This is a genomic window from Microbacterium sp. (genome assembly GCF_029263575.1).
Classification (GTDB): domain Bacteria; phylum Actinomycetota; class Actinomycetes; order Actinomycetales; family Microbacteriaceae; genus Microbacterium.
The window spans coordinates 1-53174 of record NZ_JAJUFV010000003.1 but is presented as its reverse complement, the minus strand read 5'-3'; the positions used below and the strand labels follow the sequence as shown (position 1 = coordinate 53174).

Sequence of the window (53174 nt, the reverse complement as noted above, 5' to 3'; positions counted from 1 at the left end):
CTCACGCGGTCGGGACGGACGCTTTCCGAATCCCGATGAACGACACCGCACCGCCGAGAGCCATGAGTGCGGCCGTCACGACGGCAGCGCTGTGGAATCCGTCGAGGTCGAGCACGCCGCCGACGATGGTCGACAGCATGGCGACGACGATGAGGCCGGCGACGCGTGAGATCGCGTTGTTCACGGCGGATGCGATGCCTGAACGACTCTCGTCTATCGAGCCCAGCACGGCCGAGGTCAGCGGTGCGACCGTGAGCGAGAGCCCGAGCCCCATCAGCACCATGGCCGGCAGCACCTGCCACCAGTAGCTGAAATCTGCCGAGACCGTGAGCAGCAGGAGCGACCCGCCGGCCATCAGCAGGGGACCTGTCGTCATGAAGACACGTGGCCCGAAGCGGCCGGCCCACGCTCCGGCGCGCGAGCTGAGCAGGATCATCAGGATCGTGATCGGCAGGCTCGCCAGCCCGGCCATGGTGGCGCTGAGCCCTGCGCCCTCTTGCAGGTACACGCCGATGACGAAGCCGTTGAGCGAGAGTGCGGCGTAGATGAACAGCGTCGCGAGGTTTCCCCACGCGAAGTTGCGTGACCGAAACAGCGGCAACGGCATGAGCGGCGCTGGCGACGAGCGCTGGCGCACGAGAAACCCAACGAAGAGCACGACGCCGATGACGCCGGGTAGCCAGATAGCCGGCGATGCCCAGCCGAGGTTGGGCTGCTCGATCAGCGCGAACACCGCGCCGCCGAGGCCGAGTGCGCACAGCATCCCGCTGACCCAGTCGATGCGTGCGCCGGGCGGATGCTCCGGCAGCTGCAATCGCGAGAGGAGAACCAGCGCGACACCGATCGGGAGCACATTGATGAGAAAGACGAAGCGCCACGACAGCAGGTCGACGAACGCTCCGCCCAAGAGGGGACCGGCGATCTGCGCGCCCGTCGTGAAGGCGGTCCACACGCCGATGGCGCGCGATTGCAGCTCGCCGCGAATCGTCGCCATGATCAGCGCCAGCGAGCTGGGCACGAGGAGCGCTCCTGCTGCGCCCTGTAGTGCCCGCGCGATGATGAGCGTGATCGGCTCGGGCGCGGCGGCGACCGCGATCGAGGCGATGCCGAAGGCGATGAGCCCGATGCGCATGATCCTGACGCGCCCGTAGGCGTCAGAGACCGACCCGGCAAGGAGGATCAACGCGCTCAGGGTGATGAGGTAGGCATCGACCACCCACTGCTGCGTCGTGATGCCGCCGCCGAGCTCGTTCTCGATCGCCGGCAGTGCCACCGTGACGACCGTGCCATCGAGGAACGTGACGAACGACGCCAGAACGGCGATCGTGATGACGAGCCGCTGCAGCGGCGTGAGCGATGGCACGTGCATCAGACTACGCCCGCCTGATGGCCGCGGCGCTACGAGATGTTTCTGGTCTAGAGCAACCTGGCTTTGTATCCAATATGTGCCTGGAGGACATGGTTGGCCGCGCACGTGCGTGCCACGATCGATGAAGCGCCGTCAACCCGACATCCGATGGCGCGGAACGGAACGATATGAGCACGCCAGCACAACCAGGCATCCGCACGATCGTCGCGTCGAGCGTGATCGGCACGACGGTCGAATGGTTCGACTTCTTCGCGTACTCGACCGCGGCGGCGCTCATCCTCAATGCGCTCTTCTTCCCCGAGTTCGATCCGCTCGTCGGCACGATCCTCGCGTTCGGCGGCATCGCGGTCGGCTACTTCGGCCGCCCTCTCGGTTCGATCGTGTTCGGGCACTTCGGCGACCGGATCGGGCGCAAGAAGATGCTCGTCATCTCCCTGGTCACGATGGGCGCGGCGACCTTCGCGATCGGACTGCTGCCCACCTACGCCGCGATCGGCGTCGCCGCACCGCTGCTGCTCATGCTGCTGCGCCTGGTGCAGGGCTTCGCCCTCGGCGGCGAGTGGGGCGGTGCGGTGCTGCTCGTCGTCGAGCACGCCGAGCCGAAGCGCCGTGCCTTCCTCGGCAGCTTCCCGCAGGTCGGCCTCGCTCTCGGGCTGACCCTGTCGACGCTCATCTTCATTCCTCTGGTCGCGCTGCCACGCGACGCGTTCGAGACCTGGGGGTGGCGCATCCCGTTCCTCATCAGCGCCGCACTCGTGCTCGTCGGACTGTTCATCCGGCTGCGCATCAGTGAGACGCCCGAGTTCGAGGCGATGCGCAACGAGGGCAAAGAGGTGCGCGTGCCGCTGTGGGAGACGCTGAAGACCCACCTCGGTCAGGTATTGCTCGCGGCCCTGAGCTTCGCTGTCATCGGCGCCGTCTTCTACATGCTCTTCACCTTCAGCCTCACCTACGGCACCGAGTTCATCGGGCACACCGAGTCACAGATGCTGGCGATCGCGACCGTGTGCTCGCTGCTCTCGCTGATCGGGCTCCCGCTGGCGGGCTGGCTCGCCGACCGGCACGGCGTCGCACGCGTGTTCATCATCGGCACCGTGATCTCGATCGTGCTCGCATTCCCCGCCTTCTGGCTCATCGACACCGGCAGTCTCGCTGCCGCCTATGTCGCCTACATCGCTACGACCGTCGGCTTCTGCGCCACCTACGGCACCATGGGCGTGCTGTACGCCCAGGCGTTCGACGTGCGCATCCGCTACACCGGGATGTCGCTCGCGCTGGGCATCGGCACCATCGTCGGCAGCGCGTTCGTGCCGATGATCTACCTCGAGCTGCTGAACATCTTCGAGCAGTCCTGGTCGATCGCCCTGTACATGGTCCTCGCTGGCATCGTCACGCTCGTCTCGGCAACCCTCCTGCAGCGACTGAACCGGCGCCGCGCCGCGCAGGGGGAGTCAACCCTCGGCGCCGCGAACGTCGCGGAAGGAGTCGCACGATGATCGACGACGAGACGCGCACCTGGTTCAACGGCCTGGGCCGCTTCGACGCCGCCCCCGGGTCGCTCGCCGGAATCGTCGTGGTCGATGTGACCCGCGTGGTGGCGGGGCCGTACTGCTCGATGATCCTCGCCGACCTCGGCGCGACGGTCATCAAGATCGAACATCCCGACGACCCGGACTACACGCGAACGTTCCCGCCCATGCTCGAGCGTGAAGACGGTGACCCGTTCAGCGGATTCTTCGCCCAGTACAACCGCAACAAGCTCGGGGTGACGCTCAACATGCGCCACCCGGAGGGAAAGCGCGCTCTGGAGCGTCTCGTCGAGAAAGCGGATGTGCTGGTCGAGAACTTCCGCCCTGGCACGATGGAGCGTCTCGGCCTCGGTCCCGATCAGCTGCGTGAGATCAACCCCCGCCTCGTCTATGCCGCCCTCAGTGGCTACGGCCAGACGGGCCCGTACCGCAGCAAGCCCGCTTATGACAACAGCGCGCAGGCAACCGGCGGTCTGTGGTCGATGAACGGCCCGGCCGGTGGCCCCCCGAACCGCGTCGGCACCATCATCGGTGACCTCGGTGCGAGCCTGTACGGGGTGATCGGTGTGCTCGCGGCGCTGCGCCATGCCGAGCACACCGGCGTTGGGCAGCTGGTCGACATCTCGCAGCAAGACTCGGTGCTCACCCTCACCGAGAATGCGGTCGTCTCCTATACGACGCAGCAGGTGGTTCCGGAGCCCTTGGGCAACCAGCATCCGTTCGTCCGTCCCTATGAGCTGTTCGCCTGCAAAGACGGATTCGTCTTCTTCGGCGGTTACACCGACAAGTTCTGGAAGATCTCATGCGAGATCTTCGGGGAACCCGGCGACGGCGACCACCCCGAGCTGCAGACCATGGGTCAGCGCTTCCGCGAAGATGTTTACCAGAGCCGGGTCAAGCCCATGGTCGAGCGCTGGTTCGCTAACCGCACCAAAGCCGAGCTGGAAGAGATCGCCGGTGACCTCGTTCCGCTGAGCGCGGTGAAGGACATCGGCGAAGTCGTGCACGATCCGCAGATCGCCGACCGCGACATGGTCGTCGACGTCGACTACGACGGCTACGGAGCGCTGAGCACCTTCGGCTCGCCCGTCAAGCTCGACCGCACGCCGCCGCGGGCGCGTGGGATGGCGCCGAACAAGGGCGAGCACACCGACCGGGTGCTGCGCGACTTCGTCGGTCTCACCCAGGATGAGCTCGACGAGCTGCGCTCGGCGGGGACGATCTGATGGGGCAGGTCACCCTCGCTCGCGACGGCGCGCTCGCCGTCATCACGATCGATCGCCCCGACAAGCTCAACGCCCTCACGCTGTCGATGTACGACCAGCTGGGCGAGGCCTTCGCCGAGGTGCGCGATGACGAGCGGGTCGGCGTCGCGATTCTGACCGGAGCCGGCGACCGTGCGTTCTGCGTCGGCGCCGACCTCGGCGAATCGATTCCCGCGCTCAGCGAGGGGCGCTTCGACATCAGCGAGTGGGATGCCGCGCATCAGAAGCACTCCCAGCTGGAGAAGCCCGTGATCGCGGCGATCAACGGGCACTGCATGGGCGGCGGTTTCGAGATCATGCTCTCGACCGACATCCGCGTCGCCTCGTCGTCGGCGACGTTCGCCCTGCCCGAGACCGGCGTGGGCGTCGTGCCAGCCGGGGGAACGCTCGTGCGACTGATCCGGCAGATCCCGTACGCGTTCGCCATGGACCTCATGCTGCGCGGCGATCGGATCGACGCCGCGACCGCCGAGCGCTACGGGCTCGTCAACCGGGTGGTGCCGCCGGAAGCGGTCTTCGACACTGCCCGCACCCTCGCAGAAGAGCTCCTGACGAAGAGTCGCACAGCCATGGCGATTGTCAAGCGCGCCGTGCGCGAACTCGCAGACCTGCCAGAGACCGATGCCTTCCGACGCGAGGCAGGGCTCGGCCAGCTGGCGTTCGACAGCGACGACGCCCGCGAGGGACTGGCCGCCTTCGCCGAGCGCAGGCCGGCCGCATTCCCCTCGGCCTCTTAGACTGATGTCGCCGCCTGGCTCTGTCGCCGGGCGGGGAACGGAAGAGGTCGTGAGCGTGGCAGATCCGGGCCGAGACTACGACGCGGCGGCGTTCGCGCGCGAGCTGCTGGCCGCCGCCCGCGCCGAGCCGGGAGCACCGGATGCCGGCCTCGGCGACCTGCTTGCCGAATCGGGCATCGACGCCGCGCAGGCGCGGGAGGTCGTGGCATCCGCTCGGGAATCCCAGCTGTCGAACGCTCGCCTGCGCCGGCGCACCGCCGAGCTGGAGGCGCTGTTCTCAACGGCCCGCGAACTCGTCCGTCTGCAGGACGTCGACGAGGTGCTCGACCGGCTCGTCGAACGCGCCCACCAGCTGATGGGCACCGACGTCACCTATCTCTCTGAGGTCGAGAACGATGCGGGCGATCTGCGCGTACGGCACTCGGTGGGCACGGTCACGCCGGAGTTCCGCGACCTGGTGGTGCCGGCCGGGTTCGGGCTGGCGAGCAAGGTCGCGGGCACGCGGGAGGCTTCGTGGGTGCCGAGCTATCAGTCGATGCGCGAGGCGCCGCACGACCAGCACATCGACGACGCAGTCGAGGCGGAGGGGCTCGTGTCGTTCCTCGGCGTTCCGCTCGCTATCGGCGATCAGGTGCTGGGTGCCCTGTTCGCCTGCAACCGATTCCGTTACGACTACACACCTGACGAGGTACTGCTGCTGTCGGCGTTCGCCGATCACGCCGCAGCGGTGCTGCACACCGCGCAGGTGCTCGCCGAGCGAACGGCGGCGATCGAGCGCGCCGAACAGGCATATCGCGAGCTGCATGAGCACTTGGCGGCGACCGAGATGGCCAGTGGCGTGCACGAAGAGCTCACCACCGCCGTGATGTCTGGAGCGACGGTCGTCGACCTCATCGGCACGGTCGCGAATCGGCTGGGACGACGGGTCTGGGCGCTCGATGGCTCGGGCCGCGCGCTGGAGGGCGACGAGGGGTTGCCCCGGCGTCGGACGCTGACGGATGCCGCGGCACGCAGCCGAGCGACCGGATATGCCGAGACGATCGAAGAGGGCGGACGCAGCTGGCTGGTGATCGCCATCCCCGGAGCCGACCGAGACAGCGGCACCATCGTCGCCGAAGCCGACGACGACGACGTGGGCCGTCGCACGCTGGAGCGCGCCGCGCATGCCGCCGCGCTCGTGTCGTTCAAGCGCGATGCCGTCGAGGCGATCAGAGCTGAGCGGGATGCGCGATGGCTGATGGAGGTCATCGAGCACGGCACCTCAGACGCCGAGCTGCCCCAGGCCATGCGCGAGGGAGAGGCGACCGCGTGCGCCGTGCTCGACATCCGCGGCGGGGAGTCCATCGCTGCGACGGCCACCGCGTCGCAGGTCGTCGCCGAGCGCGGAGTTGTGGCCGCGCAGGATCACCACCTGATCATCGTGTGGGCGACGCCCGGGGCGCTCGCCGAGACCGAGCGAGTACGTGCCGTGCTGGCCGAGCGGCTCGACGCCCCGCATCTTCCTGCAGTCGTGCGCACGGGCGTGACCGAGCTGTCGGAAGTGGGCGCTGCCGTGCGCCGCGCGATCGGAGACCTGGCACTGCTGAGCCCGCTCGGCATCGAGGGTGTCACGGTGTCCTCCGACGCGCTGGTGCCGTATCACGCGCTGGCCTCGTCTGATCCGGGAGCCGCAGTGCGATTCGTCATGGAACTGCTCGGGCCCGTGCTGGAGTGGGACGAGCGCCGCGGCACCGTGCTCTTCGACACCCTCGCGTGCTACGTCGAAGTCGGCCAGAGCCGGCAGCGAGTGGCCGCGCGGTTGCGCGTGCACAAGAACACGGTGCAACAGCGGTTGCAACGCATCCAAGATCTCATCACGGGGGACTGGCACGATCCCGAGTATCGGTTCCGGTTGGAAGCAGCGGTGCGCCTGGAACGGCTGCGCCGCGCCGCGCGCTCCTCGGCGTGAGGCATCCTGCGCTTTCGGCATCCGAAACAGGAAAGACGTCAGGGCCGTACGTAGGCCGTCTTGGTCTGCGTGAAGAAGTCGCGCGCGTGCGTGCCCTGCTCACGCGGGCCGAAGCTCGACCCCTTGCGTCCGCCGAACGCGACGTGCGGGTCGACACCGGCGGTGGGCAGGTTCACCATGACCATGCCGGTGTCGCTGCGTGACTGGAAGTCCTCCGACGCGCGCAGTGACGTCGTGCAGATGCCGGCGACGAGCCCGAACTCGGTGTCGCCTGCAACGGTGACCGCCTCGTCGTAGTCGCCGACGCGGATGACGGATGCCACGGGGCCGAAGACCTCTTCGCGGCTGACCTGGTCGTCGTTCCGCGCACCCGTGATGAGCGCGGGGGTGAGAAAGTTTCCCGGGGTCGTGCGTTCGACCACCTCGCCGCCGTGCACCTCGCTGTGCGTGGCCTCGCGTGCGATGCCGAGGTAGCGGAGGTCTGTCTCAAGTTGGCGCTCGTCCACCACGGGGCCGATGTCCGTGGCGTCATCGAGCGCGTGGCCGACCCGCAGCTCGCTCATGCGTGCCAGCATTCGCTCGACGAAACGATCGTGAATCGCGTCTTCGACGATCAGGCGACTGGATGCGGTGCACCGCTGTCCGGTCGAGAAGAAGGCGCCGTTGATCGCGCACTCGACGGCGATATCGAGCTCAGCGTCGGCAAGCACGATGAGCGGGTTCTTGCCGCCCATCTCCAGCTGAACCTCGGCCAGGCGGGCAACGGCCGTCTGCGCGACGCGTCGGCCGACCGGCTCGGAGCCGGTGAACGTCACGGCGGCGATGCCGGGGTGCGCGGCGATCGCATCGCCGATGACGGCGCCCGATCCGGTGACGAGGTTGAAGACGCCGGGCGGGAACCCGGCCTCGTGAATGATGCGGGTCAGCGCGACGGCGCTCGCCGGGACGAGCTCGGCGGGCTTGAGCACGACCGTGTTGCCGTAGGCCAGGGCCGGCGCGGCCTTCCATGCCGGAATGGCGATGGGGAAGTTCCACGGTGCGATGATGCCCACCACGCCCAGGGGCTCACGCGCCAGGTTCACCGTGACGCCCTCGCGAGTCGACGCCTGCCGCTCGCCGACCACGCGCAGCGCCTCGCCGCTGAAGAAGCGGAAGATGTGCGCTGCGCGCATCACCTCGCCCTTCGCCTCGGGCAGGGTCTTCCCCTCTTCACGGGCGAGCAGCCGGGCCAGGTCGTCGGCCTGTGCCGTGATGCCGGCGGCGACGGCTTCGAGCAGATCGGCACGTCGCTGTGGTGAGGTGCGCGACCACGGGCCGAAGGCGCCCGATGCCGCATCCACGGCGTCATCGACGGCTGAGCGCTCGGCCCGGCCGAAGAGACCGATGACGTCGCGATGATCGGAGGGGTTGATGTTCTCGCGGTGCTCGGCGACGTCATGCCACGCGCCGTCGAGGTAGATGCCGGTTGCAGATGTCATGGGCGATCCTTCGTTCGGGGCGCGTGAGCGCCGGAGATGAGCTGGGCGAGATGGATGCCGGGTGTATCGGCGAGCTGATCGGCCTGCGTGCGGCAGGAGAAGCCGTCGGCGAGAAACACCGTCCGTTCGGTCTTGTCGCGCAGCGCCGGAAGCAGCGCGTTCTCTGCGACGGCGACCGAGACGTCGTAGTGACCGCGCTCCATGCCGAAGTTGCCGGCCAGGCCGCAGCAACCGGCGAGTTCGGTGACTGTGGCGCCCATTCGTTCGAGCAGTTCCGCATCGGCCGTGAAACCCATCACCGCGTGCTGGTGGCAGTGCGGCTGCACCAGGACCTCGGTGCCGCCCAGCGTGGGCGGCTGCCAGTCGGCATCGGGGCGCACCGGCGTGCGCCCGGTGAGAACCTCGGCCAGGGTGAAGGTGCTCTGGGCGACATCGCGCGCCCGAGGATCGTTCGGGAGGATCTCGAGCAGATCGGAGCGCAGCACCGCTGTGCACGAGGGCTCGAGCCCGACGATCGGCACGCCGGCGGCGACAGCGGGATGGAAGGCATCGACCAGCGCAGACAGTCGCCGCCGGGCCCCGGTGAGCTGGCCGGTCGAGATCCAGGTCAGGCCGCAGCACTGCGCTGTTTCGGGAAGCACGGCGGTGATTCCGGCATCCGCCAGCACGTCGATCGCCGCGGTGGGAATCTCTGGGCTGAAGCTGTCGGAGAAGGAATCCGTCCACAGCAGCACGCGCTTCTCGGTCGGCGGTCTGCGCCGCAGACGACGCTGAGAGGCCCGGAAGCTTCGGCGAGCGAAAGCCGGAATCGATCGGCGCGTGTCCATGCCGCCCGCCCAGAGCGCGAGGCGGCTGACACCGGGCACCTTCAGCACAGCGTTCACCAGCGGTGCGAACGGCGACGCGAGCCTCGCCCAGCGCGGTAGCCAGCCGAGAACATAGTGCGTGATCGGGCGGAGCCGGCCGCGGTATCGGCGATGCAGCGACTCGGATTTGTAGGCGGCCATGTCGACCCCGGCGGGGCAGTCGCTTGCGCACGCCTTGCATGACAGGCACAGATCGAGTGCGTCGTGAACCTCTTCCGATGCCCAGCCGTCTTCCACGACACCGCCATTGAGCATCTCCTGCAGCACGCGGGCGCGACCGCGTGTGGAGTCCTTCTCATCGGTGGTGGCCTGGTACGACGGGCACATGAAGCCGCCCGCGGCGGTGTTGTCGGCGCGGCATTTGCCGATGCCGACGCAACGGTGCACGGCCTGTGTGAAGTCACCGCCGTCGTGGGCGAAGGCCATGCCGTCGGCGCGCAGCAGCGGCAGGGCCTGCGGACGGCGCAGATCGGCGTCGACGGATGCGGGGTGCACGATCACGCCCGGGTTGAAAAGGTCGTCGGGGTCGAACAGGCGCTTGAAGCCTTCGAACGCTTCGATCGCGGCGGGGGAGTACATCAGCGGCAGCAGCTCGCTGCGAGCTCGCCCGTCGCCGTGCTCGCCCGAGAGCGATCCGCCGTGGCCGGCGACGAGCCGTGCGGCATCCGTCATGAAGGCGCGCAGCGCCGATCCGTCTTTCTCCAGCGGAATGTCGAGGCGCACATGGATGCATCCGTCGCCGAAGTGCCCGTAGGGCATGCCGGATAGGCCGTGCTGATCGAAGAGCTCATCCATGTCGCGCAGGTATGAGCCGAGCCGTTCGGGTGGCACGGCGGCGTCTTCGAAGCCGGGCCACGCCTGCTTTCCGGCGGCTGTGCGGCCAGCGAGGCCGACGCCGTCCTCTCGGATGCGCCAGACCGGCCGCGCCTGCACCGGATCGGCGATCGTGCGGTGGCTGATCGCAGCAGAACCGGCGATCAGGCGCGTGGCGCGTGCGGCGGCGTCGCGGGCATCCTCTCCCGAGACCTCGACGAGCAGCCAGCCGGCGCCGTCGGGCAGCGACGACACGGCACCGGCTCCCTTGGCGTCACGCACGGCATTGACCAGGCGCGCGTCGAGCCCTTCGATCGAATCGGGGCGATGCCCGAGAAGATTCGGCACGTCGTCTGCCGCGGCGATCATGCTCGGGTAGCCGAGCACGACGAGCACCGGCGCCGTGGCCTTGGCGACCAGGCGCACCGTGGCGCCCAGCACGACCGCGCATGTGCCTTCGGTACCCACGAGCGCCTTCGCCAGCGAGCGACCGTTCTCAGGCAGAAGGTGCTCGAGCGAATAGCCCGAGACCTGTCGGCCGAAGCGGCCGAGCTCGGTGCGGATGGTCGCCATATGCGATGACACGAAGGCATCCATGCCGGAAATAGAATGAAAGCCGGATGCCGCGTCGAAACGACGACCTCTCGCGTCGATCACATCGAGGTCGATGACGTTGTCGACCGTGCGGCCGTAGGCGAGCGAGTGCGATCCGCATGCGTTGTTGCCGATCATCCCGCCGATCGTGCAGCGGGTCCAGGTCGAGGGGTCGGGGCCGAATCGCAGCCCGTGCGGGGCCGCGGCATCCTGCAGTCTCGCCATCACGACGCCGGGCTGCACGCGCGCCGACTGGGCGGACGGATCGATCTCGTCGATCGTCGACAGGTGCCGGGAGAAGTCCATCACGATGCCCGTGCCGATGGCGTTGCCGGCAACGGAAGTGCCCGCACCGCGGGAGGTGAGCGGTGTGCCCGTCTCGCGCGCCGTGTCGACGACGGCCAGCGCATCATCGACGTCGCGGGGAAAGACGACGACCGTCGGTGGCACGCGGTAGTTCGAGGCGTCGCTGGAGTATTCGGCGCGGCGCCGCGTGCCGTCGTCGACCTCGCCGCCGACCACGCGTCGCAGCGCCGCGACGACATCGGCGGTGTCGGCCGCGGGTGGCGGGCCCTGCTCAACCAGTGACATGAGTAGCATGCTACTCGGAAAGGGCGGCGCACTGTCAAGCACGCCACCGACCATTGCCGTGCGCTCAGATCGGTCGGTACCGCTCGCCGCTGAGCGCGAGCGCGAGGTCGTCGGCCAGGGCGCGCCCGTCGGCCGGTTCCAACGCCGCCGTGGTCACTCGAATGAACGGACGCGTGCGCAGGCGAAACGCCTCACCCGTACGCACGGCCCAGCCCCGGGTGAGCATGAACGCGGCCAGGGTGCTCTCTTCTGGTACGGGAATCAGCACATTCATGCCCGAGCGCGCGAAGCTTGCGATGCTGCGATCGGCCAGGGCGGCGGCGAAGGACTCGCGCCGCTCGGTATAGGTGCGCTCGGCGACGGAGATCTGCCGCAGAGCCGCGGCGTCGGAGAGCACCGCGGCGACGAGGCGCTGCGTCAGGTGGCTGACCCACCCCGGGCCCAATTGCAACCTGCCCTCGACGCGATCGGCCGTGTCGGCGTCGCTGCTGATGACGGCCAGGCGCAGGTCGGGGCCGAGGGCTTTGCTCATCGAGCGGATGACAGCCCACTTCGCCCTGCCGGTGGTGAGGGTGATGGGCGCGGCGCCTGCGATGAGGCTGGCGTGGTCGTCTTCGATCACCATCACGTTCGCATAGCGATCGAGCACGTCGCGCAGCTGCGCGCCGCGCTGTTCGCTGAGCGCTGAGCCGAACGGGTTCTGCGCGCGCGGCGTCAGAACGACCGCGGAGACGCGGCGCGACTCGAGTGCCGCGGTCAGCGCGGCCGGCTGCATGCCCTCGTCGTCGATCGCCACGGGCACGATCTCAAGCCCGAGCACGCGGAACAGCGACAGCGACGACACCCACTGCGGGTCTTCGACCACGATCGCATCGCCAGGGCGCAGGTGTGTGGCGAGGATGCGTTCGAGCCCGTCGAGCGCGCCGTTGACGATCGTCAGCCGACCGTGAATGCCGACGGCTGCGAACTGTGCGGTCATGACGTCCGCAAGCCCCTCGTCGATAGCGGGCGCGTTGTACAGGCGCCGCTCGTAGAGCGCAGGGGATAGGAACGAGCCGACATCGGGGAGGAGGGCAGGGTCGGGCGACGAGGTCGACAGGTCGCGTACGCCGTCGGGCAGTGGCAGGCGCATGGGGCGTGGTATCGGCGGGCGCTCGGCCACGCGGCTGCGTCGACCGTGCGTCGAGGTGATGATGCCGCGCTCGCGCATCTGGCGGAAGGCGAGTGCGACGGTTCCGGGGCTCACGCCGATGTCGTCGGCGAGCGAGCGAATCGACGGCAGTTCGCTGCCGACGGGGAGCTCACCGCTGCTGATCGCACGCGACAGCGCTTGAACGATCTCGCGTGCAGAGGCTATGGTGGGCAGATCATCAGCTAACACAGTTAGAAAGTGTACTAGAACACATGTGGATAAATCCACTCTTCGAGGCAGATGCCCGCAGCGAGGTCGCTCAGCTGCTCGGCGCGCATTCGCTCGTCACCCTCGTCGCCGAGTCGCCGCTGCGCGCCTCGCATCTTCCGCTGCTGCTCGAAGACGACGGCGAGACGATGAAGCTTGTCGGTCACATCCCGCGGGTCGACCCGGTCGCCCAGGCGATCGACGCGGGCGAGCGGATCCTCTGCATCGTGCACGGAGCCCGTGCCTATGTGAGTCCCAGCTGGTACAACGACCCCGGCCTGTCCACCTACAACTTCAGCGTCGCGCATCTGGAAGGCACGGCCACGGCCATGACCGACCCCGCCGAGTTGCGTGCGCACCTGGTCGAACTCATCCACGTTCACGAAGAGGCAAAGCCCGCAGTCGACGCGGGGCCGTGGCAGATCGACGAGGTCGCGAATGCGCGCATCGACACGCTGCTGCCCGCCGTGATGGGCTTTCGCATCACGGTCGACTCTGCGCAGGCCAAGACCAAGTTCGGCCAGAACCGCTCGCACGACGATCGCGTCACGACGCGCGAGCGCCTGCACCGCTCACCCGCCCCGGAGGATCGCGAGGTCGCCGAGCGGATGGACAACGCCGCCGACGCCCCAGACCCGAGGAGGCCAGGTCACTGATGCGACTGGACACCATCATCGAAAACGCGCACGTCGTCACGCGCGACCCCGAACGGCCCACGGCTGTTCGAATCGGGCTGTGGCAGGGTCGTATCGCCGGCGTTGATGACGAGATCGATGGGCTCGACGCCGCAGAGGTCATCGACGCGGGCGGAGCAGTCGTTCTGCCGGGGTTCATCGATGCGCATACCCATCTGCAGCTGACCGGTCAGGGGCTGCTCGCGATCGACATCAGCGCCGCCGACAGCGTCGATCAGGCTCTGGCGATCATCGCCGAGCGGTCACAGACCTTCGCCGCCGACCAGTGGGTCGAGATCAGCGGCTACGACCAGCGCGCGATCGGCCGTGACCTCACCGCCGCCGAGCTCGATCAGGCGGCCGGCGGCCGCAAGGCCTGGGCCCGGCACATCTCCAGCCACTCGTCGGTGATCTCCAACGCCGTCATCCGTGACATCCCCGATGCGGCCGGTCGCGACCTTGCCCAGCGCACCCACGGTGTGCTGCGAGAGGTCGAACAGGACCTCGTGCGGGCGCAGCGCCTTCCCTATTCACTTGAGGAGGCCGGTCGCACGATCGAAATCGCGGCCGAGCAGGCGCGGCGCGAGGGCGTCACCTTCTGCATGGATGCCGGTGCCGGCGGCCGTATCGGCAGCCTCAACCCGCTCGACCTCAGCACGCACCAGCGACTTCTCGAACAGGGGCGCATCCCCGTGCGGATGCAGCTGATGCCGAGCCTCGACGCTCTCCACGCGGTGCAGGGCGGTCACGGCGACGGTTTCGGGTGCGGGCTCGACATCGGCCTGCGGACGGGCATCGGGTCCGACCGGCTCCGCGTCGGCGGTCTCAAGGTCGTGATCGACGGTGGCATGATGGTGCGCACCGCGCGCTTCACCGAGCCCTACGAGGGATCGGACAACCGCGGGCAGTACAGCACTGACCCTGACGAGCTCATCGCCGGAATCGTCGACGGGCACCGAGCCGGGTGGCAGCTCGCCGTGCATGCGATCGGCGATGCGGCCATCGATGTCGCCCTGGAGGCGTTTGGGCAGGCCGACGCGTACGGCGGAACCGCCGGCCGCCGCCATCGTATCGAGCACGGCGGGCTGATCCGCCCCGATCACATCGCCGAACTCGCTGCACGCGAGATCGCGATCGTCGGCCAGCCGTCGTTCCTGTACGACTCGGGTGATGACTTCGCCCGCCAGATGGGGCCGAAGCGGGCGCCGTGGCTCTATCGCGGGCGCTCGCTCGTCGACGCGGGCGTCCGCGTCGTCGGCAGCACCGATCGCCCGCTCGCCGGCACGCCGCTGCGCGCGATTCAGGTGCTCGCCGATCGCACGAGCAACAGCGGTGCGATCATCGGCGACGGCGAGCAGCTCACCGTCAGTGAAGCGCTCGACACCGTCACAACCCACGCTGCGTGGGTTGCCGGTATGGAAGACCGCCTTGGCCGCATCTCGGCCGGGTTCCTCGCCGACTTCACGGTGCTCGATCGCAGCCCGCTCGACGTCGAGGTCTCTGAGATCGCGGGCATCGGGGTGCGGGCGACGGTCGTCGACGGTCAGTGGAGTGACGTCTGATGATCACCGTCTCGCTGCCGCCCGCGCTCGACCCAGCAGAGATCGAACGGCTCATCGGCGGGCGCGCGCAGGTACGGCTGGTGGGCTGGGACTTCATCGAGGAACCGGTGGATGCCGATACGGCCGACCTGGATGTCGTCGTCTCGCCGTTTCACACCACGAGCCCGACACCGAACCCGACCTATGTCGGCCTGCCCGCGATCGCCGCTGCGCTGCCACGGGCGCGCAACGCCCGGCTCGTGCAGCTGCTTTCGCTCGGCAGCGAAGGTATCGCTGATCATCTGCCGCCCGGCGCGGCACTCGCGAATGCCGCCGGCGCCATGGAACATCAGACCGCCGAACTCGCCTGCACGCTGCTGCTCGCGCTGAGCCGCGGCATCCCGCATTTCGCCCGACAGACCGCGTGGGCCAACTCTCGCACCCCGGGGCTCTGGGGAAAGCGCGTGGTCGTGCTCGGTCATGGCGGCGTCGGGCGCGAGGTCGTGCGACGGCTGCAGCCGTTCGAGACGCAGATTGTCCGCGTCGCCCGGACCGCGCGCACTCTTGACGATGGCAATGTCGTGCACCCGGTCACCGAATTGGCCGAGGTCGCAGCCGGCGCGGATGCGCTCATCTGCACAGTGCCCCTGACCGCTGACACCCGGGGGCTGGTGGATGCCGGCATCCTCTCGGCCCTGGCCGACGGCGCGATCGTCGTCAACGTCGGGCGCGGCGCGGTCGTGCACACCGACACGCTCGTGGCCGAGCTGGAATCGGGCCGGCTCTCGGCGGCCCTCGACGTCACCGATCCGGAGCCGCTGCCTGCCGGGCATCCGCTCTGGAAATTTCCCAACGCCATCGTCACCCCGCATGTCGGCGGAAACACCGACGCCATGCGTCCGCTCCTGCACCAGATCGTCGCCGAACAGATCGTTCGCGTCGGCACCGGAGCCGCACCCGAGAACGTCCTCGTAACCCCCTCCTCGCCCGACCGTGGGCGAGGAACCACCACCCAGAATGCCCCCAAGGAGAGATCATGACGAAACGCTCCCTGCGATTGTCCCTGATCGGAGCCGCCGCAGCGATGACGCTCGCGGTCACGGCCTGCAGCGGTTCCACCACCGGTCCCGGCGCCGAAGAAGCCGGCGATCCCGTCGCCGGCGGTACGCTGACGTACGCCATCGAGACGCAGCCCCTCGGCGGTGGCGTCGACCCGATGATCGCCACCGCGCTGGCAGCGCAGACGATCATGGACCAGGCATACGAGACGCTGCTCACCCGCGACGCCGACGGCGAGATCCAGCCCGGCCTCGCACTCGAATACGAACAGCCGGATGACCTGACCTACATCTACACCCTCCGCGAGGGAGTGAAGTTCGCCGACGGCAGCGACTTCACCGCCGACGACGTCGTCTACACCTTTGAGAGCTACAAAGACGCCCAGACGAGTAAGAAGGCCTACCTCGGTGGTTTCGAGTCCGTCGAAGCTGTCGACGACTACACCGTGAAGTTCACCTTCAGCGAGCCCAACGCCACCTTCCTGAACGCGACCGCGCACCGCGAGACGTTCATGATCGTCGGCGAAGAGGGCTACGGCAACGCCACCGCCGAAGAGCGCGAGACCCGCACCTTCGGCACCGGCCCGTTCCAGGTGACCGACTGGAAGGATGGCGTGCAGATCACCCTGTCGAAGAACGAGAACTACTGGCAGGAGGGCAAGCCCTACCTCGACACCATCGAGATGCCCATCATCACCGACGACACGACGCGTCTCGCCGCCCTCCAACAGGGCACAGCGGATGCCGCGTGGTTCGCTGACGGCAACATCGCCGACCAAGCGGTCAACTCTGGGTTCACGCTCGGCGAACTCGCCTACACGCAGACCCTGCCGATCTTCATCAACCCCGAGTCCGGCCCGCTGTCAGACGTGCGGGTGCGACAGGCTGTCTCGCTGGCGATGGACCGCCAGTCGCTGGTCGACGTGTCGATGCTCGGCTACGGCGACGTCTCGCTCGTGGTTCCCGCCGGCGACCCGGCGACCCCGGGCGTGGACGGCGACACGCCGAATTACACGCGCGACGTCGACGCAGCCAAGGAGCTTCTCGAAGAGGCAGGCCAGCCCAACCCCACGATCGAGCTGTCGTACTTCGCCGACGTGGTGCAGAACCAGCATCCGATCTACGAGCAGATGCAGCAGCAGCTCGCCGAGGCCGGCATCACGCTGAAGCTGAAGGCGACGCCGTCGTCGGAGATGTCGCCGATCTTCACCGCGGGTGAGACCTTCACCGACCTCGTCTCTCTGCCGTGGAGCTACCGCGCCGACCCGACGTTCTACTTCGACCCGTTCCTGTCAGAGTCCGGAGCGATGAACCACTGGGACGGCAACGCCGACGCCGAAGCTGCCAAGAAGCTGCTCGACGAGGCCAAGGCGACGTCCGATCCGGACGCGAAGGCCGACCTCATCGAGCAGTTGACGACCGAGGTGGCCGAACAGGTGCTCATCCTCATGCCGATGGCTGTTCCTGCGCACTTCGAGCTGTGGAACTCCGACACCGTCCACGGCTACGAGACCGACCCCTACGGTTCGCGCTACAACCTCACGAACGCGTGGGTCACTCCCTGACTCGGTGACCGGCAGGTGCTGCACCTGCACAACAAAGCTGCAGGCTCGGACGTGGTTCCGGGCCTGCAGCTGTGTTTTATCGCACGATAGAGTCGGATGCCGGCTTCCCCCGGCAGCAGGGAGTGACAGTGGCTGAACACGAGACGATCTCGGATCGGCTGTTTCAGCGGCTTCGCGCTGAGATCCTCTCGGGTGAGCTGGCGCAGGGGAGTCTGCACTCGATCTATGCGCTCGCCGAGCGCTTTGACGTCTCACGCACCCCGACGCGTGATGCCGTACTGCGACTGGCAGACGCGGGGCTGGTCACGATCGAGCGCAACCGGGGTGTTCGAGTGCGCGGCATCGGCGTCGACGACATCCGACGCATCTTCGAGCTGCGGTTGCTGCTCGAGGTGCCGGCCACCCGATTCGCGGCAGCGCACCAGGCTCCTGAGCGTTCGCGGCTGCTCGAAGGCGATTTGGAGATCATGCTCGCCGCCGTGCGCTCCGGTGACACGAGCGCGTTCGTCGAACGCGACATCGTCATGCACGAACGCATCCTCGACGCCATGGGAAACGAGCGTCTCATCGTGCAGGTTCGTGCGCTACGCGAGCAGACCGTCGTGATCGACGCGTCAACATTCGGACGCTCACGCAGCCTCGATGACGTGCATGCCGAGCACCTGCCGATCGTGCGTGCTGTCATCGATGGCGACGTCGCCGCAGCAGGCGCCGAGATGACGCGCCATCTCGTGCAGACAGCCCTGCTGCTGATGCGCCAAGTCGCCGCCCATACGGGCGAATTGCTCCCCGCGAACTGGCCCGATGATCTCCTCGCCGCCAGCGCAGCATCGCCGTGACGTCAGTACGTGATGCTCACACACTGCGCCGCTCATAACGTGGGCGCTTGACCTATATCCGGGGCCCCCACTGCTCACGCAGACTGGCGTGAATCCCATCCAACGAAGGAGCAGTGAGGCGTCATGGAAACATTCGAGGTCGCAGTCGTCGGGATGGGAGCGCTCGGCAGCGCAGCCGCCTATCATCTCGCCCGTCGTGGCGCGAAGGTCGTCGCCTTCGAGCAGTACGATCTCGGGCACGTCCGCGGTGCGTCACATGACACGTCGCGCATCGTGCGCACGTCATACGGGGCATCCGCCTATGTGCGTCTCGCGCAGTCGGCATATCGCGACTGGGCCGACCTCGAAGCCGAGTCGGGTGAGCGGCTGCTGACCATCACCGGGGGCGTGGTATTCATCCCGACGGACGGCCCGTACTCGGCATCGAACTTCACCGCCGCGCTGACCGAGTGCGATGTGCCGCACGAACTGCTCACCCCGGCGGAGGTCGAGGCGCGGTGGCCCCAGTTCCGCGTGCCAGAGGGCGTCGAGACGGTGTACACCGCTGACACCGGCATCGCTCACGCGGCGCGCACCGTCGCCACGCTGCAGATGCGTGCGCGCGTGCACGGCGCAGACATCCGCGACCGCACGCGCGTCGACGCTGTCACGCCCGATGGCGACGGTGTGATCGTGCGCACCGCGAACGGTGACGTGCGCGCGAACAAGGTCGTCATCGCAGCGGATGCCTGGACGAACGAACTGCTCGAGCCGCTGGGCGCTGAGATCCCGCTGGATGTCATGCAGGAGCAGGTGACGTACTTCCAGTCGTCCCGCCCGGAGACGCACGGCAGCGACACGTTCCCGGTGTGGATCTGGGAGGACGACGAGTGCTACTACGGTTTCCCGACCTACGGCGAGCCCACCATCAAGGCCGCCCGCGATGTGTCGTTCAACCGCATGACGCCGGAGGAGCGCACCTATGTTCCCTCGCCCGAGCTCACGGCGCAGCTCGGCGACTTCGTGCACGGGCTCGTGCGTGATTCGGGTCCCGAGATGCGCACCGTGACCTGTCAGTATGCGTTGACTCCTGACCGACGCTTCGTCCTGAGCCCGCTGCACGAGCACGAGAACATCATCGTCGGGCTGGCGGCCGGGCACGGCTTCAAGTTCACGCCCGCGATCGGGCGCGTCCTCGCCGAGCTGGCGCTGGATGGAGCATCCACCGACGACATCTCGATGTTCGCCGCGCCGGCTGCGGCACAGTCGCGCTGACCGCGCCGGCGCATCCAGCAACATATGGGTGTTTCACACACGATCCAGACGACGCCCTGTGCTGACCCGCCGTTAACGGCGGGTGCAGCGACAACTACCGTGACCACCATGTCAGTGAAGACAGAGAAGAGCATCTGAATGCTGCGTTACATCCTCACGCGAATCCTCTCGTCGCTCTTCGTGCTGTTCGTGCTGTCGATCCTGGTCTTCTCGATGGTGCGCATCATTCCGGGCGACCCACTCGCGGCGTTCGCGGATCCTGCCACCCCTGATCCGGCAGCCCTCGACGCGCTGCGCGAGGAACTCGGTCTCGACCGGCCGTGGATCACGCAGTACTTCGCCTGGCTGGGCGGCGTGTTCACGGGTGACTTCGGCAACGCCATCACGATTCCCGGCACGGTATCGAGCCTGATCGCCACGCGACTGCCGATCAGCCTCATGCTCGCGGTGATGGCGACGATCTTCGGTGTGATCATGGGGATCCCCGCAGGCATCCTCGCCGCCACCCGCTGGCGCAAACCCAGCGACAACATCGTTCGCGGTTCGGCCTTCGTCCTGCTTGCCACACCACCGTTCGTGCTCGGCACGGTGCTGATCCTGATCAACTCGTTGACGCTGAAGCTGCCGCTGGTCGGCTTCGCCGGCGCGGCGACTGATCCGCTGCGCGCCATCGGGGTGCTCATCCTGCCGTCACTGCTCATCGGCCTCGTGCTCGCGGCGATCATCGCCCGGTACACCCGCGGCACCCTGCTCGACACGCTCGGCCAGGACTTCGTCCGCACGGCCCGGGCGAAGGGCGCGCCTCCGGGACGCCTGGTCGGACGTCACGCGCTGCGCAACGCCTTGATCCCCGTGACCACCATCATCGGCATCGAGCTGGCCACCCTCGTCGGCGGCACGGTCGTGATCGAGGCGGTGTTCGCGATCCCCGGAATCGGATCGCTGCTGCTCAGCGGCATCCGCTCATCCGATTATCCGGTGATTCAGGCCACGGTGCTCCTGATCGGAGCGGTATACGTGCTCATCAACTTCATCGTCGATCTGATCTATCCGTTGATCGACCCACGAGTGAGGGTTCACACACGATGACTGTCACACGCGAACTCGCAATGGTCAAAGCCGCCGGCACCCGCCGGCGTCGTCCGAAGCTGGGTCCGGCGTTCTGGAGCGGCGCCGGCATCCTCACGTTCATCCTCATCCTCTCCGCCTGGATGAGCTTCTGGCCGCTGCAGGATCCGTTCGCTTCGACGGGTGAGCCCCTCTCGGGTCCCAGCGCGACGAACCTGCTCGGCGCCGACAACCTGGGTCGTGACACATTCACTCGGCTGGCTCTTGCGACGCGCACCAGTCTGATCATCTCGGGTGCCGGTGCGCTGCTGGGCGCGGTCGTCGGCACGACCTTCGGCCTGATCGCCGGATATGTCGGCGGCTGGGTGGATGCGGTCATCATGCGCGTCGTCGATGCCATCCTGGCCCTGCCGGCGATCCTCGTCGCGCTGGTCGTCGGCGTGATCGTCGGAAACGGTCCTATTCCGCTGATCTTCGCGCTCGGACTCGTCCTCGCACCCGGATTCGCCCGTGTCATGCGGGCACCCGTCATCGCCATGCGTGAGCGTGACTTCGTGCTCGCCGCGAAGCTGAGCGGTGTGGGCGGCTCGCGCATCGTGGTGGAACATCTGCTGCCGAATGTGCTGACGCCGTTGTTCGTGCAGTTCGCATCGGTCGCCTCGCAGATCGTGCTGATCGAGGCGGCGCTGAGCTACCTCGGCCAGGGCGTGCAGGCGCCGGAGCCATCAGCCGGACGCATGATCAGTGAGTTCACGCGCTTCATGCAGGTTCAGCCCCTGCTGATCATCCTGCCATCGCTGGCGATCATCCTGCTCTCGGCTGCCTGGAACCTGCTGGCCGACGGCCTGCAGGACTGGCTCGCACCGCGCCGGGAGCCGGCGTTCTCGCTCACCGGCACCAAGCAGAGCCCCTCGAACAAGACCGTACGACGCAACACCGCAGCACCGAAGGACGCAGTATCCCGAAACACCGACACAGAAGAGAGTCAGCAATGAAGCAACGATTCTTGACCGCAGCGGCAGCGGTTGCCGTGACCGTTCTGGCACTGACCGGCTGCACCGCAGGAGAAGGCAATGACGCCGGCCCCGATGAGGCCGCCGGCGACCCCGTTGCCGGCGGCACCCTGACCTGGGGCGTCTCGGCGGAGCCCACCGGCGGCGGCATCGACCCCATGGTCGGCTCATCCGCTCCCGCCGAGGTCATCTACTCGATGGCCTATGACACGCTCCTCACGCGTGACAACGACGGAAACATCGAACCCGCCCTGGCCACCGAATGGGAACAGGTCGACGACCTGACCTGGGTGTTCCAGCTGCGCGAGGGCGTGACCTTCGCCGATGGGTCGGAGTTCGACGCAGGCGATGTCGTCTACTCGTTCGAGACACGTCTCGACGGCGGCACCAATGCCACGTACCTCAGCCTGCTCGACAGCGTCGAGGCCACGGGCGACTACGAGGTCACCTTCACCTTCAGCCAGCCCGATGGCACATTCCTCGACGCCGTGTCTGCTCGACAGACGTTCCTCATCGTGGGTGAGGAAGGCTACGGCAACGCCACCGAGCAGGAGCGTCAGACCCGCACCTTCGGCACCGGCGCCTATCAGGTGACGGACTGGGAGCAGGGCGTCTCGGTCGTCATGGACAAGTACGAGGACTATTGGGGAGACGAGCCCTACATCGACACGATCGTGTTCGAGCTCTACACCGATGAGAACACGCTTCTCGCGGCTCTCCAGCAGGGAAGCGTGCAGGCGGCCGCGTTCGTCGACGGCAGCCTCGCACAGCAGGCCGAGTCGACCGGCTTCACGCTCGGTGAAGCGGCGTTCCGCCGGAACCTCGCCGTGTACATCAACCCTGAGTCGGGTCCGCTCGCCGACCTCAACGTCCGCCGGGCGGTCTCGCTGGCGCTGGATCGTCAGGAGATCGTCGACACCGCGATGCTCGGAAACGCCGGCGTCTCGTTCGTCCCGCCCGCCGGCGACCTCGGCGCACCCGACCCGATGTCGTTGCCGTATCACGAGCGCGACGTCGAAGAGGCGAAGCGTCTGCTGGAGGAGGCCGGTCAGCCCAACCCCGAGATCACGATCAGCTATATGGGCGACGTCGCCCAGGCGCATCACCCCGTCTACGAGATGATGCAGCAGCAGTTGGCCGAGGCGGGCATCACGCTGAAGCTCGAGGCGACCCCGCTCTCCGAGATCGCGCCGGTGTTCACCGCCGGTGAGTCGTGGAAGGACCTCGTCGCGATTCCGGGCAGTCCCCGGGCGTCGGCCGCGTACTACCTCGAGCCGGTGCTGCTGGAAGGCGGTTACTACAACCACTGGGACGGCAACCCGGATGCCGAGAAGGCGCGCGAGCTGCTGAAAGAAGCGAAGTCGGCGACCACGCCGGAGGAGTACTACGAGCTCATCGATCAGCTTGCCGTCGAATCGGCCGACAAGGCGCTCGAGTTCGTGCCGGCTGCGGTTCCGGTGACCTTCGAGGTCTGGGACAGCAGCAAGCTCGTCGGCTATGAGACGGATCTGTACACCGCCCGTTCCGGTCTCGACACCGCCTGGCTCGCACAGTGAGCCCGAGAGAGCGGCGCAGCCGCGCGGGTGTGCCGCTCTCTCCTGACCCCATCTCCCTCTGACCGAAAGCTGGTTGACACCGTGAGCACTGACGTCGATGCCCTTCGCGTCGAAGGCCTGACCATCGCCTACGGCACCGCACCTCCCTCGGTGACCGATGTCTCGTTGCGCGTGCGCAAAGGTGAGATCGTCGGTGTCATCGGCGAATCCGGCAGCGGAAAATCCAGCGTCGCGCTGGCGATGATGGGGTTGCTTCCCGACTCCGCTCGGGTCACCGCCGACACCATGTCCGTGGCCGGAGACGAGATGAACGATGCCTCGGAAAGGCAATGGGGGCGTGTGCGAGGCGTACGCGCCTCAATGGTCTTCCAAGAGCCGATGTCGGCGCTGAACCCCTGCATGCGCATCGGCGCGCAGATCGCCGAGGTGCTGCTCATCCACGGCGTCGCCGATAAGAAGACCGCGCGCGCAAAGGCGCTCGACATCCTTCACCTGGTGAAGATGCCCGATGCCGAGCGCCGCATGTCCTACTACCCGCATCAGCTCTCGGGCGGTCAGCGTCAGCGCGTTGTCATCGCGATCGCGGTCGCCGCCGACCCCACCCTCCTCGTCGCCGACGAGCCCACCACGGCGCTCGACGTCACCGTGCAGGCGCAGATCCTCGATCTGATCCGGTCGCTGCGTGATGAGACGGGCATGGGTGTGTTGTTCATCAGCCACGACCTGGGCGTGATCGGCCAGCTCTGCGAACGCGTGGCCGTGATGTATCGCGGGCGCGTCGTGGAGTACGGCTCGACCGAGGGCATCCTCGCGAACCCGCAGCATCCGTACACGCGTGCGCTGCTGGAGAGCATTCCGCGACCGTCTGTGCCGGTGCGCTCGCCCCTCGCTGTCATCCCCGCCGAGAACGATTTCGATCAGGTTCCGGCCGTTCTGGAGGAGGTCTCATGACCGACGACGTGTTGCGTGTGAAGAACGTCACCCAGCGCTTCGGGCACGGCAGTAACACGATGACTGCGCTGGATGACGTGAGCCTCGACGTGCGCAGGGGAGAGACCCTCGGCCTGGTCGGCGAGTCCGGCTCCGGCAAGAGCACGCTGGCACGGGCGATCCTGCTGATGCGCCGACCCACAGCCGGGACGATCGAGTTCGACGGCGGAGACATCACGGGGCTGCGCGGGCGGGCGCTTCGGAACCATCGCCGACGTATTCAGATGGTCTTCCAGGATCCGAACGATTCGCTCGATCCGCGGTTCACGATCGGTCGTTCGGTCGCCGAGCCTCTCGTCGCAGCGCGGATGAGGCCGCGCGAGCGACGTCTGCGCGTGTTCGAGTCGCTCGAGCAGGTCGGTATTTCGTCGGACTCGGTCGAACGTTTTCCGCACGAGTTCTCGGGTGGTCAGCGACAGCGCATCGCGATCGCCCGAGCCATGGCGGCTGATCCCGAGTTCATCGTGCTGGACGAGCCCACCTCGGCGCTGGACGTGTCGGTCCAGGCGCAGGTGCTCAATCTTCTCGTACGCCTGCAGGAGCAGACCGGCGTCACCTATCTGTTCATCACGCACAACCTGTCCGTCGTGCACCACGTCGCTCATCGAGTCGCCGTGATGCACAGGGGTCAGGTCGTCGAAGAAGGCACGGGCGAGCAGGTGATGACGGCCCCCGAGCATCCGTACACTCAGGGTCTGCTCGAATCGATGCCCGTGCTGTATCGAACCTGACGACGACGTCAGAGAAGGAGCGATTGATGCGTGTGCAGCGTCGGGGGGACAACCCCTTCGAATGGGAACTCTACAAGGGCGCCGGCAGGGTCGGCATCGAGTGGTATTTCAAAGAGACGACGCAGCTGCCCGCCTCCGTCATGCTCTACCACCTCGAGCCCGGTGCGGAGGAGGGCGAGCACTTCCACCTGGAGGGCGAGGAGGACAGCTGCTCCATCGAGAGTCAGGACGAGATCTACGTCGTCACGGTGGGCGAAGTCGTCATCACCTCGGGCGATGAGCGGCGGACGCTGCGCGCCGGCGATGCCTTCTATGCGCCGGAGGGCATGCGACACGGTGTGCGGAACGAATCGGATGCTCCGGCCGAGCTCATTCTCGTCTTCTGCGAGCGCGGTCGTAATCGCTTCGCGCAGAAGGGCGTCGAGAAGTTCGACCTCGAAGCGGACCGCTGAGCGGAGTCTCTCAGCTGCGGCGCGACTGCAACCGCTCGCGCAGCTCGTCGAGGCGCACGGCGATACTGAGACGGAACATTCGTTCGTCGTCACGCCAGTCGGCGCCGAGCACGTGATCGAGACGATCGAGACGCTGCAGGATCGTGTTCGTGTGGAAGTTCAGCGCGCGCGCCGTGCGCGTCGGGCTGGCGTTGTTGCGGGTGAATGCGCGCAGCGTGCCGAGCAGGTCGGCCCCGCGGTCGGCGTCGTAGTCGCGCACCGCGCCGATCGTGTCGCGCAAGAAGGTGTTGAGCGCCCGCGCGTCCGTGTCGAGGATCGCCGCGTAGGGCAGGAAATCATCGATGTCGGCGGTGATGCCGGTGATCTCGAGTGCGGTGAGCAGGCGTGCCGTCCGCATCGCGGCTCGAAACGCATCCGGCAGCGCGCCTCGCACCGAGCGCGGCACGACGAGCGAGATCGGATGCTTGATCGCTGATTCCACGTGCGTGCGCAGCTGGTCGGGGTCGAGTGTGCTGCGCTGGGCGGAATGGGCTACGACGACGAACCCGCGATACTCGCCCACGAGGGCGTGATCGTCGGCCTGGCGGGCGACGGTTCGCGCAGCGGCGGTCTGCTGATCACCGGGCACCGAGAGCAGCAGCATCGCATCGAGCGACGACAGGTCGACGCCGAGCCGCCGCGCCCGTCGCTCCACATCGGATCGACGTTCGGGAACATCGTCGAGGAGGTCGGCGATGAGCTCGCTGCGCACCCGGTGATCCGCGCCGGACGCGGCTTCCTGCTGCAGCTCGAGGAGCGCTGCCACCTGTGCGGCGCGTTCGATGGTGCGCAGATCGACCGAACCGAGCTCGAAGTCGCCCTCGCCCAGCAGCAGCGCCCCGAAGGGGCGTCCGCCTGCGGTCAATGCCGAGACGGCGCGTACGTCCGGGCCAGGGAGGACGACGCAGTGTCCTGAACGGCGGCTGTCTTCGATGGCGACGCGGGTCGGCTCATCGGGTTCGAGCATGGTCGCGGCGACCGGCAGACCTGCGGCCGCGATGACCTGCTCCTGTGCGTCCAGGATGGCTACAGAGCGCCCAAGCGCCGAGGTGAGGGTTTCGGCGACCGGACCGAAGCCGCCGCCGGCGAGGACGGTCTGTACGAGCTCTTGGTGCACGGTGTTCGAGCGGTCGCGCTCTGCCAGATGCTCGGTGAGCCTGGCCAGAGCATCGCGCGCCTCGGTGGCCGAACGCTGGGACTCGGCCAGCAGCTGCGTCGTCTGCAACGTGACCGAGGCGTGGTCGGCGAGTGCCGCGAGAAGCGAGATCTGCTCGGGCGCGAAATTGGTCTCTTCCCGCGTCGCGACGAAGAGAACCCCGAGCACATCGTCGCGTGAGAGCATGGGGACGCCGAGCAGTGAGACGAGCCCTTCTGATGAGACGGCGTCGTGCAGCGGGGGAGCGTAGCGGACGTTGTGCTCGTCGGCGTAGTCGTCGTAGCGGGCGATCCAGTGCGGCGCTCGTGACTCCACGATCGCGCTGGCCAGGCCGTGCCGCGGCGTGACTCGCAGGTGCCGGAACGACTCGCTCACTGCGCCGCTGGTCACCCGCACCCGCAGTTCGAGGGTGTCCGGTTCGAACTCTGACAGGTACGCCAGATCGACGCCCATCATCTCGTGCGCGCGCTGGACGAGCCGGGCGAGCACGGCATCGCTGTCGCGCAGTTCGGCGAGCTCGCGGGCACTGGAGAACAGCGCAGACAGCTCGTGTTCTCTGCGGCGCAGCCGCGAGAGCTCGCGCTGCGAGCGTCCGACACGTTCGACGAGGTCTGACGACTCGAGCTCAGAGACGCCGATGTTCTGCAGAGCGCGGCTCACGGCCGTCGGCTCGACCAGGTCGGGATCGTATGCCGCATCCAGCAGCGCGGCGATCGAGTCCGTCTCGGCTGTCATCGGGCCTCCTTCCTCACTGGTTCGCACGACGATGCGTCCGTCTCCAGTGTCGAGCATGCCACCTTCCGCTCGAAGCGGTGCTCCCTCAGCGCTGCTCATCCGCGCGACGCGCGGTGCGCAGCAGGGCATGCGCGAGGTCTGGCCACAGCTCATGCGGGATGAGATGGCCCATGTCGGGTTGCACCTGCAGTTCGGATCCGGCGATCGCCTCGGCGATGTCGAAGGCCGCGAACCAGTGCAGCACGTCATCGTCGCGGCCGTGGAAGACGAGCGTCGGCACGGTGACCGAGCGCAGATCATCGAGGCGCTCGGGTGCGCGGCGCAGTGCCGCCCACTGCCGGGCATAGCCGTCGGGCCAGTAGCCGCGATCATAGGACTCGCCGGTCTTGGCCACGTGCCATTCGACCTGCGGGTCATAGCGTCCCGGGGGCAGAGAGCTCATGGCGGCCTGGGTGAAGGCCACGGCCTGTTCGCGCGTGACCCGTACGGGAGGTTCCAGCAGCTCTGGCCGTTCGCCGTGCAGAACATAGCGGGGGCCGCGGCCGGGGATGGTCGACAGCAGCCCGAGGCTGCGTACGCGCTCCGGGTGCTGGATCGCCACCATCTGCGCCATCATTCCGCCCATCGAGTGCCCGGCGATATGAGCGCTGTCGACACCGAGCTCATCGAGGATGCGTACGATGTCGTCGCCCATGTCGGCGAGGTCGTAGCCGCCGTCGATGTCGTTCTCGCCGCCGAAGCGTTCAGAGAACCCGGTGTCGCGGTTGTCGAAGCGCACGACGCGCAGCCCGCCGTCGGTGAGGTGTGCGATGAACTCCTCGTCCCAGCTGAGCAGTTGTGCGCCACCACCGGACACGAGTACGAGCACAGGGTCTGTCTCGGCGCCGAAGACCTCGTAGTAGAGCCGAACTCCTGCGGATTCGGTGTAGGGCATCGGGCACTCCTCATCGTGGCTTCATTGACGGCGGGTGATGCGAGTCTAAGCGGATCGCGCTCAACCCGAGATGTGACATCTTCATACATCAGCGGTCAGTCAATAGGCTTTCCATCCATCGTCGGCCGCGGTTGTCGCTTCTAAGGTTTCCCTGACCGCAACGCCAGAGAGCCGGCGCTTGCCCAGGACGGAAGGTGGCCGATGTCGATCAACAGCCGAATCTCAGGTCTACGTGACCACACCCCCGGTGAGCGCCTGTCGCTCGTTGCGGCCGGTGCCGGGATCGAGCAGTCAGCGCTGGATGCGCTCAACGCCGAGGACGGGCTCTCACTGGCACAGGCAGACCACATGATCGAGAACGTCGTCGGGCTTCTCAGCGTCCCGGTCGGCGTCGCCACGAACTTCACGATCGACGGTCAGGACCGGCTGATCCCGATGGCCACGGAAGAGCCGAGCGTCGTCGCCACCGCTTCGAACGCGGCGCGCATGGCTCGCGGACATGGCGGCTTCACCACCTCGTACGCCGGGGACGTGATGATCGCGCAGATCCAGGTGCTCGACGCCGTCGACCCGCACGGAAGCCGCTTCGCGCTGCTGGAGGCGAAGGACGAGCTGCTCGCTCTCGCCAACGAGCAGGATCCGATGCTCGTCTCGCTCGGCGGCGGCGCCTTCGACATCTCGGTGCGTGTGCTGCCGACGCGCGCCGGGGTTCAGGTCGTCCTCCACCTGCACGTCGACGTCAAAGACGCCATGGGCGCCAACGCCGTCAACACCATGGCCGAGGCGATCGCCCCGCGCGTCGCCGAGATCGCCGGCACTCGCACACTGCTGCGCATTCTCACCAACAAGGCCGAGCTGCGCCTCACTCGCGCACGCGCCGTCTTCGACGCCGAGCTTCTCGGCGGCGCACAGGTGGTCGACGATATCGTCGCGGCCAGCGCTTTCGCCGAGGCCGACCCCTACCGGGCGGCCACGCACAACAAGGGCATCATGAACGGCATCACCGCCGTCGTGCTCGCCACCGGTAACGACACTCGAGCCGTCGAGGCCGGATGCCACTCGCACGCAGCGCGCGACGGCCAGTACTCCGCGCTGAGTCAGTTCGAGAAGGATGCCGATGGCAACCTCGTCGGCACGCTCGAAGTGCCGCTCGCCGTCGGCCTCGTCGGTGGCGCGACCCGCGCGCACCCCACCGCGCAGGCCGCGGTGAAGCTGCTGGGCGTCGAGACGGCACGTGAGCTGGCCAGTGTGATCGCCGCGGTCGGTCTCGCCCAGAACCTCGGCGCCTGCCGTGCTCTCGCAGCCGAGGGCATCCAGCGCGGCCACATGACCCTGCACGCGCGCACGATCGCCGCAAGTGCCGGTGCCGACGTCTCGGAGATCGGCGAGGTCGCCGCCCGCATCGTCGCCGATCGCAAGATCCGCGTCGAGCACGCCCGTGACGTTCTCGCCGAGCTGCGCGCCGGGCGGGGATCGGCATGACCGGCAGCGCCCCCGCGCCCAGGGTGGAGCCCGAACCGGGGCTTCCCGCGCGGGTCACCGTGTATGAGGTCGGGCCGCGAGACGGGCTGCAGGCCGAGACCGACATCATCCCCACGCCGGTGAAAGCCGAGCTGTGCCGTCGGCTCTACGCCGCCGGCACACGCAATCTCGAGGTGACGAGCTTCGTGCCAGCGACGTGGATCCCCCAACTGGCGGATGCCGCCAAAGTCGTCGCCGATATCTCGGTGCCCGACGGCTCCCGCGCCGTCGCGCTCGTGCCGAACCTCACAGGGCTGGCACGAGCACAGGAATCCGGCATCCGCGAGGTCGCCGTCGTCGTCAGCGCGACCGAATCCTTCGCCAAAGCAAACCTCAACAACACCCGCGCGGGTGCCATCGATCGCGCGATCGAGGTCATCCAGGCGGCCACGGCCGACGGCATCCCGGTGCGCGGCTACGTCTCCATGGCGTTCGGCGACCCCTGGGAAGGGCAGGTCGACACGGCGGCAGTGACCGAGGCGGCAGTCGCCCTGTACGAGGCGGGAAGCCGCACCGTCGCGCTCGGGGATACGATCGGCGTCGCCACCACGGGGCTGACGAACCGGGTCATAAACGAGACGGTGGCCGCCGGCATCCCCGTCGAATCGCTCGCTCTGCACCTGCATGACACCTACGGGCAGTCGCTCGCGAACGTGCACGCCGCGCTTCGCCTGGGAGTCGCCGAGTTCGATGCATCCGTCGGCGGACTCGGCCGGTGCCCCTACGCCAAAGGCGCGACCGGTAACCTCGCCACAGAAGACCTCGTGTGGATGCTGCACGGCCTCGGGATCGAGACAGGACTCGACCTCGACGCCCTGGCGGCGACCACGCTCTGGCTCTCTCGTATCCGTGGCGTGCGCAGCCCGTCGAATGTGGCGCGCGCGCTCGCCGCAGCAGGACTCGACACAACCGACCCGCTCACTCAGGAGGCATAGACGCCATGATCGACACCACGCTCCCGGCTCCCGGCTCGCTGACAGGAGTGACCGTCCTCGACCTGTCGCGCGTGCTCGCCGGCCCCTACGCCGCGCAGATGCTCGCTGATCTCGGCGCGACCGTGATCAAGGTCGAGAACCCGCGCGACCCCGATGTCTCGCGCAGCTTTCCGCCGTATCTGACGGCGGGCGAGGAAGAGTTCAGCGCCTACTACGCCCAGTACAACCGCGGAAAGCTCGGTCTCGGGCTCGATCTCGCCTCTGACGAGGGCAAGCAGGTGCTGAAGGACCTCGTGCGCTCGGCCGACGTACTGGTCGAGAACTTCCGCCCCGGAACCATGGACAAGCTGGGTGTCGGCTTCGATGTGCTGCACGAGATCAATCCGAAGCTCGTCTACACGGCGATCTCGGGCTACGGTCAGACGGGCTCTCGCAGCCGCCGACCGGCCTTCGACAACACCGCGCAAGCCGCAGGCGGACTGTGGTCGATGAGCGGCTACCCTGGCCAGCCGCCAGTGCGCGTTGGCGTGACGATCGGCGATCTGTCGGCGACGCTGTTCGCGGTCGTCGGAACCCTGGCCGCGCTTCGGCACGCCGAGGCGACGGGTGAGGGCCAGCTCGTCGACGTCGCCCAGGTCGACAGCATCATGGCGTTGACCGAGACCGCGGTGGTCGACTACACCGTCAATGGTGCGGTGGCGCAGCCGGCCGGTAATCAGCACGCCTGGGTCAAGCCCTATGAGCTGTTCGACTGCGCTGACGGTCAGGTGTTCTTCGGTGCCTATACCGACAAGCTCTGGAACGCCGCCTGCGACCTGTTCGGAACGCCCGAGCACAAGGACGACCCGGAGATCGACACCATGCGCAAGCGAATCGTGCCGGAAGTGTACGAGCGCAGGGTGAAGCCGATCGTGGTCGACTGGCTCGCCGGATACACCAAGGCCGAGCTCGAAGAGATGGCCGGTGACGTGGTGCCGCTCACGGCGATCAAGAACATCGGCGAGGTCGTGGAGGACCCGGGAACCGCCGAGCGTGACATGATCGTCGAAGCCGACTACGGCGACCTCGGGACGCTCAAGATGTTCGGCCAGCCGATCAAACTCTCGGCGACACCGGCGACGCCGGGTCGCATCGCGAACAGGCTCTCCGAGCATGCCGATCAGGTGCTGGCAGACCTCGCCGGCTATGACGAGGCACGCATCGGCGAACTTCGAGCGGCAGGAGTGCTGCCGTGACCATCGTGCGGCGCGAGACGATCACGCCCGTGCCGGCGCAGTCATACCGCGGCACCTTCGCGGACGGTGAGCCGTCGCGCGCTGTCGGCGACGAGTTGCCGCCGGCCTGGGAGGGCATGTACTTCCCCTACGATGCCGCTCTGGCCGACCTGCGCCCGGACGGATCGCCCGCGCGCGACGGTGTCACACCGGAAGTGGATCTGCCGCGGCGCCTGTACGCCGGTGAGAGCACAAGGTTCCTGCGCCCGATCCGTCTCGGCGACGAGGCGACCCAGACGGTCTCGCTGGGGTCGGTCGTCGAGAAGAACGGCTCGAGCGGCCGGCTCATGTTCGTCGATGTCGAGCGCGAGTACGCCGTCGGCGGGGAGGTCGCCGTGCACAGCGTCTGGCACGATGTCTTCCTCGAACAGGCCGACCCTGACGCCCCGGTGCGGGCTCCGCGCAAGGATCCGGATGCCGCGGCGAAGGCCGACTGGGCCGAAGAGCTCACCCCCGACATCCGTCAGCTGTTCCGCTTCTCGGCGATCACGTTCAACACGCACCTTGTGCACTACGACCGCGCCTGGGCGCGTGAGGTCGAGGGGCTCGACGATGTGCTCGTGCACGGTCCGCTCACGCGCATCCTGCTCATGGACGCCGCCCGTCGGCACGTGCCAGAGCGCCGCGCGACGGCGTTGGAGGTGCGCTCGATCGCGCCGGTGCTCGTCGACCGGCCGCTGCGCATCGTCGGGCGCACCGAGGGCGACACCACTCGGGTGACGGCGCTGGATGCCGAAGACGTTCTGCTCGCGACGGCTGAAGTGAGCTGGAGCTGATCTGAGTGAACGCAGCCGCGATCTCAGCGGGGCACGTGCGCGTCGAGGGCCTCGGTCATCGCGTCGAGCACGGCGCTGATCGTGGCGCTGTCGCGCGACGAAGAGCGCGTCGCGGCGAAGATCTCGCGCACCGGCGAGCCGGGCAGGTCGAGAAGTCGCACCGAGGAGCGGTCGCCGGTCCAGGCGAGATCGGGCAGCATCGCACACGCGTGACCGGCGCTGACGAGCCGAGCATGCGCGATCAGATCCGTCGCCTCGAATCGCACATCCGGCTCGAATCCGGCGGCACGGCACTGCTGGACGCTCCACGCCCGCACCGCGGTGCCCTTCGGCTCCATCGCCCAGGCGTGACCGCGAAGGTCGTCGAGCCCGCGCGCCGACGAGTCCGGCGGTACGGCGAGGCGTACGGGATCCAGCCCCAGCAGCGTTCGGTCGATGCCCTCGCGCAGTTCCCTGGTGTAGCCGACGTACTGTTCGGCGACGACGAGGTCGAAGGTGCGCGCCTGCAACTCGAACAGGCCCTCTTCGGGCGCCATCTCGACCATCTCCAGGCGCAGATCGGGCGTGCTCTCGGCGAGCAGTGTGAGCACAGCGGGCACGAGGGTCTCAGCCGCCGTCGGCATCACCGCGATGCGCACCGTCGCCTGGGCCCGCTGAGCACTCGACAGCTCGGCGCGGGCGGCCTCATCCAGCTCCAGCGCACGCGCCGCATGGGCTGCCAGCAGACGCCCTTGCGCCGTGAGGCGCACACGCCTACCGTCGGGTTCAAGCAGCGGCGCGCCCGCTTCGCGTTCGAGCTGAGCCAACTGCTGCGACACGGTCGAGGGGCTGTACGACAGCGCGACGGCCACATCGGCGATCGTGCCGCGCAGCGCCAGCTCGTGCAGCAGCCGCAGTCGTCGCAGCTCGAACATGATGCCTCCTGCACTCATCGAGAAAACCGAATGGTATCTATCGTAAACGCTCGCTTTTCACGAAGGGTATGGCGGCTCCACACTGAGACGAGGACCTGCGGCCCTGCCGCACGCTGGAGTGAGGAAACGTGATGACACAGACGACATCGACCCCGATCGGAAGCTCCGAGCTCACCGAACTCGCTGATGACGCCGTCGCGCTGGTGCAGCGCTGGCTCATCGAAAGCCGCGAGGTGCCGAGTGACACCGCCGCCAAACGCCTGGCCGGGGTGCTCAGCGACCCGCACGGACTCGACTTCACGGTCGGCTTCGTCGACGGCGTCGTGCGCCCCGAAGATCTGAAGGTCGCAGCGCACAGCCTGCGCGAAATCGTGCCGCTGACGCCGAAGTTCCTCCCGCTTGCGCTTCGCGGCCTCATCCGACTCGGCGGTGCGCTGGCCCCCGCCTTCCCCGGCATCGTCGTGCCGATCAGCCGCAAGGTGCTGCGCGGCATGGTTCGCCATCTCATCGTCGACGCCACCGATGCCAAGCTTGGCAAGGCCATCCGCCGCATCCGCTCCGATGAAGGGGTGCACCTGAACATCAACCTTCTCGGCGAGGCGATCCTCGGTGAGGACGAGGCCGCACGACGCATCGAGGGCACCCGTCGCCTGCTCGAGCGCGACGACGTGGACTATGTCTCGATCAAGGTCTCCTCCACAGTCGCCCCGCACAGCCCGTGGGGCTTCGATGACGCGGTGCGGCACGCTTCCGAGGCGCTCGTGCCGCTGTTCCGGGTGGCGAAGGCCCGCGGTAAGAAGTTCATCAACCTCGACATGGAAGAGTTCAAGGATCTCGACATCACGATCGCCGTGTTCACGGCGATCCTCGATCTCGAAGAGTTCCAGGATCTCGAGGCCGGCATCGTGCTGCAGGCGTACCTGCCCGACGCACTCGGTGCCATGATCCGCCTGCAGGAGTGGTCTGCGCAGCGCGTCGCAGCCGGCGGCGCGCCGATCAAGGTGCGCGTCGTGAAGGGCGCGAACCTTCCGATGGAGCAGGTCGACGCCGAAACCCATGGCTGGCCGCTGGCCACCTGGCACAGCAAGCAGGCGACCGACTCGTCGTACAAGGCTGTGCTCGACTACGCGCTGCGCGCCGAGCACGTCGAGAACGTGCGCATCGGCATCGCCGGCCACAACCTCTTCGACATCGCTCTGGCCTGGCTGCTCGCGAACAAGCGTGGCATCGCGTCGGATAAGGGTGCGGGCCCCGGTATCGAGTTCGAGATGCTGCTCGGTATGGCGACCGCGCAGGCGGCCGTCGTTCGGCGCACTGTCGGCTCGCTGCTGCTGTACACGCCTGTCGTGCACCCCGCCGAGTTCGATGTCGCGATCGCCTACCTGATCCGCCGTCTCGAAGAGGGTGCATCGACCGAGAACTTCATGTCTGCCGTGTTCGAGCTCGACGACGAACCCGAGCTGTTCGCCCGCGAGCGTGACCGCTTCCTCGCCTCGATCGAGACGCTGCCGACCGAGGTCCCGGCCTCGAACCGCGTGCAGGACCGCAGCGCTCCGGCGGAACCATCCGAAGCGGCCGACGGGTTCGAGAACACCCCCGACACGGACCCCAGCCTCGCGGCGAACCGCGCATGGGGCGACGGCATCCGCTCGCGCATGCAGAATTCTGAGCTCGGCAACGAGACCGTCCGTGCGAACACGCTGTCGGATGCCGCGGCCGTCGACGCCGCGATCGCCACAGCCTCCGCCGCAGGCGAGGCCTGGCGAGCGCTGGGAGCCGCCGGCCGTGCCGAGATCCTGCACCGGGCCGGTGAGATCTTGGAGGCGCGCCGCAGCGATCTGCTCGAGGTCATGGGCTCCGAGTGCGGCAAGATCCTCGAACAGGGCGACCCCGAGGTCTCAGAGGCGATCGACTTCGCGCACTACTACGCGGAGAGCGCGAAACGCATGGAGAACATCCCCGGCGCGACGCACAAGCCTGTCGGCGTCACGGTCGTCACGCCGCCGTGGAACTTCCCGGTCGCGATCCCTGCCGGATCGACCCTGTCTGCCCTCGCCTCCGGCTCTGCCGTGATCATCAAGCCTGCGCGTCAGGCCCGTCGCTCCGGCGCCGTTATGATCGAGGCGCTGTGGGAGGCCGGCGTTCCCCGCGACGTGCTGCAGTACGTGCAGCTCGACGGGCGAGAGCTCGGCACCCAGCTGATCAGCGACGCCGCCGTCGAGCGCGTCATCCTCACGGGAGGCTACGAGACGGCCGAGCTGTTCCGCAGCTTCCGCCCCGACCTGCCGCTTCTGGCCGAGACCAGCGGCAAGAACGCCATCATCGTCACGCCCAGTGCCGACCTCGACCTCGCAGCGAAGGACGTCGCCTACTCGGCGTTCGGCCACGCCGGACAGAAGTGCTCGGCCGCCTCGCTCGTGATCATGGTGGGCTCGGTCGCCGAGAGCAAGCGGTTCCGCCGCCAGCTCATCGACGCCGTCGGCTCGTACAAGGTCGGCCAGCCGTGGGAGGAATCGACCCGCATCGGACCGATCATCGGCCCGGCCGAGGGCAAGCTGCTGCACGCCCTGACCACGCTGGAGCCCGGTGAGCGCTGGATCATCAAACCCGAGCAGCTCGACGACACCGGCGCACTGTGGAGCCCGGGCGTACGCGAGGGCGTCGCTGCCGGATCGCCCTTCCACCTGACCGAGTACTTCGGCCCGGTGCTCGGCGTCATGACGGCCAAGACCCTCGATGAGGCGACGGCCATGGTCAACGCCATCGACTACGGCCTCACCTCGGGGCTGCACTCGCTCGACGAGGCTGAGATCCAGCAGTGGCTGTCGAAGGTGCAGGCCGGAAACCTCTACGTCAACCGCGGCATCACGGGCGCCATCGTGCAGCGTCAGCCCTTCGGCGGCTGGAAGAAGGCCGCTGTCGGCGCGGGTACGAAGGCCGGTGGTCCGAGCTACCTCATCGGCCTGTCCGACTGGGAGGACGCCCCTGTCACCGCGGATGCCCCGGCCGATGCCCTCTCTCGCGCAGCGCTCGCCGCGGCCTCGAAGGCGGATGCCGCGTCCGACGTCGCCTGGCTGCAGGGTGCGCTCTCGACCGATGTCGACGCCTGGCGTGATGAGTTCGGCGCCGTGCGCGACGCCACCGGGCTCGAGACCGAGCACAACGCGCTGCGTTACGACACCGTCCCGGTCACGATTCGCTTCGAATCCGGCACCGTGACGCAGGCCGTGCGTGTGATCGCAGCCGGTCTGCGTACCGGATCGCGGCTGAGTGTCAGCACGGCGAGCGAGCTTCCGGCATCCGTTCGCAGCTGGCTGTCGGCATCCGGCGTCGGCGTCGCGGTCGAAGACGCGGCCGCCTGGGGCGCCCGCGCCGCGCGTCTGGTCTCCACCGGCGGGCGCGTCCGGCTCATCGGCGGAGACGTCGCCGCGGTCGCCGCGCACACCGGTGGCTCACCCGCTGTCGCCGTCTACGCCGGACCGGTGCTCTCGGCCGGGCGCATCGAGATGCTGACCTTCCTGCGTGAGCAGGCTGTGTCGATCACCGCGCACCGCTTCGGCACCCCACACCGTTACGAAATCACCCCTCTCATCGCATAGGAGCAGACAATGAGGCCCAACCCCGACTACGAGCTCGACGACGTCGAGACGATCCGCGAACTCATCGCTCAGAACCCGTGGGCGACCATCGTCGGATACGTACCGGGGAAGGGCCTCGTCGCCTCGCACTATCCGATCCTGCTCGACGAGACGAGCGACGACATCGTGCTGCTCAGCCACGTCGGCCGACCCGACGAGAAGCTGCACGAGCTCGGATCGCACGAGGCGATGGTCATCATCTACGGACCACAGGGCTACGTGTCACCGAGCTGGTACGAGACGTCGCCGGCGGTTCCCACCTGGAACTTCGCCGTCGCGCACCTGTACGGCACGCCGGAGATCCTCTCCGATGACGAGAACCTGCAGGTGCTCGAGCGGCTGGTCGAGCACTTCGAGAGCCCGTTGCCGGAGCCGTACCTGATGAACCGTACGCTCGAGAACGCCGAGTACGCGGCGCGCATCGTGCACGGCACGGTGGGCTTTCGGATGCGGGTCGAGCGGTTCGAGGCGAAAGAGAAGATGAGTCAGGACAAGCCCGCCGAGGTCATCGGTCGGGTCGTCGACGCGTTGGACGCGCCCGGGCCGTACCAGAATCCATCTCTGGCCGAGCGGATGCGCCAGGTCAACAGCGAATCGACGGGAGCACAGTCATGACCGAATCTCTCACCCTGCGTGGTGCACGACCGTACGGCCAGGAGCCCGTCGACATCGTCGTCCAGGACGGCCTGATCGCCGCGATCGGCCCGACCGGGTCGGTCGAGGCGCAGGGCGAGATCATTGACGTCTCGGGACGCTTCGTCGGCCCCGGCTTCTGGGACAACCACGTGCACATGACGCAGCATGCGATCCGGCGCAGCCGCATCGATCTGTCCGAGACGACCAGTGCCGCTGACACGCTTGAAGCCACGCGCCGTGCGATCGATGCGGGGCATCCGCCGATCCAGGGCATCTTCATGGGGTATGGCTTCCGAGATGCTCTGTGGGACGCGCCCGCCACGCTCGCGGAGATCGATGCGGCGATCCCCGATGTGCCCGTCATCCTCGTGAGCGGTGACCTGCACTGCGGGTGGCTCAACAGCGTCACAGCCGACAGGCTCGGCATCACACTGGATGAGACCGGGCTGCTGCGCGAGGAGGAGTTCCGCGATGTGCGGCAGGCGTTCGACGAGGCTGCTTCGTTGCCGAGCGATGCGTTCCGCGAAGCGGCCGATGCCGCTGCCGCCCGCGGCGTCGTCGGCGTGCTCGAGTTGGAGAACGCCGACAACGTCACCGAGTGGCGGGCGCGCACGGCCGACGGTGTGCGATCGCTGAAGGTCGAGGTCGCGGTGTGGCCGGACCTGCTCGAAGCCGCGATCGACGACGGCTGGCGAAGCGGCGCGTCCGTCGACGACACCGGGCTGGTCACATTCGGCCCGCTCAAGGTCGTCGTCGACGGCTCGCTCAACACGCGCACGGCCTGGTGCTGGGACCCGTACCCCGGGATGGATCCGTCTCACGAGCTTTCGTGCGGCATGGAGAGCGTGCCGATCCCCGAGCTGCGCCGCCTCCTCGTGCTGGCACGCGACGCCGGCATCGACGCGGCTGTGCACGCGATCGGCGACCGAGCCAACACCGAGGTGTTGGACATGTTCGCCGAGCTCGGCATGCACGGTGCGATCGAGCATGCGCAGCTCGTCCGTGAAGACGACTTCGCCCGGTTCGCCGAGCTCGGCCTGGTCGCCAGCGTTCAGCCCGAGCATGCGATGGACGACCGCGACATCGCCGATCGCCACTGGCCGGGTCGCACCGACCGTGCCTTCGCCTTCGGGTCGCTCCATCGGGCGGGCGCCACGCTCCGCCTCGGATCGGATGCGCCGGTCTCACCGCTCGACCCGTGGATCACGCTCGCGGCCGCCACGACGCGCAGCCGCGGCGATCGTGAGCCCTGGCATCCGGAGCAGGAGATTCCGCTCGATGTCGCGCTCGCGGCATCCGTTCGCAGCACGCTCGAGGTCGGCCAGCCCGCCGATCTCGTGATCGTCGACCGCGATCCGTACGCGTGCGATCGCGATGAGCTGCGCACGATGTCGGTTGCGGCGACCCTGCTGGGTGGGCGCTTCACCCACCGGGAGATCTGATGACGAACACGCAGCTTTTCACGAACGCCAAGGTGTTCACGGGCGCGTCCGAGTCGGCCTTCGCCTCAGCTTTCCGCGTCGCCGACGGTGTCGTCGACTGGGTGGGCGACGCCGCCGAGGTCGCGGACGAATCGTCGATCGACCTGGGCGGACGCACCGTGGTGCCCGGTCTGATCGACAGCCACACGCATCCGGCGCTCATGGCTGGCACCGCCGCGGCGGTGGAGTGCTTCCCACCCGCCGTGATGTCTGTCGATGACCTCGTCACCGTGCTGACGGGGCACGCTCCGCACGTCGTCGCACCGGATGCCTGGATTCTCGGGCGTGGCTTCGACGACACGAAGTTCCCCGATGGACGGATGCCGACGGCGAAAGACCTCGACCTCGTCTCGACCGAGCGACCGGTGCTGGTCTGGCGCTGCGATGCGCACTCGGCGGTCTGCAACTCGAAGGCGCTGGAGATCGCGGGCATCACCGCAGAGACCCCCGATCCCGAAGGCGCGCGCTTCGAACGAGACGAGAACGGGCAGCCCAACGGCGTGCTCACCGAGATCGCGGCCGTCGCCGCCGTGACGGCGTTCATTCCCGCGCCCACCCGCGACGAGCAGATCGACGCCGTCGTGGTGCTCGGCGAGGAGTTCGCCTCGCGCGGCATCGTCGCTGTCTGCGACCTGCTCTCGACGCGCCTCAGCGATCCGCTGGAAGTGTTCCGTGCGGCAGTCGAACGCGGCTTGCGCACCAGCGTGGCGCTGTACCCTGGCTGGAACCCGGCGCACCCGCTTGCCGAGCTCACTGATGGAGACAAGGCCGGTCAGGTGCGGATCGCCGGCGTCAAGGTCATCCTCGACGGCGCCTACTCGAATCGCACTGCCTGGGTGCACGAGCCCTACCCGCAATCCTGCGATCACGGTCTCCGGGTCGTCGAAGACGAGGACGCGCTGGCCGCGGGGGAGTGGGCGCGCCGCAACGGCGTGCAGCTCGCTGTGCACGCCATGGGAGACCGGGCGCTCGATCGTGTCGTCGATCTCTTCGGCGACATGCAGCCGTGGCTCGACGGCATCCCGTCGGTGCGCATCGAGCACGCCACGATCGTCACCGACGACTACGTGCATCGGTTGAACGAGGCGCGGATGCACTTCGGCATCGCCACGCACACGGTGTTCTTCTTCGCCGAGTACGACGGCTACGAGAAGGCGCTGCGCGCCGAGCAGGTGCCCGACGCGTACCCGATCGCCCGGCTGTATGACGGGGTCGAGGCGCTGTCGCTCTCATCCGACCGCCCGGCGACGGCGTGGAGCGGTGCCGACGACGTGATGCTCTCGATCGAGGCGGCGGTGCGCCGACGCACCTACAACGGCATCGACTTCGGCCCGGAGGCCGCGATCACCGTGGCGCAGGCCATGCTGCTGTACACCGCCAGAGCCCGGCTGGTCTCGCCGTTGGAGAACGTCGGGATGCTGCAGCCGGGCTTCGACGGAAGCTTCGCCGTGCTCGAGCGCGATGTGTTCACGGTTCCCACCGACGAGATCGCGAGCGTTCGGGTCGCCGAGACGTGGATTCGCGGGGAGCAGGCGTTCGTGCGCTGATCGGGTGGTCGTTCAAACCATTGATCGGCGCGGACGGTGTCGGTATCGACCATGTCTTCGCCTCTGGCGCGGCCGATAGTGTCAGGGCCATGTCTTACCGCCCCCTTGACGGCATCCGGGTCATCGACTTCACGCGACTGCTTGCCGGACCTTATGCGACGATGACTCTCGCCGAGCTGGGCGCCGATGTCATCAAAGTCGAGCAGCCCGAGATCGGTGACGAGACGCGGCATTGGGGACCGCCGTTCGTGCACGGCGCGAGTGCGTACTTCCACGCCATCAACCGTGGCAAGCGCAGCATCGCACTCGATCTGACCGACCCGGAAGACCGGGACACCGCCGATCGGCTGATCGGCACCGCTGATGTGCTGGTCGAGAGTTTCCGCCCCGGCGTCGCCGACCGTCTCGGCATCGGTGCCGACCGCATGCGCGAGCGCTACCCGAAGCTCGTCTACGCTTCGATCAGCGGCTTCTCGCAGAACGGTCCGCTGGCTGCTGAGCCCGGCACCGCGGTGACGGTCGAAGCCGAGTCGGGGCTCATGCATGTGACCGGTTACGAGGGTGGCGACCCGGTGCGTTCGGGTGTCGCCATGGTTGACATCGCCACCGGCATGTCGATGATCAACGGTGTGCTCGCGGCGCTCATCGAGCGCGGCAGGACCGGCCAGGGGCGGCGCCTGGAATTCTCGCTGTTCGCCACTGCCATCAGCTCCCTGGGCACGGTGATCGCAGCGACCTCGGCTGGTGGCCCTCCGTCGAAGCCTTGGGGCAGCTCGCACCCCTCGATCGTTCCGTACCGCTCGTTCCGAGCATCCGACGGTCATGCCGTGCTCGGCGCGACAAACGACGCGATGTTCGCGAGACTCGTCGCTGCCCTCGGGCTCGATGAGGCGCTCGGCGGCGAACGCTGGGCGCGCAACCAGCAGCGTGTGGCCGGGCGTGAGGCACTCGAAGACATCATGGCGGCGCGTGTGGCCGACTTCACGCTCGATGAGATCACCGAACTTCTGCGCGCCGCACGCGTCCTCGTGTCGCGCGTGCGCTCGCCGGAAGATGCCGCGCGCGGCCCGCAGGCCACCGCGCTCGGTCTCGTGTTCGACGACGACGGCGTGGCCGTCGCGCGGTCGGCACTCGGCACCAACGGGACCCCGCAGCTGGGACGTGCGCCCGCACTGGGGGAGCACGGAGCGCAGTTGCGGGCCGAATTGGGTGGTGGCGTGGGCTGAGGAGCCGGGCTGTCTGATCTGGAGAGTGGGCGCGTCTTCATGCGACGCTGTGGGGATGACCCAGACGATCCGCCGGCCCCGGCGCTAATCGGCGGAGCCTCGTGAGAGTGCGAGTGTTCGCAAGACATCGATCTGTCCGGTATTCCAAGCGATCTCGCTGAGTACGTGGGTGTACAGGCTCAGTATCGTACGCGCGCCGCGACCGTGCACGACGTCGGTGAGCGCCAATGGCGCGAGTGTCTGTCGGGATCGCTCATGAATATCCCGACAGTGCGCGGTGACGGATGCGATTGTGTCGGTCTTGCGGGTCTTCCAGGAGTTGGCGGTGGCAACGGGAAGGCCGAGTTCGCTGCGCGACCGGCCGGTGATGGCTTCGCCGAACCACACGCCTTCGACATACGCGGTATGGCGAACAACGCCGAGCAGCGAGGGCGTTGCCGGGGCGGACGTCGCGCGGGCCTGTGCCTCTGTGAGCCCGTCGAGGCTAGCCAGGATGAGTTCGCGATACTGCTCGATTCGTGCATCGAGATCCTCGCGCGTGCTGTAGCCGGAGTCAGTCGAAGTATGGCGGTGCATCAGCCCACCGTGACCCACCGGCATCCTATTCTGGAAGCTGTATCCCGAATCTGCAATGAGAATCGAAAGAGGCGGCCGTGTCGGAGGACGAAGTGCTCGACGCCGTCGGCGACCGACTGCGCGCGTTTCGAAAGTCGCTCGGCTACACGTTGGCGGAACTGTCGGATCGAACCGGCCTGACAGCGAGCACACTCTCGCGCTTGGAGACCTCGCAGGTGGCGCCCACGCTGCAACAGCTGCTGCCGCTGTCGCGCGTGTACGGCGTGCCGCTGGACGAACTCGTCGCCGCACCCGCGCACGGCGACCCGCGCGTGCACCTTCGACCGGTTCGGCGAGAGGGCTTGACCTTCGTGCCGCTGGGGATGGATCGGGGCGAGCTGCAGGCGTTCAAGGTGATCTATCCGCCGGTCTCAGCCCTGCCGCCGGCGCGGTTCCATTCGCATTCGGGCCGCGAGTGGTTCTACGTCCTCTCGGGGCAGGTGCGACTCGTTCTCGCTGACCAGGTCACCGATATGAAGGCGGGAGAGGCGGCGGAATTCGACACGAAGACCTCGCATTGGATCGGCAACGCCCGCGAAGACATTCCGGCGGAGATCATCGCCATCTACGGCAGGCACGGCGGACGCGTCCACCTCACTGATATCTGACGACGCCCCTGTCGCTGAGGATCAGAATTTGCAGATCTGCAACCTCGCTAGGTCCTCCGCAGGAGACCCGCAGACGATGGAGCGATGACAGCGAATGACCTCTACGACAGCACCATCATCGGTGGCGGCCCCGCCGGTCTCAGCGCGGCGATGATGCTCGGCCGTGCACGCCGCCGAATCCTGATCGTCGACGATGAGAGTCCCCGAAATCGGTTCACGCAGCACATGCACGCAGTGGTCGGCTTCGATGGGGCCGCACCCGACGAGCTCCGGCGGCGTGGACGGCTCGAGCTTGCCCAGTACGACGTCACGTTCGTCACGTCGTCGACGACACGCGTCGACGACGACGGTGACCGTCTGCGCGTCCAGACGGATGCGGGAAGCTACGCCACGCGCACGCTCATCAACGCCACCGGTGCGGTAGACGAGCTGGCTCCGATCGACGGGTTGGCCCAGCTGTGGGGCTCTCGAATCCTGCACTGCCCGTACTGCCACGGGTGGGAGGTGAGGGATAAGCGGATCGCGGTCATCGCCACGGCGCTGATGGGACTCTTCCAAGCGGAACTGCTGCGACAGTGGACATCGACCCTCACGGCATTCATCGCCGATGCCGGTGCCGTCGACGAGACCGCGATTGAGCGCATGAAGGCGCGCGGGACGCAGGTGAACGCCGAACCCGTCGAACGCATCTCCCGTCGAGCTGACGGAGCACTCGACATCGTGACGCGCGACGGTGTTGCAACGACGGTGGATGCCGTCTTCACCGGTTCGACTCTGATTCCTCGTGATCTCGGCCTTCCCGACGCGCTCGAGCGCACAAGTACGGGCTTTCTCGTTGTGGACGGCAACGGGCGAAGCAATCATCCCAGGATCTGGAGCGCGGGGAACGCAGCGAACCCGTACGCGAACGTCCCCATGAGCATGGGAAATGGATCGGCGGTCGGGGGCGCGGTCAACCTCGCTCTCGTCGAGGAAGACTCCGCCCTGGTATTGTCTGCGGCGGCGGAGGAGCTGCCGGCGATCGCCTGCAATTACGCAAGCGCCTGAGGGGCGCCCGCCGAATCGCCCCGCCCGACTTATCGGCGCGGATCGATCACGGTGATGCCCGCAGGCGACGCGCTGACGAGTTTCGGCAGCAGTTGGGCGGCTTCGTCGAGACTGACGGTGCGCTCGATCAGGGCTTGTGGCCGGAGGGCATCCGACGCGATCAGCTCGAGCATCGCCGGGTAGTCGCTCGCGGCCATGCCATGGCTTCCGAGCAGTGCGAGCTCCCACGCGATCGCGTGCGCCATCGGAACACCCGAGAGACCTGTCTCTGTGGGCAGCAGACCGATCTGCACGTGGCGGCCCAACCGGCGCAGGCTGTAGATCGCATCGGCGCAGGTCTGCTCGCTTCCGACCGCGTCGACGGACACATGCGCGCCTCCGCCGGTGAGCTGGTGAATCTGGTCGGCAATGCTGGACCCGTCAGCGACCACGACCTGATCGGCGCCGAGCTCGCGGGCGGCTTCGAGCGCTTCCGTGCTGCGATCGACGACGACGACCTGGGCGCCGAGGCTCTTCGCGATCATGACGGCGCTGAGCCCGACCCCGCCCGCGCCCACGATGACCACCCATTCATCGGCGACGACCCTGGCTCGCGCGGTAAGAGCTCGGAATGCGGTCGCGAACCGGCAGCCGAGGGCAGCGGCGGCTTCGAAGCTCACAGCATCCGGAATGGCGACGAGATTCGTGTCGGCGGCGTGCAGCGCGACCTGCTCGGCGAACGACCCCCAGTGCGTGAAACCGGGCTGCTGCTGATGGGGGCACACCTGCGCGTTGCCGCTTGCACACCACTCGCAGGCCCCGCATCCGCACACGAACGGCACCGTGACACGGTCGCCGACGGCCCACCTCGTGACCCCGGTGCCGACGGATGCGATGACCCCCGCAAGCTCATGCCCGGGCACATGCGGTAGTGCGATGTCATCGTGCCCCGCCCACGCATGCCAGTCGCTGCGACAGATGCCGGTGGCGCGCACATCCACCACGACGCCGCCCGCAGGCGGTTGGAGCCGCGGGGTCTCTGTGATCTCAAGGGGGCCAGCGATCTCGTTCATGATCATGGCGCGCATGGTCAGGCTCCTGTCTCGCCGAGGAGGCGCACTCGACATGCCAGCTCGACGGCGAAGCGGATGTCGGGGTCGTCGAGGTCGAGTTCGAGTGCTTCGCGAATCCAGCGTAGACGGTAGCCGACGGCGTTCGGATGCAGATTCAGCTGCCGACCCGCGTGCACGAGGGAGTTGCGATTGCCGAGATAGGCGATCAGGGTCCGGGCAGCCGTGAGCGAACGCTCGGGGCCGAGTTCGTCGAGCGGATGCAGGACGTCGTTCAGCAGTCCGCGGCTTGTCGGTGAGGCATAGAAATCCAACAGCACGCGGCGCAGACCCGTGACGTCTGTCGTCTCGATGCCGCCGAGTCGTCCGGCGGCGATCGCCGAGTCAGCGGCGACCCGCGCCTCAGCAGCCGACTGTCGTAGCCCGGCGGCACCGGTCTGCGGCGTGCCGAGCCCGAGCGTGTACGTCCACTCTTCTCCAGCGAGCGACTGCGCATAGCGCTGGATGTCGATAGCGACCTCGCGCAGCCGTCGCTGATGGTCGCCGGCCCCCTGCTCTTCCGTGCTCACGATGAGCGTGTCGTCCTGAATGTGAGCGACATGCCACAGCTCCGGATGCTCTTCCACGAGCTGGAGCGCATACAGATCGACCGCCGGTGCGAGAGCATGCGGCACGGGAAGATCGGGGTCGCTGCGGTGCCGCGGGCGAAGCAGCGCCGCGGAATGCGAGAGCTGCAGCGGCAGACCGAGTCGCGCCGCCGGGGCGACGAACGCATCGACTCTGGCGGCCTCCGCAAGCACGAGCTCGACGATCAGGTCAGCACGCGACTGGGTCGGCGCGAAGCGCTCGCGCATCTGCCGTTGCAACGCCCGGGAGACGTAGGAGGCGATGACGGGGACAGCGACGGATGCCGCCGGGTCAGGCGCATCCGCGTGCACACGTCCGATCGGCACTTCGCCGATGAACACGGCGTTGCTGTCGCTCCAGTCCGCGCTCGGATCATCGCGCATGCGCAATGGCACACCCAGCGCTTCGCTCGCGGCATCAAGGATATCGTCGACGGAACATACTGGATCGGCGGCGATCTCCCCGGCTCGCTCGATGGCGAACGACGCCCGCGTCATGCTCTCGGCCGCCCCGCCGCTGAGGACGCGATCGATGGCGACAGCGAGATCGGTGCCGCGCAGGGCCGACGAGACGAGCAACGGCATCTCGCCGCGCATCGCCAGAACTCCGGCCGTCTCGGTGAGGATGAACTCGGGCGAGAACACAATGCCTGATAGCTTCAGCGCGCTGGCTCGCCGGATGGCGACGTCGATGAGATAGGGCGCGGGCGAGGTGTCTCCGGAGATGATGCCGAGCGTTCCCGGAGCCAGCCGTGCGAGCGTCTCCAGCTCGACGACCTCTACCCGTTCGATTGGTTTGCCGGTCGCGGGGCCGCCGATCAGCCGCACGCCCAAGCGGTCGCCTTGTTCCAGGAGATCAGTGATGGTCAGCTGTGCCATAAACACAATATAGAAGAATTCTCTAAGTCCTCAGCACATTGTGCCCGCGAAAACGGCTTCCTAGAGTCGAGGCATGGTCACCCTTTCGTCAGCGCAATCGGCGCCCGTCACCCGCGAGCTCACACACGTCACGGCCGAGGATGTGCCTGCGCTTGCCGTGGGCGCCGCGATCTTCGGAACCGGTGGCGGTGGCGCGGTGTACGCCGCGGAGCGAATCGTCGAGCGTAGCCTCATCGAGCACGGACCGGTAGAACTCGTTCGTGCCGACGAACTCACCGAAGATGACGCGGTGATCATGATGTCGGGCATCGGCGCGCCCACCGTCGGCATCGAGATGCTGTCGTCGTCTGCTCAGGCTGAGACCCTGCTGCGCGAGGCCGAGATCGCGGCAGGGCGCAAGATCACCGCCCTTATGCCTGCCGAGATCGGCGGCAGCAACGGTGTCTCGCCGATCGGCTGGGCGGCACGCCTGGGGTTGAAGATCCTTAACGCCGACGGTATGGGGCGGGCGTTTCCCGAGGCGACCATGATCTCCCCGAACGTCGCAGGAATCCCATGCGACTTCGCGGTGCAGTGCGACGTGGTCGGCAACGTCACCGTGAAGAAGACCATCGATCTGAAATGGCTGGAACGTCACGCGAGGGCCGCCACTGTTGCATCCGGCGGCATCGCCCTGGGAGCGCACTACCTTCTGACCTCCGAGACGGCTCCCGGAGCGGTCATCGAAGGCACCGTCAGCCAGGCGATTCGTGTCGGGCACGCCCTGCTGTCGTCGACTGAGCCCGTCAGTGCGATCGCAGCAGAACTCGAAGCATCCGTTCTCATCACCGGGAAGATCTCGGACGTCGCTCGCCGCACCGAAGGCGGATTCGTGCGTGGGTCTGTGACGGTCACGGGAACGGGTTCTGATCGCGGCCGTCTGCAACGTATCGAGCTGCAGAACGAGAACCTCGTCGTCTTGGAGGACGGAGAGGTGCTCGCCAGCGTGCCCGATCTCATCACCATTGTCGACGCCGAGACCGGACACGCCATCTCGACCGAGATGCTGCGCTTTGGGCAGCGAGTGAGCGTCCTTGCCTGGGCATGCGATCCGCTGTGGCGTACGGAGCGCGGTCTGGAACTGGCCGGCCCCGTCGCCTTCGGTTACGACCTTCCCTACGTCCCCTTCGAGCGAAAGAGCGCACGATGATCCGCGAACGAGACATGTCGATTGGCGTCGACGTCGGAGGCACGAACACCGATACTGTCGTGCTCGACCGCTCTGGCGCTGTCGTGGCAAGCACCAAGCAGCCCACCACCGAAGATGTCATCGGCGGCATCCGCAGCGGGATCGCCGACGTGCTCCGACGGATCGGCGTGCGCCGCGACCAGATCTCGCGCGTGATGCTCGGAACAACCCACGCCACGAACGCGATCGTCGCTCGCCGCGGGCTCGCCAAGGTGGCGATGATTCGTCTGGGGGCGCCGGCAGCAACCGAGTGGCCGCCGCTGACCGCATGGCCGGAAGATCTCGCCGACAGCGTTCTCGCGGGATCGGCCATGCTCGGCGGCGGCCACATGGTCGACGGCACGCCGATCTCATCGCTCGACCGTGACGGCGTGCGGCGGTTCCTCGACTCGCTCGAGGGGCGATTCGACGCCATCGCCGTATGCGGCATCTTCAGCCCGTCGTTCCCCGAGCAGGAGCTCGAGGTCGACGCGCTCATCCGGTCGCACGTCGGTCAGGATGCTCGTGTCTTTCTCAGTCAGGACATCGGACCCACCGGGCTCATCGAGCGCGAGAACGCCACGATCCTCAACGCGGCACTGTACCGCGTCGCCCACGACGTCACCCACGCGCTGCTGGACGTCGTGCGTGAGGAGGGCCTCGACGCGGCAACGTACTTCGCGCAGAATGACGGCACGCTCATGTCGCTCGATTACGCCGAGCAGTTCCCGGTGCTCACGATCGGATCAGGGCCGGCGAACTCGATCCGCGGCGCGGCATATCTCTCCGGCGTCGAGGATGCGATCGTCGTCGACGTGGGCGGAACCACGAGCGACCTCGGCGTGCTGGTGAACGGCTTCCCACGCGAGTCGACACTTCCGCGTGAGATCGGCGGCGTGCAGACGAACTTCCGGATGCCCGACATCCTGTCCGTCGGCATCGGCGGTGGCACGGTCGTCGACGTCGCCTCCGGTCGCGTCGGCCCCCAGTCCGTCGGGTACCGCATCGATCGTGAATCGCTGCTGTTCGGTGGATCGACGCCCACGCTGACGGATGCCGCGGCCCTGGCCGGTTCGACCATTACCGGCCGCACACTGCCGGAGATCTCGCGGGCAACGAAGGCTGCACTCGGCGGTGCGCTGGAGGTCACCGCAGCCAAACTCGAGGAGGCCGTCGAACGGCTCTCGCTGGGACGCATGGACCTGCCACTGGTCGTCGTCGGCGGCGGTGGTTTCCTCGTGCCCGATCGTGTCGCCGGCATCGGTCAGGTGATCCGGCCCGACTTCGGCGGCGTCGCCAACGCCGTGGGCGCGGCGATCTCGCTCGCCGGCGGACGAGCCGATCAGATCGCCGAGCTCGATGACCGCGAGGCCGCTATCGAATCGGCATCCCAAGCGGCCATCGCCAAGGCCATCCAAGCCGGAGCAGACCCGCTCCAGGTCTCTGTCGTCGACGTCTTGGAAACCTCCATCTCATACTCGGCGCGCCCGACCGTGAACATCTCGGTCAAGGCCGCCGGCCCGCTTTCACGTCTCGGTGCCGCAACCCCGACACCAGCGTAGAAAGCATGATCTGCACCACAATCACCACCCGAAAGAGGAGAATGCAATGAAGCACAGCACTGCGATACCGGCCGCCGCCGGCGCCGTCGTCCTCGCGATGACTCTCACCGCCTGCGGCGGCGCGTCGCCCGAGGGCGAAGATACGGGCGAATACGTCTCGGGCGGCACGTTCCGTCACGCCGTTTTCCCCGAGGTCGGCAGCATCATCCCGATGAGCGCGACACAGCCGCAGGAGATCCAGGTCATCACCTACTCCTACGAGTCGCTCATCTATACAGACTCGGAGGGCGAGGAGTATCCCTGGCTCGCCGAATCCTGGGAACTGGGCGATGACGGAAAGTCCGTCACCTTCGAACTCAAAGACGGCGTGACCTTCCACGACGGCTCAGAGCTCACCGCCGAGGTCGCCGCCGACAACATCAACTATCACGCCGACCCGGCCAACACCACGGTTCTCGCCGATGTCCTGCCGGCGGGGCTGCAGGCGACCGGCAGCGGCTCGACCCTCGAGGTCACGGCCGAAGCATCCGACCCGTTCCTCGCGAACATCATCGGCAACATCGTGATGGTCGGTGAATCAGGACTCGAGGAACCCGCGAGCCTGGAAGAGGGCTCAAACGGCACCGGACTCTATGAGTTGACCGATGTGAAGGCTGACCTCTACGTGTTCAACGCCCGTGACGACTACACGTGGGGCCCGAACGACATCACCCGCGATACGGTCGGGCTCCCCGACACGATCGAGGTCAGCGTCGTCACCGATACGTCGACCCGCGCGAACCTGCTGCTGTCGGGCGAGCTCAACGCGGCCGCCGTCGAAGGGCCGGACCAGGACCGCATCGAAGCGGCGGGCCACGACTACGCCGGCATCATCAACCCCATCGGGCAGATGCTGTTCAACGAGCGTCCCGACCGTCCGACCAGCGACCCGCTGGTCCGCGAGGCGCTCATTCTGGGATTCAACCACGAGGACACCTCCGAGGTCGTCTCGGGCGGACGCCCAGAAGAGCTGACGTCGTGGATCACGGATGCCCCGTTCACCTGCTTCCGCGAGGAGCCGATCTGGGAGCGCCCTGGCACCGACCAGGAGCGCGCCGCTGAATTGCTCGACGAGGCGGGGTGGACCGAAGGATCTGACGGCATGCGCAGCAAGGACGGCGAGCCGCTCAGCATCAACTTCATCTACGACGCCACCTCGACCGCTCACGCCTCGGCAGCCGAACTGGTCGCCGAGGACTGGGCAGAGCTCGGCATCGACACCGAGCTGATCGCGATGGACGGCGCCGGATGGTCGGAGTACCTGTACGAGACCTTCGACTATGACACCGGCTGGATCCAGATCGGCGTCGGAAGCCCGGTGACGCAGGATCTGTTCTACGGTGGTGCTTTCCCCGAGGACGGCGGCTTGAACTTCATGGGTGTCGACGACGAAGAGTACAACGCCCTCGCCGATCAGGCACGTGCTGCGGCTGACGCCGAGGAGGCATGTGGATACTGGGAGCAGGCGGAGAAGACTGTGGTCGAGAACTTCCACACGTTGCTGCTGACCGGAACGATCCGTCCGACGTACATGTCCGGCGCGACCTTCGAGATCACCGACTACCTGCAGCCGGTCTCGATCCGTATGACCGAGTGAGCCGCGAGCGATGACCACGACCGAATCACGTCAGAGCCCACCCCCGACCGGGCTGCTGCTGCAGTTGCGCGAGCAGCAGCTGCGGCGTTCGCCGCGCACCGACTTCGCCATCCGGCGATTCGGGCGGCTGATCGTCAGTCTGCTGGTCGTGGTCCTCGCCGCGTTCTTCCTCATCCACTTCGTCCCGGGAGACCCGGTACGGGCGGCTCTCGGCCCTACTGCTCCGGCAGGACTGGTCGAGAGCACCCGTGCCGACCTGGGACTCGACAAGTCGCTGCCGGAACAGCTCTTCACCTATCTGGCAGGCCTCGTGCGGGGCGACCTGGGCACTTCGATTCAAACGGGTCTCTCGGTCAGCGGCACGATCGTGTCGCGCTTTCCCACGACGCTGGCCCTCGCGGCCCTGGGGTTCGTCGTCGCCATGCTTGCGGCGCTGCCCATCGGCATGGGCGCTGCGCTGCTGGCCCGCAGAGGGCGCGGCCGGGCACTCAACAGCGGTGTATCCGGACTGCTCGGCGTGCTTATCGCCGTGCCGGACTTCCTGCTCTCGGTCGGGCTGATCGCCCTGTTCAGCATGTGGCTCGGCTTCTTCCCCCCGGCTGGCTGGGGCGACGCATCGAACGCGGTGCTGCCCGTGCTCGGCCTCGCGCTCGGCCCCATGGCGTATCTCGCGCGCATCGTGCAGGTCGAGATGATCAAGGTGCTCGATTCGACCTACATCGCAACGGCGCGGGCAAAACGACTGCCCCAGCGACTGATTCTGCTGCGGCACGCGCTGCCGAACATCATCACGGCGACGCTGACGGTCGGTGGCCTGTTGCTTTCGGGCCTTGTCGCCGGCACCGTCATCATCGAGACGGTGTTCGCGATCCCTGGTACCGGGAGCACCCTCGTCTCGGCCGTGGGCACCAAGGACTATCCGATGGTGCAGGGCATGGTTCTCATCTACGCCGCACTGGTTCTTGCTGTGAACCTCGTCGTCGATCTGATTCTCATCACGATCGATCCGCGCACCACGATTGCAGAAGGGTGAGTGCCGAGATGACGACGATCGTTCCCCGAAACTCGGATGCTTCCACCTCACGCTCGGCCCCATCGAAGAGGCGCCGTCGCTCGCGTTGGCTCAGCGTGTCCGGCGTCGCGGCCCTGGTCGGCATCGCTGTGCTGTTGGTGATCGCGGTCATCGGTCCCGATGTCTGGACGAGTGCGGCCACCGAACGCAACATCGCCGAGCGCTGGTCGGGAGCGAGTGCCCAGCATCCGTTCGGCACCGATGACATCGGACGCGACATCTTCGCGAGAGTCATGGTCTCGGCACGGTTGTCGTTGCTGCTCACCCTGGGCGCCACGGCCATGCTGATCGTGGGTGGCCTCGTCATCGGCCTGACCGCTGTCATTCTTCCCAAGCGCGCGCGCCGCGCGCTCGTGTGGGTGATGGATATGCTCCTCGCTTTTCCCTGGCTGCTGCTCGTGCTCTTCTTCACGGTCATCTGGGATGCTTCTGCGACCGGGGCGATGCTCGCCATCGGCTTCGCCGGCATCCCCAGCATCACGCGCCTCGTCTACAACATGGCGTCGTCGGTCGCCGACCAGGACTATGTGCGTGCGGCGCGCGTCGTCGGCGTGGGGCCCGTGGGGATTCTCACCAAGCACGTGTTGCCGAACATCGCCAATCCGCTGCTCGTGCAGGCCGCGGCATCCGCCAGCGTCACGCTGCTCGCCTTCGCCGGGCTGTCATTCCTCGGACTCGGCGTGCAAGCACCCGAGTACGACTGGGGACGTCTGCTCAACGAGGGCCTGGGG

The 53174-nt window shown here is 67.5% G+C and carries 42 protein-coding genes; 32 read left to right on the top strand and 10 right to left on the bottom strand.

Annotated elements, in window-relative coordinates:
* Position 1 precedes the first annotated feature (1 nt).
* On the bottom strand, positions 2–1369 hold the full coding sequence (locus Q1J95_RS00630; protein WP_300265048.1) for an MFS transporter: 1368 nt from the start codon (positions 1367–1369) through the stop codon (positions 2–4).
* 167 nt (positions 1370–1536) lie between these two features.
* Between Q1J95_RS00630 and Q1J95_RS00625 the strand changes: the two genes are divergently transcribed.
* Genes Q1J95_RS00625 through Q1J95_RS00610 form a run of 4 tightly spaced genes read left to right on the top strand, consistent with a single transcriptional unit; the run spans position 1537 to position 6848 of the window.
* On the top strand, positions 1537–2865 hold the full coding sequence (locus Q1J95_RS00625; RefSeq protein WP_300265046.1) for an MFS transporter: 1329 nt from the start codon (positions 1537–1539) through the stop codon (positions 2863–2865).
* Entirely contained in the window at positions 2862–4124 is a 1263-nt protein-coding gene (locus tag Q1J95_RS00620) for a CoA transferase (RefSeq protein ID WP_300265043.1), read from the top strand. Before Q1J95_RS00625 ends, Q1J95_RS00620 begins: the two co-directional genes overlap by 4 nt.
* Positions 4124–4900, top strand: a complete 777-nt coding sequence (locus tag Q1J95_RS00615) for an enoyl-CoA hydratase/isomerase family protein (protein ID WP_300265040.1) — start codon at positions 4124–4126, stop codon at positions 4898–4900. Before Q1J95_RS00620 ends, Q1J95_RS00615 begins: the two co-directional genes overlap by 1 nt.
* 49 nt (positions 4901–4949) lie before the next feature.
* On the top strand, positions 4950–6848 hold the full coding sequence (locus Q1J95_RS00610) for a helix-turn-helix domain-containing protein (protein ID WP_300265038.1): 1899 nt from the start codon (positions 4950–4952) through the stop codon (positions 6846–6848).
* A gap of 38 nt (positions 6849–6886) precedes the next feature.
* Here the strand turns inward: Q1J95_RS00610 and Q1J95_RS00605 are convergent, their stop codons facing one another.
* From Q1J95_RS00605 to Q1J95_RS00595, 3 genes are all read right to left on the bottom strand, one after another.
* Positions 6887–8326 (bottom strand): aldehyde dehydrogenase family protein, encoded by a 1440-nt coding sequence (locus Q1J95_RS00605; protein ID WP_300265035.1) that lies wholly within the window; start codon positions 8324–8326, stop codon positions 6887–6889.
* Positions 8323–11190 (bottom strand): FAD-binding and (Fe-S)-binding domain-containing protein, encoded by a 2868-nt coding sequence (locus Q1J95_RS00600; RefSeq protein ID WP_300265032.1) that lies wholly within the window; start codon positions 11188–11190, stop codon positions 8323–8325. Before Q1J95_RS00600 ends, Q1J95_RS00605 begins: the two co-directional genes overlap by 4 nt.
* A gap of 64 nt (positions 11191–11254) precedes the next feature.
* Entirely contained in the window at positions 11255–12571 is a 1317-nt protein-coding gene (locus tag Q1J95_RS00595; RefSeq protein WP_300265029.1) for an aminotransferase class I/II-fold pyridoxal phosphate-dependent enzyme, read from the bottom strand.
* A gap of 23 nt (positions 12572–12594) precedes the next feature.
* On the opposite strand from Q1J95_RS00595, the gene Q1J95_RS00590 reads away from it, so the two are divergent.
* The 12 genes from Q1J95_RS00590 (at position 12595) to Q1J95_RS00535 (ending at position 25330) form a co-directional block, all read left to right on the top strand.
* Positions 12595–13245, top strand: a complete 651-nt coding sequence (locus Q1J95_RS00590; RefSeq protein WP_300265026.1) for an FMN-binding negative transcriptional regulator — start codon at positions 12595–12597, stop codon at positions 13243–13245.
* Complete coding sequence (locus Q1J95_RS00585) at positions 13245–14825, top strand: amidohydrolase family protein (protein WP_300265024.1); 1581 nt, start codon at positions 13245–13247, stop codon at positions 14823–14825. The genes Q1J95_RS00590 and Q1J95_RS00585 overlap by 1 nt, the downstream gene beginning before the upstream one ends.
* Entirely contained in the window at positions 14825–15844 is a 1020-nt protein-coding gene (locus Q1J95_RS00580) for an NAD(P)-dependent oxidoreductase (protein ID WP_300265021.1), read from the top strand. Before Q1J95_RS00585 ends, Q1J95_RS00580 begins: the two co-directional genes overlap by 1 nt.
* Entirely contained in the window at positions 15841–17427 is a 1587-nt protein-coding gene (locus Q1J95_RS00575; RefSeq protein ID WP_300265018.1) for an ABC transporter substrate-binding protein, read from the top strand. Before Q1J95_RS00580 ends, Q1J95_RS00575 begins: the two co-directional genes overlap by 4 nt.
* A gap of 128 nt (positions 17428–17555) precedes the next feature.
* The gene (locus tag Q1J95_RS00570) at positions 17556–18266 is read left to right on the top strand and encodes a GntR family transcriptional regulator (protein ID WP_300265015.1); all 711 of its coding nucleotides are present in this window, start codon (positions 17556–17558) and stop codon (positions 18264–18266) included.
* Positions 18267–18389: 123 nt separating this feature from the next.
* Positions 18390–19520 carry an N-methyl-L-tryptophan oxidase gene (solA, locus tag Q1J95_RS00565; protein ID WP_300265012.1) on the top strand — a complete coding sequence of 377 codons (1131 nt, stop codon included), beginning with the start codon at positions 18390–18392 and terminating at the stop codon, positions 19518–19520.
* 138 nt (positions 19521–19658) lie between these two features.
* Positions 19659–20609 (top strand): ABC transporter permease, encoded by a 951-nt coding sequence (locus Q1J95_RS00560; RefSeq protein WP_300265009.1) that lies wholly within the window; start codon positions 19659–19661, stop codon positions 20607–20609.
* Positions 20606–21583, top strand: a complete 978-nt coding sequence (locus Q1J95_RS00555) for an ABC transporter permease (RefSeq protein WP_300265007.1) — start codon at positions 20606–20608, stop codon at positions 21581–21583. The genes Q1J95_RS00560 and Q1J95_RS00555 overlap by 4 nt, the downstream gene beginning before the upstream one ends.
* Positions 21580–23157 (top strand): ABC transporter substrate-binding protein, encoded by a 1578-nt coding sequence (locus tag Q1J95_RS00550; protein WP_300265005.1) that lies wholly within the window; start codon positions 21580–21582, stop codon positions 23155–23157. The genes Q1J95_RS00555 and Q1J95_RS00550 overlap by 4 nt, the downstream gene beginning before the upstream one ends.
* Positions 23158–23238: 81 nt before the next feature.
* The gene (locus tag Q1J95_RS00545; protein ID WP_300265002.1) at positions 23239–24108 is read left to right on the top strand and encodes an ABC transporter ATP-binding protein; all 870 of its coding nucleotides are present in this window, start codon (positions 23239–23241) and stop codon (positions 24106–24108) included.
* On the top strand, positions 24105–24878 hold the full coding sequence (locus Q1J95_RS00540; protein WP_300264999.1) for an ABC transporter ATP-binding protein: 774 nt from the start codon (positions 24105–24107) through the stop codon (positions 24876–24878). The genes Q1J95_RS00545 and Q1J95_RS00540 overlap by 4 nt, the downstream gene beginning before the upstream one ends.
* 26 nt (positions 24879–24904) lie before the next feature.
* The gene (locus Q1J95_RS00535; RefSeq protein ID WP_300264996.1) at positions 24905–25330 is read left to right on the top strand and encodes a cupin domain-containing protein; all 426 of its coding nucleotides are present in this window, start codon (positions 24905–24907) and stop codon (positions 25328–25330) included.
* A gap of 10 nt (positions 25331–25340) precedes the next feature.
* Here the strand turns inward: Q1J95_RS00535 and Q1J95_RS00530 are convergent, their stop codons facing one another.
* A complete protein-coding gene (locus tag Q1J95_RS00530) occupies positions 25341–27317 on the bottom strand; it encodes a GAF domain-containing protein (RefSeq protein ID WP_300264993.1) in 1977 nt (658 codons plus the stop codon).
* Positions 27318–27345: 28 nt separating this feature from the next.
* Positions 27346–28194, bottom strand: a complete 849-nt coding sequence (locus Q1J95_RS00525; RefSeq protein ID WP_300264990.1) for an alpha/beta hydrolase — start codon at positions 28192–28194, stop codon at positions 27346–27348.
* 201 nt (positions 28195–28395) lie between these two features.
* Between Q1J95_RS00525 and Q1J95_RS00520 the strand changes: the two genes are divergently transcribed.
* From Q1J95_RS00520 to Q1J95_RS00505, 4 genes are read left to right on the top strand one after another with little or no spacing between them, the layout of a single operon-like run.
* Positions 28396–29676: a hydroxymethylglutaryl-CoA reductase, degradative gene (locus Q1J95_RS00520; protein ID WP_300264986.1), complete on the top strand. Its 1281-nt coding sequence runs from the start codon at positions 28396–28398 to the stop codon at positions 29674–29676.
* Complete coding sequence (locus Q1J95_RS00515) at positions 29673–30650, top strand: hydroxymethylglutaryl-CoA lyase (RefSeq protein ID WP_300264983.1); 978 nt, start codon at positions 29673–29675, stop codon at positions 30648–30650. The genes Q1J95_RS00520 and Q1J95_RS00515 overlap by 4 nt, the downstream gene beginning before the upstream one ends.
* A gap of 5 nt (positions 30651–30655) precedes the next feature.
* The gene (locus Q1J95_RS00510) at positions 30656–31885 is read left to right on the top strand and encodes a CoA transferase (RefSeq protein ID WP_300264979.1); all 1230 of its coding nucleotides are present in this window, start codon (positions 30656–30658) and stop codon (positions 31883–31885) included.
* A complete protein-coding gene (locus Q1J95_RS00505; RefSeq protein WP_300264976.1) occupies positions 31882–32700 on the top strand; it encodes a MaoC family dehydratase N-terminal domain-containing protein in 819 nt (272 codons plus the stop codon). The genes Q1J95_RS00510 and Q1J95_RS00505 overlap by 4 nt, the downstream gene beginning before the upstream one ends.
* 23 nt (positions 32701–32723) lie before the next feature.
* On the opposite strand, the gene Q1J95_RS00500 is transcribed toward Q1J95_RS00505, so the two are convergent.
* Complete coding sequence (locus tag Q1J95_RS00500) at positions 32724–33614, bottom strand: LysR family transcriptional regulator (protein ID WP_300264973.1); 891 nt, start codon at positions 33612–33614, stop codon at positions 32724–32726.
* Between the two features lie 131 nt (positions 33615–33745).
* On the opposite strand from Q1J95_RS00500, the gene Q1J95_RS00495 reads away from it, so the two are divergent.
* The 5 genes from Q1J95_RS00495 to Q1J95_RS00475 all read left to right on the top strand — a co-directional run bounded on the left by Q1J95_RS00495 (position 33746) and on the right by Q1J95_RS00475 (position 42142).
* Positions 33746–37213: a bifunctional proline dehydrogenase/L-glutamate gamma-semialdehyde dehydrogenase gene (locus Q1J95_RS00495; protein ID WP_300264970.1), complete on the top strand. Its 3468-nt coding sequence runs from the start codon at positions 33746–33748 to the stop codon at positions 37211–37213.
* Between the two features lie 9 nt (positions 37214–37222).
* Entirely contained in the window at positions 37223–37867 is a 645-nt protein-coding gene (locus Q1J95_RS00490; RefSeq protein ID WP_300264967.1) for an FMN-binding negative transcriptional regulator, read from the top strand.
* Positions 37864–39330, top strand: coding sequence for an amidohydrolase family protein (locus Q1J95_RS00485; RefSeq protein WP_300264964.1), 1467 nt, complete (start codon positions 37864–37866; stop codon positions 39328–39330). The genes Q1J95_RS00490 and Q1J95_RS00485 overlap by 4 nt, the downstream gene beginning before the upstream one ends.
* Positions 39330–40916 (top strand): amidohydrolase family protein, encoded by a 1587-nt coding sequence (locus Q1J95_RS00480; RefSeq protein WP_300264961.1) that lies wholly within the window; start codon positions 39330–39332, stop codon positions 40914–40916. The genes Q1J95_RS00485 and Q1J95_RS00480 overlap by 1 nt, the downstream gene beginning before the upstream one ends.
* 89 nt (positions 40917–41005) lie before the next feature.
* A complete protein-coding gene (locus tag Q1J95_RS00475; protein ID WP_300264958.1) occupies positions 41006–42142 on the top strand; it encodes a CoA transferase in 1137 nt (378 codons plus the stop codon).
* Positions 42143–42226: 84 nt separating this feature from the next.
* On the opposite strand, the gene Q1J95_RS00470 is transcribed toward Q1J95_RS00475, so the two are convergent.
* On the bottom strand, positions 42227–42718 hold the full coding sequence (locus tag Q1J95_RS00470; RefSeq protein ID WP_300264955.1) for a DUF664 domain-containing protein: 492 nt from the start codon (positions 42716–42718) through the stop codon (positions 42227–42229).
* Positions 42719–42795: 77 nt separating this feature from the next.
* Here Q1J95_RS00470 and Q1J95_RS00465 point away from each other — a divergent pair, with 77 nt between their 5' ends.
* Positions 42796–43365 carry a helix-turn-helix transcriptional regulator gene (locus Q1J95_RS00465; RefSeq protein ID WP_300264952.1) on the top strand — a complete coding sequence of 190 codons (570 nt, stop codon included), beginning with the start codon at positions 42796–42798 and terminating at the stop codon, positions 43363–43365.
* An 84-nt stretch (positions 43366–43449) separates the two neighbouring features.
* Complete coding sequence (locus Q1J95_RS00460) at positions 43450–44412, top strand: NAD(P)/FAD-dependent oxidoreductase (protein ID WP_300264949.1); 963 nt, start codon at positions 43450–43452, stop codon at positions 44410–44412.
* 29 nt (positions 44413–44441) lie between these two features.
* On the opposite strand, the gene Q1J95_RS00455 is transcribed toward Q1J95_RS00460, so the two are convergent.
* Together Q1J95_RS00455 and Q1J95_RS00450 are read right to left on the bottom strand one after the other, a co-directional pair.
* Positions 44442–45479, bottom strand: coding sequence for a zinc-dependent alcohol dehydrogenase family protein (locus tag Q1J95_RS00455; protein WP_300264947.1), 1038 nt, complete (start codon positions 45477–45479; stop codon positions 44442–44444).
* A 2-nt stretch (positions 45480–45481) separates the two neighbouring features.
* Positions 45482–46966, bottom strand: a complete 1485-nt coding sequence (locus tag Q1J95_RS00450; protein WP_300264944.1) for a CdaR family transcriptional regulator — start codon at positions 46964–46966, stop codon at positions 45482–45484.
* Positions 46967–47039: 73 nt separating this feature from the next.
* On the opposite strand from Q1J95_RS00450, the gene Q1J95_RS00445 reads away from it, so the two are divergent.
* The 5 genes from Q1J95_RS00445 to Q1J95_RS00425 form a co-directional block, all read left to right on the top strand.
* Entirely contained in the window at positions 47040–48155 is a 1116-nt protein-coding gene (locus Q1J95_RS00445) for a DUF917 domain-containing protein (protein WP_300264941.1), read from the top strand.
* Entirely contained in the window at positions 48152–49735 is a 1584-nt protein-coding gene (locus Q1J95_RS00440; protein ID WP_300264938.1) for a hydantoinase/oxoprolinase family protein, read from the top strand. Before Q1J95_RS00445 ends, Q1J95_RS00440 begins: the two co-directional genes overlap by 4 nt.
* A 46-nt stretch (positions 49736–49781) precedes the next feature.
* A complete protein-coding gene (locus Q1J95_RS00435) occupies positions 49782–51371 on the top strand; it encodes an ABC transporter substrate-binding protein (protein ID WP_300264935.1) in 1590 nt (529 codons plus the stop codon).
* Between the two features lie 10 nt (positions 51372–51381).
* Positions 51382–52404, top strand: a complete 1023-nt coding sequence (locus tag Q1J95_RS00430; protein ID WP_300264932.1) for an ABC transporter permease — start codon at positions 51382–51384, stop codon at positions 52402–52404.
* 8 nt (positions 52405–52412) lie between these two features.
* A partial coding sequence (locus Q1J95_RS00425; RefSeq protein ID WP_300264929.1) for an ABC transporter permease occupies positions 52413–53174 on the top strand: 762 nt, incomplete at its 3' end.

Bases quoted from the DNA above. Each gene is read 5' to 3' on its own strand.
- Q1J95_RS00630 (WP_300265048.1), bottom strand. From the start codon at position 1,369: ATGCACGTGCCATCGCTCACGCCGCTGCAGCGGCTCGTCATCACGATC.
- Q1J95_RS00625 (WP_300265046.1), top strand. From the start codon at position 1,537: ATGAGCACGCCAGCACAACCAGGCATCCGCACGATCGTCGCGTCGAGC.
- Q1J95_RS00620 (WP_300265043.1), top strand. From the start codon at position 2,862: ATGATCGACGACGAGACGCGCACCTGGTTCAACGGCCTGGGCCGCTTC.
- Q1J95_RS00615 (WP_300265040.1), top strand. From the start codon at position 4,124: ATGGGGCAGGTCACCCTCGCTCGCGACGGCGCGCTCGCCGTCATCACG.
- Q1J95_RS00605 (WP_300265035.1), bottom strand. From the start codon at position 8,326: ATGACATCTGCAACCGGCATCTACCTCGACGGCGCGTGGCATGACGTC.
- Q1J95_RS00600 (WP_300265032.1), bottom strand. From the start codon at position 11,190: ATGTCACTGGTTGAGCAGGGCCCGCCACCCGCGGCCGACACCGCCGAT.
- Q1J95_RS00590 (WP_300265026.1), top strand. From the start codon at position 12,595: ATGTGGATAAATCCACTCTTCGAGGCAGATGCCCGCAGCGAGGTCGCT.
- Q1J95_RS00585 (WP_300265024.1), top strand. From the start codon at position 13,245: ATGCGACTGGACACCATCATCGAAAACGCGCACGTCGTCACGCGCGAC.
- Q1J95_RS00580 (WP_300265021.1), top strand. From the start codon at position 14,825: ATGATCACCGTCTCGCTGCCGCCCGCGCTCGACCCAGCAGAGATCGAA.
- Q1J95_RS00575 (WP_300265018.1), top strand. From the start codon at position 15,841: ATGACGAAACGCTCCCTGCGATTGTCCCTGATCGGAGCCGCCGCAGCG.
- solA (WP_300265012.1), top strand. From the start codon at position 18,390: ATGGAAACATTCGAGGTCGCAGTCGTCGGGATGGGAGCGCTCGGCAGC.
- Q1J95_RS00560 (WP_300265009.1), top strand. From the start codon at position 19,659: ATGCTGCGTTACATCCTCACGCGAATCCTCTCGTCGCTCTTCGTGCTG.
- Q1J95_RS00555 (WP_300265007.1), top strand. From the start codon at position 20,606: ATGACTGTCACACGCGAACTCGCAATGGTCAAAGCCGCCGGCACCCGC.
- Q1J95_RS00550 (WP_300265005.1), top strand. From the start codon at position 21,580: ATGAAGCAACGATTCTTGACCGCAGCGGCAGCGGTTGCCGTGACCGTT.
- Q1J95_RS00540 (WP_300264999.1), top strand. From the start codon at position 24,105: ATGACCGACGACGTGTTGCGTGTGAAGAACGTCACCCAGCGCTTCGGG.
- Q1J95_RS00535 (WP_300264996.1), top strand. From the start codon at position 24,905: ATGCGTGTGCAGCGTCGGGGGGACAACCCCTTCGAATGGGAACTCTAC.
- Q1J95_RS00530 (WP_300264993.1), bottom strand. From the start codon at position 27,317: ATGCTCGACACTGGAGACGGACGCATCGTCGTGCGAACCAGTGAGGAA.
- Q1J95_RS00525 (WP_300264990.1), bottom strand. From the start codon at position 28,194: ATGCCCTACACCGAATCCGCAGGAGTTCGGCTCTACTACGAGGTCTTC.
- Q1J95_RS00520 (WP_300264986.1), top strand. From the start codon at position 28,396: ATGTCGATCAACAGCCGAATCTCAGGTCTACGTGACCACACCCCCGGT.
- Q1J95_RS00515 (WP_300264983.1), top strand. From the start codon at position 29,673: ATGACCGGCAGCGCCCCCGCGCCCAGGGTGGAGCCCGAACCGGGGCTT.
- Q1J95_RS00510 (WP_300264979.1), top strand. From the start codon at position 30,656: ATGATCGACACCACGCTCCCGGCTCCCGGCTCGCTGACAGGAGTGACC.
- Q1J95_RS00500 (WP_300264973.1), bottom strand. From the start codon at position 33,614: ATGTTCGAGCTGCGACGACTGCGGCTGCTGCACGAGCTGGCGCTGCGC.
- Q1J95_RS00495 (WP_300264970.1), top strand. From the start codon at position 33,746: ATGACACAGACGACATCGACCCCGATCGGAAGCTCCGAGCTCACCGAA.
- Q1J95_RS00490 (WP_300264967.1), top strand. From the start codon at position 37,223: ATGAGGCCCAACCCCGACTACGAGCTCGACGACGTCGAGACGATCCGC.
- Q1J95_RS00485 (WP_300264964.1), top strand. From the start codon at position 37,864: ATGACCGAATCTCTCACCCTGCGTGGTGCACGACCGTACGGCCAGGAG.
- Q1J95_RS00480 (WP_300264961.1), top strand. From the start codon at position 39,330: ATGACGAACACGCAGCTTTTCACGAACGCCAAGGTGTTCACGGGCGCG.
- Q1J95_RS00475 (WP_300264958.1), top strand. From the start codon at position 41,006: ATGTCTTACCGCCCCCTTGACGGCATCCGGGTCATCGACTTCACGCGA.
- Q1J95_RS00470 (WP_300264955.1), bottom strand. From the start codon at position 42,718: ATGCACCGCCATACTTCGACTGACTCCGGCTACAGCACGCGCGAGGAT.
- Q1J95_RS00460 (WP_300264949.1), top strand. From the start codon at position 43,450: ATGACAGCGAATGACCTCTACGACAGCACCATCATCGGTGGCGGCCCC.
- Q1J95_RS00455 (WP_300264947.1), bottom strand. From the start codon at position 45,479: ATGCGCGCCATGATCATGAACGAGATCGCTGGCCCCCTTGAGATCACA.
- Q1J95_RS00450 (WP_300264944.1), bottom strand. From the start codon at position 46,966: ATGGCACAGCTGACCATCACTGATCTCCTGGAACAAGGCGACCGCTTG.
- Q1J95_RS00445 (WP_300264941.1), top strand. From the start codon at position 47,040: ATGGTCACCCTTTCGTCAGCGCAATCGGCGCCCGTCACCCGCGAGCTC.
- Q1J95_RS00440 (WP_300264938.1), top strand. From the start codon at position 48,152: ATGATCCGCGAACGAGACATGTCGATTGGCGTCGACGTCGGAGGCACG.
- Q1J95_RS00435 (WP_300264935.1), top strand. From the start codon at position 49,782: ATGAAGCACAGCACTGCGATACCGGCCGCCGCCGGCGCCGTCGTCCTC.
- Q1J95_RS00430 (WP_300264932.1), top strand. From the start codon at position 51,382: ATGACCACGACCGAATCACGTCAGAGCCCACCCCCGACCGGGCTGCTG.